Source organism: Caballeronia udeis (assembly GCF_001544555.2).
Lineage (GTDB): Bacteria > Pseudomonadota > Gammaproteobacteria > Burkholderiales > Burkholderiaceae > Caballeronia > Caballeronia udeis.
Genome location: NZ_FCOK02000051.1, coordinates 1 through 57671, shown reverse-complemented (window position 1 = coordinate 57671; position 57671 = coordinate 1). Strand labels below are relative to the sequence as shown.

At 60.6% G+C, this 57671-nt stretch carries 51 protein-coding genes (1 of these 51 running past the window's edge); 31 read left to right on the top strand and 20 right to left on the bottom strand.

All coding sequences use genetic code 11. The features are described from left to right. The 10 genes from rapZ to kdsD form a co-directional block, all read right to left on the bottom strand. Window positions 1-326, bottom strand: the 5' end (the start) of a protein-coding gene (rapZ, locus tag AWB69_RS29445; RefSeq protein WP_062090352.1) for an RNase adapter RapZ. 571 nt of this gene lie to the left of the window's left edge; only the first 326 of its 897 coding nucleotides appear in the window; its start codon is at window positions 324-326; its stop codon lies beyond the left edge, outside the window. A 97-nt stretch (window positions 327-423) separates the two neighbouring features. Continuing rightward, window positions 424-1392, bottom strand: a complete 969-nt coding sequence (hprK, locus tag AWB69_RS29440) for an HPr(Ser) kinase/phosphatase (RefSeq protein WP_047895605.1) — start codon at window positions 1390-1392, stop codon at window positions 424-426. 184 nt (window positions 1393-1576) lie between these two features. Continuing rightward, window positions 1577-2068: a PTS sugar transporter subunit IIA gene (locus AWB69_RS29435; RefSeq protein WP_075644011.1), complete on the bottom strand. Its 492-nt coding sequence runs from the start codon at window positions 2066-2068 to the stop codon at window positions 1577-1579. 339 nt (window positions 2069-2407) lie between these two features. After that, a complete protein-coding gene (gene hpf, locus AWB69_RS29430) occupies window positions 2408-2767 on the bottom strand; it encodes a ribosome hibernation-promoting factor, HPF/YfiA family (RefSeq protein WP_031357598.1) in 360 nt (119 codons plus the stop codon). A gap of 173 nt (window positions 2768-2940) precedes the next feature. Continuing rightward, window positions 2941-4464 (bottom strand): RNA polymerase factor sigma-54, encoded by a 1524-nt coding sequence (locus AWB69_RS29425; RefSeq protein WP_062090350.1) that lies wholly within the window; start codon window positions 4462-4464, stop codon window positions 2941-2943. Between the two features lie 165 nt (window positions 4465-4629). Continuing rightward, window positions 4630-5397 (bottom strand): LPS export ABC transporter ATP-binding protein, encoded by a 768-nt coding sequence (gene lptB, locus AWB69_RS29420; protein ID WP_062090368.1) that lies wholly within the window; start codon window positions 5395-5397, stop codon window positions 4630-4632. Window positions 5398-5408: 11 nt separating this feature from the next. Continuing rightward, window positions 5409-6107 (bottom strand): lipopolysaccharide transport periplasmic protein LptA, encoded by a 699-nt coding sequence (gene lptA / locus AWB69_RS29415; RefSeq protein ID WP_062090349.1) that lies wholly within the window; start codon window positions 6105-6107, stop codon window positions 5409-5411. A gap of 48 nt (window positions 6108-6155) precedes the next feature. Next, window positions 6156-6755 (bottom strand): LPS export ABC transporter periplasmic protein LptC, encoded by a 600-nt coding sequence (gene lptC / locus AWB69_RS29410; RefSeq protein ID WP_062090348.1) that lies wholly within the window; start codon window positions 6753-6755, stop codon window positions 6156-6158. A 5-nt stretch (window positions 6756-6760) separates the two neighbouring features. Beyond that, window positions 6761-7309 (bottom strand): KdsC family phosphatase, encoded by a 549-nt coding sequence (locus AWB69_RS29405; protein ID WP_062090347.1) that lies wholly within the window; start codon window positions 7307-7309, stop codon window positions 6761-6763. Next, window positions 7309-8292, bottom strand: coding sequence for an arabinose 5-phosphate isomerase KdsD (gene kdsD, locus AWB69_RS29400; RefSeq protein ID WP_062090346.1), 984 nt, complete (start codon window positions 8290-8292; stop codon window positions 7309-7311). The genes AWB69_RS29405 and kdsD overlap by 1 nt, the downstream gene beginning before the upstream one ends. Before the next feature lie 180 nt (window positions 8293-8472). Between kdsD and AWB69_RS29395 the strand changes: the two genes are divergently transcribed. From AWB69_RS29395 to purU, 5 genes are all read left to right on the top strand, one after another. Then, window positions 8473-10473 carry a monovalent cation:proton antiporter family protein gene (locus tag AWB69_RS29395; RefSeq protein WP_062090345.1) on the top strand — a complete coding sequence of 667 codons (2001 nt, stop codon included), beginning with the start codon at window positions 8473-8475 and terminating at the stop codon, window positions 10471-10473. A gap of 22 nt (window positions 10474-10495) precedes the next feature. Beyond that, complete coding sequence (locus AWB69_RS29390) at window positions 10496-11062, top strand: adenine phosphoribosyltransferase (RefSeq protein ID WP_062090344.1); 567 nt, start codon at window positions 10496-10498, stop codon at window positions 11060-11062. A gap of 20 nt (window positions 11063-11082) precedes the next feature. Further along, the gene (locus tag AWB69_RS29385; RefSeq protein WP_062090343.1) at window positions 11083-11697 is read left to right on the top strand and encodes a LysE family translocator; all 615 of its coding nucleotides are present in this window, start codon (window positions 11083-11085) and stop codon (window positions 11695-11697) included. Between the two features lie 77 nt (window positions 11698-11774). Then, window positions 11775-12620 (top strand): NUDIX hydrolase, encoded by an 846-nt coding sequence (locus AWB69_RS29380; RefSeq protein WP_062090342.1) that lies wholly within the window; start codon window positions 11775-11777, stop codon window positions 12618-12620. Between the two features lie 57 nt (window positions 12621-12677). Continuing rightward, window positions 12678-13547, top strand: a complete 870-nt coding sequence (gene purU, locus AWB69_RS29375; protein WP_062090341.1) for a formyltetrahydrofolate deformylase — start codon at window positions 12678-12680, stop codon at window positions 13545-13547. A gap of 107 nt (window positions 13548-13654) precedes the next feature. Here the strand turns inward: purU and AWB69_RS29370 are convergent, their stop codons facing one another. Further along, complete coding sequence (locus AWB69_RS29370) at window positions 13655-14728, bottom strand: AI-2E family transporter (protein WP_062090340.1); 1074 nt, start codon at window positions 14726-14728, stop codon at window positions 13655-13657. Between the two features lie 91 nt (window positions 14729-14819). After that, window positions 14820-17693, bottom strand: a complete 2874-nt coding sequence (gene uvrA / locus AWB69_RS29365; protein WP_062090339.1) for an excinuclease ABC subunit UvrA — start codon at window positions 17691-17693, stop codon at window positions 14820-14822. A 318-nt stretch (window positions 17694-18011) separates the two neighbouring features. Between uvrA and AWB69_RS29360 the strand changes: the two genes are divergently transcribed. From AWB69_RS29360 to AWB69_RS29330, 7 genes are all read left to right on the top strand, one after another. Continuing rightward, window positions 18012-19214 (top strand): MFS transporter, encoded by a 1203-nt coding sequence (locus tag AWB69_RS29360; protein WP_075644010.1) that lies wholly within the window; start codon window positions 18012-18014, stop codon window positions 19212-19214. Window positions 19215-19388: 174 nt separating this feature from the next. Further along, on the top strand, window positions 19389-19913 hold the full coding sequence (locus tag AWB69_RS29355; protein WP_062090338.1) for a single-stranded DNA-binding protein: 525 nt from the start codon (window positions 19389-19391) through the stop codon (window positions 19911-19913). 787 nt (window positions 19914-20700) lie between these two features. Continuing rightward, window positions 20701-21348, top strand: coding sequence for a response regulator transcription factor (locus AWB69_RS29350; RefSeq protein ID WP_075644009.1), 648 nt, complete (start codon window positions 20701-20703; stop codon window positions 21346-21348). A gap of 154 nt (window positions 21349-21502) precedes the next feature. Then, on the top strand, window positions 21503-22180 hold the full coding sequence (locus AWB69_RS29345; protein ID WP_062090337.1) for a response regulator transcription factor: 678 nt from the start codon (window positions 21503-21505) through the stop codon (window positions 22178-22180). 95 nt (window positions 22181-22275) lie between these two features. Then, window positions 22276-22920: a response regulator transcription factor gene (locus tag AWB69_RS29340; protein WP_062090336.1), complete on the top strand. Its 645-nt coding sequence runs from the start codon at window positions 22276-22278 to the stop codon at window positions 22918-22920. A gap of 189 nt (window positions 22921-23109) precedes the next feature. Beyond that, on the top strand, window positions 23110-23868 hold the full coding sequence (locus tag AWB69_RS29335; protein WP_063977940.1) for an aquaporin: 759 nt from the start codon (window positions 23110-23112) through the stop codon (window positions 23866-23868). 14 nt (window positions 23869-23882) lie between these two features. After that, a complete protein-coding gene (locus tag AWB69_RS29330; protein WP_082913642.1) occupies window positions 23883-27650 on the top strand; it encodes an ATP-binding protein in 3768 nt (1255 codons plus the stop codon). Window positions 27651-27826: 176 nt separating this feature from the next. On the opposite strand, the gene AWB69_RS29325 is transcribed toward AWB69_RS29330, so the two are convergent. After that, on the bottom strand, window positions 27827-28747 hold the full coding sequence (locus tag AWB69_RS29325) for a LysR family transcriptional regulator (protein WP_062090335.1): 921 nt from the start codon (window positions 28745-28747) through the stop codon (window positions 27827-27829). Between the two features lie 475 nt (window positions 28748-29222). On the opposite strand from AWB69_RS29325, the gene AWB69_RS29320 reads away from it, so the two are divergent. From AWB69_RS29320 to AWB69_RS29310, 3 genes are all read left to right on the top strand, one after another. Beyond that, the gene (locus tag AWB69_RS29320) at window positions 29223-30356 is read left to right on the top strand and encodes a porin (protein WP_062090334.1); all 1134 of its coding nucleotides are present in this window, start codon (window positions 29223-29225) and stop codon (window positions 30354-30356) included. 276 nt (window positions 30357-30632) lie between these two features. After that, window positions 30633-31040, top strand: a complete 408-nt coding sequence (locus tag AWB69_RS29315; protein WP_407923062.1) for a CHRD domain-containing protein — start codon at window positions 30633-30635, stop codon at window positions 31038-31040. Between the two features lie 85 nt (window positions 31041-31125). Then, window positions 31126-32061: an alpha/beta hydrolase gene (locus tag AWB69_RS29310; protein ID WP_062090332.1), complete on the top strand. Its 936-nt coding sequence runs from the start codon at window positions 31126-31128 to the stop codon at window positions 32059-32061. 12 nt (window positions 32062-32073) lie between these two features. Here the strand turns inward: AWB69_RS29310 and AWB69_RS29305 are convergent, their stop codons facing one another. Beyond that, window positions 32074-32916, bottom strand: a complete 843-nt coding sequence (locus AWB69_RS29305; protein WP_062090331.1) for an EcsC family protein — start codon at window positions 32914-32916, stop codon at window positions 32074-32076. A 105-nt stretch (window positions 32917-33021) separates the two neighbouring features. On the opposite strand from AWB69_RS29305, the gene AWB69_RS29300 reads away from it, so the two are divergent. Together AWB69_RS29300 and AWB69_RS29295 are read left to right on the top strand one after the other, a co-directional pair. Further along, the gene (locus tag AWB69_RS29300) at window positions 33022-34620 is read left to right on the top strand and encodes an MDR family MFS transporter (protein WP_062090365.1); all 1599 of its coding nucleotides are present in this window, start codon (window positions 33022-33024) and stop codon (window positions 34618-34620) included. Between the two features lie 110 nt (window positions 34621-34730). Then, a complete protein-coding gene (locus AWB69_RS29295) occupies window positions 34731-35216 on the top strand; it encodes a MarR family winged helix-turn-helix transcriptional regulator (RefSeq protein ID WP_062090364.1) in 486 nt (161 codons plus the stop codon). On the opposite strand, the gene AWB69_RS29290 is transcribed toward AWB69_RS29295, so the two are convergent. Further along, entirely contained in the window at window positions 35213-36487 is a 1275-nt protein-coding gene (locus AWB69_RS29290) for an amino acid deaminase (RefSeq protein ID WP_062090330.1), read from the bottom strand. The two genes, AWB69_RS29295 and AWB69_RS29290, sit on opposite strands and share 4 nt — an antisense overlap. A gap of 148 nt (window positions 36488-36635) precedes the next feature. On the opposite strand from AWB69_RS29290, the gene AWB69_RS29285 reads away from it, so the two are divergent. The 3 genes from AWB69_RS29285 to AWB69_RS29275 are packed head-to-tail and all read left to right on the top strand — an operon-like array spanning window position 36636 to window position 39492. Then, window positions 36636-37544 carry a MurR/RpiR family transcriptional regulator gene (locus tag AWB69_RS29285; protein WP_062090329.1) on the top strand — a complete coding sequence of 303 codons (909 nt, stop codon included), beginning with the start codon at window positions 36636-36638 and terminating at the stop codon, window positions 37542-37544. A gap of 49 nt (window positions 37545-37593) precedes the next feature. Continuing rightward, window positions 37594-39075, top strand: coding sequence for an N-acyl-D-amino-acid deacylase family protein (locus AWB69_RS29280; protein WP_062090328.1), 1482 nt, complete (start codon window positions 37594-37596; stop codon window positions 39073-39075). A 30-nt stretch (window positions 39076-39105) separates the two neighbouring features. Then, complete coding sequence (locus tag AWB69_RS29275; RefSeq protein WP_062090327.1) at window positions 39106-39492, top strand: RidA family protein; 387 nt, start codon at window positions 39106-39108, stop codon at window positions 39490-39492. Window positions 39493-39548: 56 nt separating this feature from the next. Here the strand turns inward: AWB69_RS29275 and queF are convergent, their stop codons facing one another. From queF to ilvA, 3 genes are read right to left on the bottom strand one after another with little or no spacing between them, the layout of a single operon-like run. Then, window positions 39549-40379, bottom strand: a complete 831-nt coding sequence (queF, locus tag AWB69_RS29270) for an NADPH-dependent 7-cyano-7-deazaguanine reductase QueF (RefSeq protein ID WP_062090326.1) — start codon at window positions 40377-40379, stop codon at window positions 39549-39551. After that, entirely contained in the window at window positions 40376-41281 is a 906-nt protein-coding gene (locus tag AWB69_RS29265; protein ID WP_062090325.1) for a 5'-nucleotidase, read from the bottom strand. The genes queF and AWB69_RS29265 overlap by 4 nt, the downstream gene beginning before the upstream one ends. 15 nt (window positions 41282-41296) lie before the next feature. Then, window positions 41297-42820, bottom strand: coding sequence for a threonine ammonia-lyase, biosynthetic (gene ilvA, locus AWB69_RS29260; protein WP_062090324.1), 1524 nt, complete (start codon window positions 42818-42820; stop codon window positions 41297-41299). A 651-nt stretch (window positions 42821-43471) separates the two neighbouring features. On the opposite strand from ilvA, the gene AWB69_RS29250 reads away from it, so the two are divergent. The 11 genes from AWB69_RS29250 to aspS all read left to right on the top strand — a co-directional run bounded on the left by AWB69_RS29250 (window position 43472) and on the right by aspS (window position 56905). Beyond that, the gene (locus AWB69_RS29250) at window positions 43472-47563 is read left to right on the top strand and encodes a DUF3683 domain-containing protein (RefSeq protein ID WP_062090322.1); all 4092 of its coding nucleotides are present in this window, start codon (window positions 43472-43474) and stop codon (window positions 47561-47563) included. A gap of 36 nt (window positions 47564-47599) precedes the next feature. Beyond that, window positions 47600-48049: an HIT family protein gene (locus AWB69_RS29245; protein WP_062090321.1), complete on the top strand. Its 450-nt coding sequence runs from the start codon at window positions 47600-47602 to the stop codon at window positions 48047-48049. 55 nt (window positions 48050-48104) lie between these two features. Then, window positions 48105-48515, top strand: coding sequence for a gamma-butyrobetaine hydroxylase-like domain-containing protein (locus AWB69_RS29240; protein WP_062090320.1), 411 nt, complete (start codon window positions 48105-48107; stop codon window positions 48513-48515). Window positions 48516-48611: 96 nt separating this feature from the next. Continuing rightward, window positions 48612-49343 (top strand): bifunctional demethylmenaquinone methyltransferase/2-methoxy-6-polyprenyl-1,4-benzoquinol methylase UbiE, encoded by a 732-nt coding sequence (ubiE, locus tag AWB69_RS29235; protein WP_062090363.1) that lies wholly within the window; start codon window positions 48612-48614, stop codon window positions 49341-49343. A gap of 25 nt (window positions 49344-49368) precedes the next feature. Continuing rightward, on the top strand, window positions 49369-50382 hold the full coding sequence (locus tag AWB69_RS29230) for a Tim44 domain-containing protein (protein ID WP_062090319.1): 1014 nt from the start codon (window positions 49369-49371) through the stop codon (window positions 50380-50382). A gap of 169 nt (window positions 50383-50551) precedes the next feature. After that, entirely contained in the window at window positions 50552-51253 is a 702-nt protein-coding gene (locus AWB69_RS29225) for a ubiquinone biosynthesis accessory factor UbiJ (protein WP_082913641.1), read from the top strand. An 11-nt stretch (window positions 51254-51264) separates the two neighbouring features. Then, on the top strand, window positions 51265-52842 hold the full coding sequence (gene ubiB / locus AWB69_RS29220; protein ID WP_062090318.1) for a ubiquinone biosynthesis regulatory protein kinase UbiB: 1578 nt from the start codon (window positions 51265-51267) through the stop codon (window positions 52840-52842). A gap of 7 nt (window positions 52843-52849) precedes the next feature. Beyond that, the gene (locus tag AWB69_RS29215; RefSeq protein ID WP_062090317.1) at window positions 52850-53509 is read left to right on the top strand and encodes a methyltransferase; all 660 of its coding nucleotides are present in this window, start codon (window positions 52850-52852) and stop codon (window positions 53507-53509) included. A 237-nt stretch (window positions 53510-53746) separates the two neighbouring features. Further along, window positions 53747-54169: an FmdB family zinc ribbon protein gene (locus AWB69_RS29210; RefSeq protein WP_062090316.1), complete on the top strand. Its 423-nt coding sequence runs from the start codon at window positions 53747-53749 to the stop codon at window positions 54167-54169. Between the two features lie 199 nt (window positions 54170-54368). Further along, window positions 54369-55025 (top strand): DUF502 domain-containing protein, encoded by a 657-nt coding sequence (locus AWB69_RS29200; RefSeq protein WP_062090314.1) that lies wholly within the window; start codon window positions 54369-54371, stop codon window positions 55023-55025. Window positions 55026-55102: 77 nt separating this feature from the next. Then, window positions 55103-56905 carry an aspartate--tRNA ligase gene (aspS, locus tag AWB69_RS29195; protein WP_062090313.1) on the top strand — a complete coding sequence of 601 codons (1803 nt, stop codon included), beginning with the start codon at window positions 55103-55105 and terminating at the stop codon, window positions 56903-56905. A 115-nt stretch (window positions 56906-57020) separates the two neighbouring features. On the opposite strand, the gene AWB69_RS29190 is transcribed toward aspS, so the two are convergent. Further along, window positions 57021-57332, bottom strand: a complete 312-nt coding sequence (locus tag AWB69_RS29190) for a helix-turn-helix domain-containing protein (protein ID WP_062090312.1) — start codon at window positions 57330-57332, stop codon at window positions 57021-57023. Then, on the bottom strand, window positions 57329-57601 hold the full coding sequence (locus tag AWB69_RS29185) for a hypothetical protein (RefSeq protein WP_197500355.1): 273 nt from the start codon (window positions 57599-57601) through the stop codon (window positions 57329-57331). The genes AWB69_RS29190 and AWB69_RS29185 overlap by 4 nt, the downstream gene beginning before the upstream one ends. Between the last annotated feature and the right edge of the window lie 70 nt (window positions 57602-57671).

Genomic DNA, 57671 nt, shown 5'->3' with positions numbered 1-57671 from the left:
GGCGAACCCGACAAAGGATGGCGGCGGCGCGTCTCGGAAAAGCGCTGGATCAGCGACTGCGTGCTGGCGTTCAGAAACAGCACGCGCAGGTCGAACGCTTGCGACAAGTCCTTGATGATCGCGGGCACTTCGTCGAGCGAACGGCTCGAGCGTGCGTCGATGGCAACAGCCAGACGCGGCTGCCCCTGTGTGTCGAGATACTTGGCGAGCTCGGGCAAAAAGCGCGGCGGGAGGTTGTCGACGCAGTAGTAGCCGGCGTCTTCGAGCGCGTTCAGTGCAACCGATTTGCCGGAGCCGGAAATACCCGTAATCAGAATAATGCGCATGAATAAGGACTCGTTCGCTCTGGGTAAAAGCACGCAAAAAATTCGGGTCCGGGCGGCGGCTGGGTGCTGGAGCCGCCGGTCTAGCCACATGAACCGGTCAGATCAGCTTGCCGGGGAACTGGCTTTCGGGGTCCTGCATCGCGAGGCGCTGACGATCCATGAAATCACGCAAGGTATCGATACCCCGCAATTGCAGGATCGTGTTGCGCACCGCCGCTTCCACCAGCACGGCCAGATTCCGGCCGGCCGCCACCTGGATGGTGACCTTGCTGATCGGCAAACCGAGCACGTCGACCGCCTGGCTTTCGAGCGGCAGGCGCTGGAATTCACCGTCTGGACGACGCACAAGCTGAACGATCAGCTTAAGCTTCATTTTCCGCCGAACAGCGGTTTCACCAAAGATGGTTTTGATATCCAGCAGGCCGAGGCCGCGGACTTCCAGCAGGTTCTGCAGCAGGGGCGGGCATCTGCCTTCGACAAAATCCGGACCGAGGCGCACGAAGTCTACGGCGTCGTCAGCGACAAGACCGTGACCGCGGCTGATCAACTCCAGCCCGAGTTCGCTTTTGCCAAGACCGGAGTCACCGGTCAGCAGCACGCCCATACCTAGAATGTCGAGGAACACGCCGTGCAGCGTGGCTCGCGGCGCAAGAATGCGCGACATGTACAGCCGCAGGCTGTCGATCACCGCTGCCGCGGACATGCGCGTGGTGAAGAGCGGCGTGGACGAGCGGGTGCAGCGCAGAACCAGTTCAGGCGGGGCGCCGACTTCGCCCGCCACCACCAGGAAAGGCGGTTCCAGCGCGATCAGTTCGGCCATGTTGCGGGACCGGTCTTCGTCGGACTGGCGCTGGTAGTAGTTGATCTCGGCGTCGCCGAGTACCTGGATACGGTTGGGGTGAATCAGGTTCAGGTGCCCGACGAGATCGGCGCTTGATGTTGCATTGGCGACGGTTTCAGTCGAAAAGCCGCGCTCCCAGCCTTCGTGACCCGTAAGCCAGCTCAGTTTCAGCGCGGCTGCGTTGTCGTCGAAAATGCTCTGGGCGTTGATGCTGGACGTATCCATGAGGCCGGAACTCCGTGAGAGGCCGCGAGCATGAGGCAATTGAAGAGCCGGGGTGGGTCTCTTCAATGCTCCGCTCAATAGGACTGATTGTGCGCTAGAAGGGCCGCTGGCGCGAGAGGGCCGTTCGGCCTGGTCCTCACACCCAGTCTGGCTTCAGGTCCAGCACGAGGCCCGGCTCAAGAGCTCAGGGCTGCCATTGCGTGAGCACCTGGTACAGCGTCTCACGGTTTTCTTCAGTATTCAGGCGTTCGCGTGCGTCCCGGTCGGACAGCAGTTGCGCTATCTCCGACAGGATTTCGAGGTGCTGTTGTGTGGCCTGTTCGGGAACGAGCAGAAAGATCAGCAGCGACACGGGCTGCCCGTCCGGCGACTCGAAAGCGATCGGCTCAGCCAGGCGCACAAAGGCGGCGAGCGGATGCTTCAGGCCCTTGATGCGTCCGTGGGGAATGGCGACGCCTTCACCGAGACCGGTCGAGCCGAGTCGCTCGCGCGCGAAAAGATTGTCGGTGACGATACTGCGGCCAATGCCGTTCTGGTTCTCGAAGATCAGGCCCGCTTGCTCGAATACACGTTTCTTGCTGGTGACGGACAGTCCGAGGACGACATTTTCGAGGGGAAGAAATTTGGCTAAACGATTCATGTTGGCAGGCAGATGCGTGGCCTGAATTCTCCTCATCGTGGCGGCTGCAGAACCTGCACGAAACGCTCACGGCGATTTTGGTAAGGAATGCGCGGGAGACCTGGGTCTCGCTTCACTCCGATTAACAACCCCGGTACCCGGTACTAACCTACTGACCGGACCATTATAGAACAGCGCAATCAGCGATGGTGCGGCGCGCCATACGCTCGACACGTTTGTTGTGCATAACGCAACGCTCGGCTGTTGCCCCAACTCCCCCGGTCGCGGCCAAAACCGCCCCGAACTGCCGGTGACAAAAAAAGCCGCCTGCTTTCAGGCGGCTCGTTCCGACTCATTCCTCTAACAGTTCACGGTGCCCGCACTACCTCATGGAACTCACGGCGCCGGAACTTCGCTCTCCTGCGGTTCGTGTCCGTACTTCATTGTGGCGTGTGCATGGCCCTGGATCTTGTCCTTGTGGCGGAGCACTTGCCGGTCCAGCTTGTCGACCATCAGGTCGATGGCCGCGTACATATCAACGTCACAACTCTCGATGAAAATGTCCTTGCCCTTCAGATGCAGGTTGATTTCGACCTTTTGGCGCTTGTCCTTTTCCCTATGATTGTCGACCGAGAGGACCACACTGCCGTCGATCACCTGATCGAAGTGCCGTAGCACTCTATCCAGTTTGGTGATCACATATTCTCGCAACGCAGGCGTCAATTCGAGATGGTGTCCACTGATCTGCAGATTCATAGTTGCTCTCCAAGCTGATGGCCGCCTGGACGCTATCACGCTGCTCAAACCGGTCGCTGCTTGCCCATACGTGGCCATTCTGTTCAACGGCAGTACGGATCGGGATCGCATCGGCCGGCTCGCTCGCGCTTTCGCGACGCGGCCGGTAAAGGCCCGCCGCGACATGCAGCGGGCTACAGAGACTTTCGCAAGTTCACTGCCGGGATCTTCAGGGCTTCGCGATATTTGGCCACCGTGCGGCGCGCCACCACGAATCCCTGTTCTGCCAGCAACTCTGCGATGCGGCTGTCTGAAAGAGGAGATTTCGAGTCTTCAGCTCCTATCAGTTGCTTGATGAGTGCCCGGATCGCCGTTGACGATGCCGCGCCACCCGTGTCGGTTGAAACGTGTGATCCGAAGAAGTACTTAAATTCCAGCGTCCCGAATGGGGTCAGCATGTACTTACCGGTTGTCACACGTGAGACAGTGGATTCGTGTAAACCCAGCGTATCAGCAATCTCCCTCAAAACCAAGGGCCGCATTGCAATTTCGCCGTGCGCAAAAAAGTTCTTCTGACGCTCCACAATGGCTTGTGCAACGCGGAGAATCGTCTCGAATCTTTGTTGAATATTCTTGATCAGCCAGCGCGCTTCCTGAAGCTGCTGACGCAACGAACCACTCCCCGGATCGCCGCGATTGTTGCGCAAAATATTCGCGTAGAGGTGATTGATGCGAAGCCGCGGCACGATTTCCGGATTCAATTCTGCGGTCCAGCCGCTCGCCATCTTGCGCACCAGGATGTCGGGAACAACGTAATCCGCTTCGCTCTTGCCAAACGCAGCGCCGGGAAACGGTTCCAGTGAACGGATCAGCAAATGGGCGTCGCGCAATGCGTCGTCCGAGGCTTTGAGCTGCTTTCGCAAACGCGTGAAATCGCGCGCCGCAAGCAGTTCCAGATGGTGCATCACAATATCGAGCGCCAGCGTGCGGACGGGCGATGGCTCAAGCCGCAATAACTGGAGCTTGAGACATTCCGATGCGGAACGTCCGCCCACTCCCGGCGGATCGAAACTCTGCAGCAATGCCAGCGCCGCGCTCAGTTCGTCGACATCGACTTCCAGTTCATCCGGCAGATCCCCCTTCACTTCCTCGAGCGACGACGTGAGGTAGCCGTCTTCATCGAGCGATTCGATCAGGAACGTGATCAGCGCACGATCGCGCTGATTTGCCTTCGTCATGCGCAGTTGCGACGTCAGGTGATCGCGCAGCGTGGTAGTGGACTCGTGGATTTGCAGCGGCGGCAGGTCGTCGTCGTCGGAACCGCTATTCGAGCGGCCGTAATCTTCCAGATTCCACGAACTCGAATCCGGCCCGTTATCCGACGAGCTCATGCCGTTGTATTCGTCTACGCCCTGGGGCTCGCCGTTTTCCGAGCGGTCGGTCGTCGTCGTGCTGCTGCTCGACGACGTGCCGTTGCTCATCATGGGGTCGGGCGCGTTCACCGACGCCCCCGACGTGATCAGCGAGCCGTCCGCCGCCACGCGCAGCGGGCTGGTGGTCCAGTCGTCCTCGTTCTCGAGCAACGGGTTTTGCGCAACAGCCATTGCGACTTCCTGCTGCAGTTCAAGCGTCGACAACTGCAGCAGCCGGATGGACTGCTGCAGTTGTGGGGTCAGCGCAAGATGCTGCGACAGGCGAAGTTGGAGGCTGGCTTTCATGGCAAGGTTTTAATCATTGTAGAGAGTTTGCCACGGGCGCGACACCTCGCGGGGATCGACCAAAAACAAGCGTGCCGCCTCGCGGGCGGCACGTAAGATTTGCTGGCGGCGTGGGACGCCGCCCACAACGGTTTTGCAAGGGCGCAGGACGCTGCGTCCCCGCGTTCACATGCGGAAATGTTCGCCGAGATAAACGCGCCGCACGCTCTCATTTTCGATGATATCGCTTGGCGCGCCTGCTGCGAGCACGCTGCCGTCGCTGATGATGTAAGCATGGTCGCAGATGCCGAGCGTCTCGCGCACGTTGTGGTCCGTGATCAGCACCCCAATGTTGCGCTGCTTCAGGAACTTCACGATCTTCTGAATTTCGAGCACGGCGATCGGGTCGACGCCGGCGAACGGTTCGTCCAGCAGGATAAACGCAGGATTGGTCGCTAGCGCACGGGCAATTTCCACTCGCCGCCGTTCGCCGCCCGAGAGCGACAACGCCGGGTTTTCACGTAGATGCGCGATCTGAAGTTCGTCAAGCAACGCTTCCGCGCGGTCCGTAATGGCCTGTTTGGAGAGCGGCTTGTCGCTCTCGTCCATTTGCAGTTCAAGCACTGCGCGAATGTTCTGCTCCACGCTCAGCTTGCGGAACACCGACGCTTCCTGCGGCAGATACGAGAGCCCAAGGCGCGCGCGCTTGTGAATGGGCAGCAGGCTGATGGACGTGCCGTCGAGCAGAATTTCACCCGCGTCCAGCGGCACCAGCCCGACGATCATATAGAACGACGTGGTCTTGCCCGCGCCGTTCGGCCCGAGCAGCCCGACCACTTCGCCGCTTTTCACGTCGAGCGAGACGTCCTTCACGACCGTGCGCGAGCCGTAGCGTTTCTTCAGGTTGCGGACGGTGAGCGAACTACTCGTACCGGCCGGCTTACGATGAGGCATGGCGGGCGAATTCACGGCTGCTGCGTTCCTTGCATCTTGGTGGACGGCGTCAGGGTGGCTGGTGCGCCGGTCAGCGGCGCGGCGCCGCCGTTGCGCGGGGCGAGCATGGCCCGCACGCGGCCGGTCGGGTTGCCCGGACCGGCGACGTCAGGTCCGGCTTTCGCTGTATAGAAGTCTTTCTGGCCGTCGTAGGTAATCACGCTGCCGTGCACTTCGTCCTGGATCGTGGTGAGGCCCACGAGGCGGCGCACAACGGCACGCGTGGTCAGCGTGGTGAGATCCTGCTTGCCGTCGTAGTCGATCCGCACCGCATTGCCTTCGATATATTCGTCGAGGCCGTCGCGTTTCTGGCGGAAATACGAGAGGTTGCCGCCATCGGACGTGCCGGTCGCGTACTGATACCCCTGCGGATCCTGCGTTACCTCGACACGGTCGGCCTTGATGATGATCGTGCCTTTGGTCGCTACCACGTGGCCCGTGAAGATGTTGACCTGCTTCAGGTCGTCATAGGTCATGTTGTCCGCTTCAATATTCAGCGGCTTGTCGTTGTCGGCTCGTTCGGCGTGTGCGGCTGGCGCAAACGCTGCCAGGGGCAACGCCACGCATGCTGCCGCAATCCCGAATTGCACGACACGTGCGGCGCGGCGCGAAAACGCAGCGCGTGCTGCGCACAGACGGCCGGATTCGGGTCGGAGAAACGGTTTGTTCATGCAGTCACACTTGAATGGATTAAGCGCAATTCGTCGGAACTGCCGGGGTTATTTGGATGAGGTGCCGAGGGTGTCGGAGGCGGCTATCTGGCCGCGCACCTGCCCAAAAAGCTTCATTACCCGGGTCGCGTTGTTGTAATTCATGCCGTTGCCCGTCATCACGGACGGACCGCGCTGAAGTTTAACCGGCTTTTCTGTTTCGATGACATCGTCGTTCACAAGGATGCGAAAGTGCTCCGAATCGGCGGTCATCTGCGGGTCGCCGTAGCCGGCCACGCGCAAAATGTGGGCATTCTCGTACAGGTCGACAATCGAGACGTCGCCGTTCACGGTACCGCGCTCGGACGTGGCCGTCACGGTCGGCCGCAGCGGCTGGAACATGCGCATGGCGGGTTTCGTGAGGTCGCTGACTTCATCGTCCTCGTAATGCACCATCGAAATCGCGGTCAGGCGATATTGCGTCGTGCCCGTGGTGTCGAGTTCCGAGACCGAGAAGTTGGTCGCGAAGTAGTCGGGTGTGTGTTCCTTCGGGCGCTCCGGTTCCTGGGGCTTGGGCAGTGTAGCCTGCAGCATCCAGTAGGTGACGCCCGCGAGCATGGCCACCGCGACCACGGGCAGCGCTGAGGTCAATTTGGTAGGTCGTTGCATGGGATTCAGGCTCCGATAGCCGCGGCAAGCAGGCCGTCGTAGCGATTCTGGGCGCGCAGGATGACGTCGCACACCTCGCGCACCGCGCCTTCACCGCCGCGTTTGGCGGTAGCGAAATGCACGCGGTTCAGCACTTCCTCATGCGCGTTGGCGGGCGCCGCCGCGAAACCGCACAGCCGCATCACGGCGAGATCGGGCCAGTCGTCGCCCATGTAACCGCATTCGGTTGCCGCGATACCCGTGGTTTGCAGCAACTGGGCCAGCGCGACGGTTTTGTCGGCGACGCCCTGGTGCAGGTGCGTAATGCCCAACTCACGTGCCCGTGCCGCGACAATGCCGGAGTTGCGCCCGGTGATGATCGCCGTCTGCACGCCCGCCGCTTGCAGCATCTTCACGCCGTGGCCGTCGAGTGAATTGAAGGACTTCATGGCGTCGCCGTCGGCGGTGAAAAACAGGCTGCCGTCGGTGAACACGCCGTCGATGTCGAAAATCATCAGCTTGACGCGGCTCGCGCGGTCGTTTGCGCCGTCCGGCGTGACAGGCTTGTTCGACATCAGATTACCTTCTTGGAAAAGAGGTCGTGCATGTTCAGGGCGCCGATCAGGATCGCGTTTTCATCGACGACCAGCATCTGGTTGATGCGATAACGCTCCATCAGTTCCACTGCTTCCACCGCGAGATGGTCCGGACCGATCGTACGCGGATTACGCGTCATGACGTCGATCAGCGGCAGCGCGCGGAAATCGCCGTCGCGCTGAAGGATCCGGCGCAGGTCGCCGTCGGTGAAGATGCCTTCCACATGACGCTTTTCGTTGACCACGGCCGTCATGCCCATGCGCTTGGCGGTGATCTGGAAGAGGGCGTCGGAGACGGTGGCGTCAAGCGGCACTTCCGGTATTTCCGGCCCTACGCGCATCACGTCGCGCACGTAAGTGAGCAGGCGCCGCCCGAGCGCGCCGCCCGGATGCGAGCGCGCGAAGTCGTCGGGGCCGAAACCGCGGGCATCGAGCACGGCGACCGCGAGCGCGTCGCTCAATGCGAGCACGGCAGTTGTACTGGCTGTTGGCGAGAGATTCATCGGGCAGGCTTCTTTGTCGACGTGCGCATTCAGGTGCACGTCGGCCAGTTTCGCGAGGCTTGATTCAGGCCGTCCGGTGATGGCGATCAATTTTGCCCCGAGCCGCTTGATGATGGGCAGAATGGCAATGAGTTCCGAGGTTTCGCCCGAGTTCGACAGGGCAATGAACACATCGTCCGCGGTCACCATGCCGAGGTCGCCGTGGCTCGCTTCGGCCGGGTGAACGAAGAAGCCGGGCGTGCCGGTGCTCGCGAGCGTAGCCGCGAATTTGCGGGCGATATGCCCGGATTTGCCAATACCCGATACCACCACGCGGCCCTTGCATCCGAGCAGGAATTCGACGGCGCCGGTGAAGTTGTCGTCGAGTTGCGCGGACAGGCCGCGCACAGCGTCGGCTTCAATTTCGAGCACGGTGCGAGCCAGCGCGAGTGCCCGGTCGCCATTGATTTTCGCTATCATGCGCGAAGTATAACAAAGGCATCTTTGCGCCGCGCCGGACACGGGGCGGCTTTCAGCCGCTCATCCGCCCCCGAAAGGCCGTGTGTTTTGTTGCGTGCATCGCCTGCACGCGTTAAAAAACACAAGATCCGGATGCGCTCGTCGAGCCGCCATCCGCCGACAAACGAGGACGCTAGACGGATGACTTCCCCGCTTGAAATGACGTTGCTGTTGCTGCTGTGTTCAGTGGCAGGGGTCGTCGTATTCCGCTTTTTCAACCTGCCGCCCATGTTGGGCTACCTGGCGGTAGGGATCATCGTCGGACCGCACGCTGCGGGCATCGCGCCGGATAGCGACCGCGCGCAGCATCTGGCCGAATTCGGCGTTGTGTTCCTGATGTTTTCGATCGGGCTGGAGTTTTCGTTATCGAAATTGCGCTCGATGCGACGGATTGTGTTCGGCCTCGGCGCCAGCCAGGTGGCCGGGACGATTGCGATCGCGCTGCTGTTCGGGTGGATCGCGAACTTCTGGACAGACATGTCGTGGGAAGCGAGCATCGCGCTGGGCGGCGCGTTGTCGATGTCTTCTACCGCCATCGTTTCAAAAATGCTGGCTGAGCGGCTCGAACTGGAGTCCGAGCATGGCCGGAATATCTTCGGCGTGCTGCTGTTCCAGGACCTGGCGGTGGTGCCGCTGCTGATCATCATCGCCGCGTTCGGCAACGGCAATTCGAAGGAGCTGGCGTTCTGGCTTGTGCTCGCAGCGGTCAAGATCGTGGTGGCGTTGACGGTGCTGCTGTTCATCGGCCAGAAGTTCATGACGCGCTGGTTCAACATTGTCGCGCGCCGGCGCTCGCAAGAACTGTTCATGCTGAACCTGCTGCTGGTCACCCTCGGCGCGGCGTTCATCACCGATAAATTCGGCCTTTCGCTCGCGCTCGGCGCATTTATCGCGGGCATGCTGATCGCGGAAACGCCTTACCGGCATCAGGTGGAAGAGGACATCAAGCCGTTCCGCGATGTACTGCTCGGCCTGTTTTTCGTGACCACGGGCATGCTGCTCAATCCGCATGTGCTCTGGGAACATCCGTTTCTCGTGGCGTCGTTTTTCTTCCTGCCGATCCTGCTGAAAGCCGTGATGATCACCGGCCTCGCGCGGCTGTTCGGTTCGCCGCCGGGCGTGGCGATGCGCACCGGCCTCAACCTTGCCCAGGCAGGTGAATTCGGTTTCGTGCTGCTGAACCTGATTCTCGACAAGCACCTGGTCGAGCCGGTGCTGTTGCAAGCCATCCTTTCGTCCATGCTGCTTTCCATGCTGGCCGCGCCGTTCATCATCCAGAACGCCGACCGGATCGTGCTGCGGCTGTCATCCACGGAATGGTTGCGGCAGTCGTTGCAGATGACCCGTATTGCGACGCAAAGCATCAAGCAGAGCGGCCACGTGATCATTTGCGGCTACGGCCGTGCAGGGCAGAACCTGGCGCGGATGCTCGAGCATGAAGGGTTGTCGTACGTCGCGCTCGACCTGGACCCGGATCGGGTTTCAGCGGCGGCGGCGGCGGGCGAAAGCGTGGTGTACGGCGATGCCGGGCGGCGCGAGGCGCTGGTTGCGGCCGGCATACATCGCGCGGCCACCATTGCGATCACCTTCGCGAACACGCCTTCCGCGTTGCGCGTGCTGCACAGCATCCACGAACTCGAACCCACGTTGCCCACTATCGTGCGTACTGTCGACGACGCCGATCTGGAAAAGCTGATTGCATCCGGCGCGACGGAAGTGATTCCGGAGATCGTGGAGGGCAGTTTGATGCTGGCGTCGCATACGCTGGTGCTGATGGGCGTGCCGATGCGGCGTGTGGTCCGGCGCGTGGAGGAAATGCGCGACGAGCGTTACAGCATGCTTCGGGGGTATTTTCATGGCGCGGATGAGGACGACGACGAGCGGCGCGAGCAGGTCCGGCTACAATCAGTTCCCGTCGATGAAAACGCCGACGCAGTCGGCCGTACGCTCGACGAGCTTGGGCTGGTGGGCGACGGCGTGGAAGTGACCGCAATCCGCCGGCATGGAATTCGTGGCGTGGAGCCCGATCCCGACACCAAGCTGCGTGCGAGCGACATCGTGGTGCTGCGCGGTTTGCCCGAAGCGTTGCAGCAGGCGGAAGAGCGGCTGTCGCGCAATCGCCGTGCGGGCGCGGTAGCCTGACGTTTTCCAGGAGACATCAATCATGTCTGAGTTCCCAGTGCACTCGGTGCCCAATCCTGCCAGTTTTATCCGGGAGCGGATTCGCACTGTGCCGGACTGGCCGCAGCCCGGTGTGCAGTTCCGCGATATCACGCCGGTTTTGCAGGATCGGCGTGCGCTGCGTACGCTGATTGATCTGCTGGTGCAGCGCTATATAGATGCGCGGATCGATACGATTGCCGGGCTTGATGCGCGTGGTTTTATCATCGGGCCGATCCTGGCTTACGAATTGAGCCTGGGTTTCGTGCCTATCCGCAAGAAGGGCAAGTTGCCGTTCAGGACGTTCTCGCAGTCCTATGAACTTGAATACGGCAGCGCAACCGTCGAAATTCACGAGGACGCCTGCAAGCCGGGCGAGCGGGTGGTGCTCGTTGACGACCTGATTGCGACCGGCGGTACGATGATGGCCGGCAAGATGTTGCTCGAACGGCTCGGCGCGGTGGTAGTCGAGGGGGCGGCGATTATCGATTTGCCGGAGCTCGGCGGCTCGAAACTTCTGCGCGAAGCGGGTTTGCCGCTTTATACGGTTTGCGAGTTCAGCGGCCACTAAATTCTCCGAATCATCTGCCCATGCCTAATTTTCTTTTGTTTCTCGCGGCTTCCATTGCTATCACCGCGGCGCCCGGTCCGGACAATCTCCAGGTGCTTGCACGGGGTATTTCTCAGGGGCGTGCGGCCGGGCTGGTGGCGGCGCTCGGATTTGCCGCTGGCATTTCGTTTCACACGACGCTCGCCGCGCTTGGAGTGGCGGCGTTGCTCAAGTCTTCCCCAATGGCCTTTGAAGCGGTCAAGCTGGCCGGCGCGGCTTATCTGGTCTGGATTGGCATCAAGGCGATTCGTAGCAAGGGTTTGTCGACTGCGCATGAGCGGCCCAGCCAGCCGTTGGCCGTGGTGTTCCGGCAAAGCGTGATCGGCAATTTGCTGAATCCGAAAGTGACGCTGTTTTTTATCGTGTTCCTGCCGCAGTTCGTCAATCCGAATGGCGCGCAGAGCGTCATGTTGCAGATGTTTGAACTCGGCGGCGTGTTCATGTTGCAGACGGTGCTGGTGTTTTCGGTTTTTGGCGTCGCCGCCGGAATGATCGGGGCTTATCTGAAGCGGAGTCCGAAGGTGGGGGTGTGGCTTGACCGGCTGGCCGGGGCGACGTTCATCGGGCTGGGAATTCGTGTGGCGCTGAAGGATTAAAGGCGCTTTCGTTCATACCTGCTGCGAACGAAACCCCCTGTACAATTTCCGGCTTTCCGTCGTCGCCGGAGCCCCTCATGAGCTTGCCTGCCATCGTCGCCGCGCGTCGTTTCGATGCTTCGGCGCACCTGCCGTTTTATATCGACCGTGAACGGGTCGGCTGGATTCGCCGCATCGACGTGCCCGCGCTGCACTCATGGCCGGACGTGTTTCATATCGATCAAACGTCGATCCGCCTCGCCAATACCTTCTCCGATCTCAACGCACGCAGCGCCGCGCTTGGCGCAGTCATCGGCATGCTGGCCGCTGACGGCCGCATTCCCGGCTGGCGCAACGAAACCTACGCAATCCGCAATGCCTTCGACGCCGAGCCGCTTGCGTTCATCGAGCGAGCCGCATCGCGATTCTTCGGCACAATGACGTACGCCGTCCATCTGAACGGCATTGTTGAAGAGCCGGGCCGCGCGCCCGAACTCTGGATCGCCAGGCGCAGCGAAACAAAAGCGACCGATCCCGGCATGCTCGATAACGTGGTGGCCGGCGGTATCGGCTGGGGAATGGGGATCGAGGAAACGCTCGTGAAGGAGTGCTGGGAAGAAGCGGGCATGCAGCCGCAGCTTGCCGCCAAGGCCGTGCGCGGGCGCGAATTCTACGTGCTGCAATCTTTACCCGAAGGCACTCAGGCAGAGCTGATTTACGTTTTCGACATGGCCTTGCCCGCCGATTTCGCGCCGCGCAATCAGGATGGCGAAGTGGGCGAACACCGGCTTGCGCGCATTGATGAAGTCGCGCGATGGATTGAAGAAGGCGCAATGACGGTCGATGCCAGTCTGGCCACCCTGGATTGCCTGCTGCGCCGCAACTGGATAGACGAAGAAGCGTGCGAGGGCATGCCGGCGATTTACTTACCACCCGCGGTTTGAACACGCTGTGAACACGCGTTGGACGTGCTTTGAAACATCTCAGAGGAGTATCGGTTCATGTCGACCGAACATAGTTTTATCTTGAAGTTGTCGTGTCCGGATCGTCCCGGCATTGTGCATGCCGTGTCTGGATTCCTGTTCGATCTCGGCAGCAATATTCTCGATTCCGCGCAATTCGGCGATAGTCACACCGGCGAATTTTTCATGCGCGTGCACTTCCAGCAGGTCGGTGGCGACCCCGGTCTCGCCGCGCTGCGCACATCGTTCAGTACGCTCGCCGATGAATTCGGCATGAAGTGGGAGCTGCACGATGCGTCGGTGAAACCGCGCGTGATGATCATGGTGTCGAAGATCGGGCATTGCCTGAACGACCTGCTGTTCCGATATCGCACCGGCCAGCTCGGGATCGAGATTCCGGCGATTGTTTCGAATCATCGGGATTTTTATCAGCTCGCCGCCAGTTATGACGTGCCGTTTCATCATCTGCCGTTGATCGCGTCCACGCTCGAAGGGAAGGCTTCGCAGGAAGCGCGGGTGCTGGAAATCGTCGATCAGCACAAGGTCGATCTCGTCGTGCTCGCGCGTTATATGCAGATTTTGTCGCCGGAGATGTGCGCAGCGCTCAATGGCCGGGCCATCAACATTCACCACTCGTTCCTGCCGAGCTTCAAGGGCGCCAAGCCTTATTACCAGGCGTTCGATCGCGGCGTTAAGTTGATTGGCGCTACTGCGCATTACGTGACGACGGACCTTGATGAAGGGCCGATCATCGAGCAGGAAGTGGAGCGCGTGGACCACAGCATGGCGCCGGATCAGTTGACGGCAATTGGACGTGACGTGGAATGCGTGACGCTCGCGCGCGCGGTGCGGTGGCACGTGGAGCACCGGGTCGTGCTGAACGGGAGCAAGACGGTGGTATTCAAGTAGGGGGCGTTCGCGCTTGTTGAAGGGCACTGCGTTGCGGGTGGTTCCGGGCTAGTCCCGGCACCGCCGCCAAACAATCCCCTCCACTGGCGCGAGCAAAAATCCGACTGTCAAACCAGCCGCAAATACACCAGCTCGCGCTTGAGATAAGCATAAAAAATCGGCGCGGCAATTACGCCGGGCAGTCCGAAAGCGGCTTCCATCGCGAGCATGGCCAGCAGCAATTCCCAGGCGCGGGCCTCGATCTGGCCACCAATGATCCGCGCATTCAAGAAGTATTCGAGTTTGTGAATGATGATCAGGAAGGCCAGCGAAGCCACCGCTGTCCCGAACGACACCGACAACGAAATCCCCACAATGATCGCGTTCGAAATCAGGTTCCCGATCACCGGCAACAGCCCGACGATAAACGTCACCATCACCAGCGTCTTCGACAGCGGCAATTGCTCATGAAACACCGGCAGCGCGACGAGCAAATACAACGCCGTGAACGTGGCGTTGATCGCGGAAATCTTGACCTGTGCGAAAACGATCCGGCGAAACGCCTCTGAGAAACGCGTCACGCGCATCACGAGGGCAGTAGAAAGCGGCAGCCGATGCGTTGTCCGCGGCACCCCCACCGCGATAATCGCGCCCACGATCATGCCGATCAGCACATGTCCGAAACCGCGCGCCGCGTCTTTCCCGCCCTGCTGCAACATGGCGGCGTGCTTTTGCATCAGCTCGGTTGCCTTGTCCTTCATCTGCTCTGCATCGACAGGAAGGTAGTCCGCGATCCACTCGGGCACCTGCAAGCGGGCGTGCGAGGTGAGCATCATCAACTGATCGAGAAGTTTCTGGACGCTCGGAACATCACGCTGAAAATGATCGATGAGAAAGATCGTCGTGCCCGCCAGCCCCCCCACGATCACCGCCGCCACAATCACGACCGCGACCCAGCGCGCCCGCCCGCTCGTCATGGTTTTTTCAATCAGGGGCGCGATGGCGTGCACGAGCTGGTACACGAGCATTCCCGCCAGGAGCGCGCCGAGCAACTGCAAATGCAGCACGAGGAACAGGCCGGCAAACGCGGCGATATAGCTGCCAATCTCCACAGCCGACAACTTCGGCATGCTCATGTCACTCGTCAGCCGCACGGGCCGGACAGCGGGCCTCTCTTCGGCCGCTTCGTTGCGCTTTGCCATGAATCCTTCAGTCTCCTGCCGCTAACGGGTTGTGGATGGCCGCAGCCTGGACGGCGCGCGGCGCATGGACGCGGTGCGGGCGAATCATCTGTCATGCGGCCGATCTCGGCCTCTGCAGTAAAGGCGCAAGATACCGGCCGGTAAAACTGGCCTTCGATTGTGCGACGTGCTCCGGTGTCCCCTGCGCGATGATCTGGCCGCCGCCGGCGCCGCCTTCCGGACCGAGGTCGATGACCCAGTCCGCGGTTTTTATTACATCCAGATTATGCTCGATGATTACGACAGTATTACCTTGATCTCGCAGCCGGTGAATCACTTCGAGCAGCAGCGCGATGTCGTGGAAGTGCAGGCCGGTGGTCGGTTCGTCGAGAATGTACAGAGTCCGACCCGTATCGCGCTTGCTCAGTTCCAGCGAAAGCTTGACGCGCTGCGCCTCGCCGCCCGACAGCGTGGTCGCCGACTGGCCGAGCCGGATATACCCGAGACCCACGTCGAGCAAGGTTTTCAGCTTGCGCGCCACAATAGGCACGGGTTTGAAGAATTCGTACGCCACCTCCACCGTGAGGTCGAGCACTTCGTGGATGTTCTTGCCCTTGTACTGGACGTCGAGCGTCTCGCGGTTGTAGCGCTTGCCGTGACAGACGTCGCACGGCACGTAGACGTCAGGCAAAAAGTGCATTTCTACCTTGAGCACGCCGTCGCCCTGGCACGCTTCGCAGCGCCCGCCCTTGACGTTGAACGAGAAGCGGCCGGGATCGTAGCCCCGTTCCTTCGACGCCGGCACGCCCGCGAACAACTCGCGGATCGGCGTAAAGAGGCCGGTGTAGGTCGCCGGATTCGAGCGCGGCGTGCGGCCGATCGGCGATTGATCGACGTTGATCACCTTGTCGAAGTGTTCCAGCCCTTCAATTGCCTCGTAAGGCGCGGGTTCGGCGGACGAACCGTACAGATGCTGGGAGACGGCGTGGTATAGCGTGTCGTTGATGAGCGTGGACTTGCCCGAGCCGGATACGCCCGTCACGCAAGTCAGCAATCCGACCGGCAGATCGAGCGAGACGTGCTTCAGGTTGTTGCCGTAGGCCTCGATGATTCGCAGCCGCCGTTCGTCCGGCGGCGTGCGGTCGGTCGAGTAGCTGATGCTCCGTTTGCCCGACAAATACTGTCCGGTCATTGAATTCGGGTCGTTCTCGACGTGCTTCGCCGTACCTTGCGAAACAATCTCGCCGCCGTGCACGCCTGCGCCCGGCCCCATGTCGACCACGTAGTCGGCCATGCGGATCATGTCTTCGTCGTGTTCGACCACGATCACCGAATTGCCGATGTCGCGTAAGTGCTTGAGCGTGGCAATGAGCCGGTCGTTGTCGCGCTGATGCAAGCCGATAGACGGTTCGTCGAGCACGTACATCACGCCCGTCAGGCCCGAACCAATCTGCGATGCCAGCCGGATACGCTGCGCCTCGCCGCCGGAGAGCGTCTCGGCGCTGCGTTCCAGCGACAGATAATCCAGCCCGACGTTGTTCAGGAACGTGAGCCGCGCGACGATTTCCTTGATGACCCGATCGGCGATCTCGCCCTTCGCGCCGTCCAGGCGCAGCGTATGAAAGTAACCGAGCGTCTCGCGCAGCGGCCAGCCGCTCACTTCGTAAATGGCTCGCGCGTTCTCGCCCGTGCCGAGCTTGACGTTGCGCGCTTCGGTTCGCAGCCGCGTGCCTTCGCATACCGGGCACGCCTGGTTGTTCTGGTACTTCGCCAGTTCCTCGCGGACCGCCGCCGAATCCGTTTCCTTGTAGCGGCGTTCCAGACTCGGAATGATCCCTTCGAACACGTGCTCGCGGACCGTCGTGCGGCCGCGCTCGTTAATGTACGAGAACGGAATGACCTCTTTGCCGGATCCGAACAGCAGGATCTTGCGGACCTTTTCGGGCAGATCCTCGAAGGCGCCGTCGATATCGAATTCGTAGAACGACGCCAGGCTTTGCAGCATCTGGAAATAAAACTGGTTGCGCCGGTCCCATCCTTTCACCGCGCCCGCCGCGAGCGACAGCGACGGATGCGCGACTACCCGCTTCGGGTCGAAGAACGTGATCTGGCCCAGGCCGTCGCATTCGGGGCACGCGCCCATGGGATTGTTGAACGAGAACAGGCGCGGCTCGAGTTCCTGCAGCGAGTAGGAGCAGATCGGGCAGGCGAATTTCGAGCTGTACAGATGCTCTTTCTCGGAATCCATTTCGAGCGCGATCGCGCGGCCATCGGCGAGACGCAGCGCTGTTTCGAACGATTCCGCCAGCCGCTGCTTCATGTCCGGCCGCACTTTCAACCGGTCGATAACGACATCGATAGTGTGTTTGTCGTTCTTCTTCAGCTTGGGCAGCGACTCGATTTCGTAGATTTTCGCGACACCTTCGTTCGCCGTGCCCCCGCCCGAACGCACGCGAAACCGGATGAAACCCTGCGCCTGCATGGCTTCGAACAATTCGAGATGCTCGCCCTTGCGATCCGCCACCACGGGCGCGAGGATCATCAGCTTTGTTTCCTCGGGCATGGCGAGCGCGGCGTCGACCATTTGCGACACGCTTTGCGCTTCGAGCGGAATGTGGTGGTCCGGGCAGTGCGGCGTACCGACGCGGGCAAACAGCAGGCGCAGGTAGTCGTGAATCTCGGTGACGGTGCCGACAGTGGAGCGCGGATTGTGCGAAGTCGCTTTCTGCTCGATGGAAATTGCCGGCGACAATCCTTCGATCAGGTCGACGTCCGGTTTCTCCATCAACTGCAGGAATTGACGCGCGTAGGCGGACAGACTTTCGACGTAGCGGCGCTGGCCTTCGGCGTAGAGCGTGTCGAACGCGAGCGACGATTTCCCCGAACCCGACAAGCCCGTAATCACGATCAGCTTGTGACGCGGCAAGTCGAGACTGATGTTCTTAAGGTTGTGGGTGCGAGCCCCACGAATACGAATTTCTTCCATGAACCGGGCGGAAAGTAAGGGGGCTAAACCTGCTACTATAACGACTTTTCGAGGGCGCGTTGCCCGCGCTCATCGGCGTCAATCAAGCGTGCAGCGGGGTTGCGAAGGGTGCTGGCGGATTATTCATGCCGCGTCCGGGCGACATTCGAAGGACTTTTGCGAGCCGTCCGGACGCAGGGCAGATCCGGACGCAAGGCGGGTCCAGGCGCTTCAGCCACCCGTCTCATATAGTGCCGTTCCGGGCAACCACAAGGCGGCCGTGCTTGAGTTCCGCGTCCGCGCGCACGGCCAGACGCGTTTCCACATTACTTCGTCCCGATGTCCAATCCGTCTGCTACGTCCACACGTTTGAGCGCGCCAGAGTTGCGTGCGACCGTGTCGCTTGCCGCAATCTTCGCGTTGCGCATGCTCGGTCTCTTCATGATCATGCCGGTGTTTTCCATCTACGCGAAAACCATTCCCGGCGGCGACAACGTGCTGCTCGTCGGCATAGCGCTCGGCGCTTATGGCGTGACGCAATCCCTGCTGTACATCTTTTATGGCTGGGTGTCCGACAAGCTCGGACGCAAGCCGGTCATCGCGTTCGGCCTGGTCGTGTTCGCCATTGGCAGCTTCGTGGCGGCGGTCGGCCATTCCATGACGTGGATTATCGTCGGACGTGTGATCCAGGGCATGGGGGCGGTATCGTCGGCGGTGATCGCGTTTATCGCCGACCTGACTACGGAAGAAAACCGCACGAAAGCCATGGCCATGGTGGGCGCGAGCATCGGCGTCTCGTTCGCGGTGGCCATTGTCGGCGCGCCAATTGTGTTCGAGTGGGTGGGCATGAGCGGACTGTTCACGCTGATCGGCTTTTTATCGATACTCGCCGTCGGCGTGGTGATCTGGGTCGTCCCGGACGCACCCATGCCGCCTGTGCACGTGAAAGCGCCGTTTGCCGAAGTGCTGCACAACGTGGAATTGCTGCGCCTGAACTTCGGCGTGCTCGTTTTGCACGCTACGCAAACCGCGCTGTTTCTCGTCGTGCCGCGCATCCTGGAAGCGGGCGGCTTGCCGGTCGCAGCCCATTGGAAAGTCTATTTACCTGTGATGGGCCTTGCGTTTGTCATGATGGTGCCGGCCATTATTGCCGCCGAGAAACGCGGGAAAATGAAGGCCGTGATGGTCAGCGCCATAGGTCTTATCCTGATTGGCCAGTTGTTACTCGGCGCCGCTCCGCATACCCTGTGGTCAGTGGCCGCGGTTTTGTTCGTGTACTTCCTCGGTTTCAACGTGCTGGAAGCGTCACAGCCGTCGCTTGTCTCCAAACTCGCGCCTGGCACGAGAAAGGGTGCGGCGGCAGGCGTCTACAACACAACGCAGTCAATCGGCCTTGCCATTGGCGGGGTGATCGGCGGCTGGCTGTTGAAAGTAGACGGGCAAAGCGCTGTATTTTTCGCGTGCTCAGGGTTGGTTTTTGCATGGCTGATCGTGGCGGCGAACATGAAGCCGCCGCCGCAGAAGGTCCGGCGCACGGTTTAAGCGGTTTTAGTTTCCAGGTGAGTGCATTTCGCCGTGCTGGCGAAATCTTGCCGCAGCGTGGTGCATGAGGTTTGCGGATTTTGCAGCTCTTGCTGGACAGGTTGACTACCACCGCGTGTCGCGTTGCGAGCGCACCGCATCAGATCACATTGAATTGAATCAACAGGAGAAATCATGGCATCCGTCAATAAAGTCATTCTCGTCGGAAATCTGGGAGCCGATCCGGAAACCCGCTATCTGCCGAGCGGCGACGCCGTGGCCAACATCCGTCTTGCCACCACCGATCGCTTCAAGGACAAAACGTCCGGCGAGATGAAGGAGCTGACGGAATGGCATCGCGTGTCGTTTTTCGGCCGGCTGGCCGAAATCGTTAACGAGTACCTGAAGAAGGGCTCGTCGGTGTATATCGAGGGCCGGATCCGTACGCGCAAGTACACCGACCAGGCTGGCGTGGAAAAGTATGCGACGGAGATCGTTGCTGAGCAGATGCAGATGCTGGGCGGACGCAGCGGTGCGGGCGGTGGTGGTGGCGATGAAGGCTACAGCCGTGCCCCGGCCGAGCGCAGCAGCGGTGGCGGAGCGAGCCGCGGCGCTGCTGCGGGCGGACGTCCTGCGGGCGGCAACGCCGGCGGCGCAAGCCGTCCGAGCGCGCCGGCGGGTGGCGGCTTCGACGAAATGGACGACGACATTCCGTTCTGATTGGCGCCCACGCAGTTTTTGTTTAACGCAAAAAGCCCGCCTCGTGCGGGCTTTTTGCATGTGCGCACCTCGCGGAGGCGATTAGCTCGCCGCTGCCGCCTCTGCTCAATTTGCAGGGGATGGCGTGGTTCGACTACCGGGACCGGGCCGATAGGCGTTGCAATTGCGCCACTTAACGTCGTTCCAGCGCGCACCCGCCGAAAAACATAAAACCAAGAAAAAACGCCCGATGTGACGGGCAGGCGTGTCTTCGATCATTTCCGGATTTGGCCGGTATTTTCGAAGGGAAACGGCTGGTGGCCTCTTCGTCCCTCAGCTAAAGGCGACCAGACCTCTTGTTTTGTCATTCCATGACGAATTTCCAGAAATCTCAACGTCTGTCCTCCCCGTTAAGTCGGTACATATTGCCGTCCCCTGGTGGGGCTGGAGATTGCCGATTTCGAAACGAATTGAATAAACGTTTCTGAATCAAGCGGAATAGGACAATTCGTATTGAATCGTCCGGCAGTTGAAAACTACTCTGACCCACGTTGAATTGCGCGATACAGCCTGCAGGCCATAAGCCGTGCATTGCAGGCACGCAAGCCACGCAAAAGAGCGCTCCGGCCCGAGCTGCAATAAGACGAGTCTTGGAAGTAACACGCAGCGCGGCAGGAACATTGAGAGTGATCCTATATGGAGCGGTCTATCGCCGTGTTCTTATGTGCAACGGCGTATTACTCAATTGATCGTTGCCAGTTGGCGCGGATTCAACCTGAAGTGCAAACAAAAAAACTGAGAGGCAGCATTGAAACTGCGAATCGTTCTGGCAGACGATCATCCGTTCGTTTTGCTCGGCATTCGAGCGACGTTCAGCATGGATGAGAACCTGGAAGTCGTAGCCGAGGCTGCGAGCGCCGCGGAGCTGCTGAGGCTGCTGGCGTACACGCCGTGCGACGTGCTCGTGACCGACTTTGCGATGCCCGAGCAAGGCTTGCAGGCGGAAGACGGCTTGCGGCTGATCAAACGTTTGCGCCGGGACTGGCCGGCCATCAGCATTGTCGTGCTCACGAGCATGAGCAATGTCGCAATCCTCCGTTCAATTCTGGCCGCCGGCGCAATGAGCTTGCTCAACAAGGTCGAGTCCATGGACGAACTTGCGGCCGCGGTGAAGTTTGCGGGCGTTGGACGTCGTTACCTGAGCACCTCGATTGTGTCGGCGCTGGCCGTGGCCGGTGCTGAAACCGACGCGCTCGGAGATGGCCCGCGGCTTTCACCCCGGGAGATCGAAGTCGTGCGCATGTTCGCGAGCGGATTGTCGATCACCGAGATCGCGCGCTTCATGAAGCGCGACGTCCGCACGATCAGCCGTCAGAAACGTGACGCCATGAGCAAGCTCGGGGTGCAGAACGATCCGGGATTATTCGCATTCGCGCGCGCGCATGGACTGACGTGATGACACACATTGCGAAATGCTTTCGGACGCATCTTATGTCGATGACGGCCCGGATCAACGATCCTTCAGCGGGCTGGGCAAGCACTGGCAAATTGAAACCCGCCGCGAGCGGACGCATCACCTGGGCGAATTTCAGGTTAGAAGAGGTTAGTAAATGATTGCGTTCACTCAACGAATCAGATTGGCGGTAGCGGACGATCATCCATTAGTTGTTCTTGCCATCGAGCGCCTGATCGCCAATGTGCAAAACATAGAAATTGTGTGTCGCGCGCAGGATTCAACCGGGCTGGTCGAAGCGCTCGAAGAGCAGCCGTGCGATGTCGTCATCATGGATTTTTATATGCCGGGCGGCGGGTATGGCGATGGCATCGACCTGATCAAATACATCGTGGAACATCATCCGCAGGCGGCCATCGTCGTTTTATCGATGACAACCGACGCCGACCTGATCGCGCGTGCGCTCGACGCCGGCGCCAACGCGGTGGTCAGCAAGCAGGACCGGCTCGAACTGATCTATGTGGCGATCGTCACGGTGCTGGCAAACGAGGATTATCTCGGACCGTCAGTGCGTGCACTGCTCGCAGACGCGACCTCCGCCAATCGCGTGGATGAGATTCGACAGAAACTCACGCGCCGCGAACTCGACGTCATCGCCCGCTATGCGCGAGGCGGCAACGTCACTGAAATCGCGCGCGAACTGGGCCGCAGCGTCAAGACCATCAGCGCACAAAAATGCGCTGCCATGCGCAAGCTCAAGCTATCGACGGATGCCGAGCTTTACCGGTTTGCCTTCGACAGCGGCCTGGTCCAGGCACAACGGCTAGGGGCTTAGTCAACGGCATCAAAGGCCGTCGGGATACAAGTGCGAGTTTGTATCCATCAGGCTCAGGAGACACGTGAGCCATCACGTAACAGGCGGATAAAAAAATGGATTCGAAAATCCGGATTATCGTGGCGGACGACCATACGGTCGTACGGGAGGGGATCCGCATCTGGCTTGAGCGGGACCCACGAGTAAACGTGGTGGCTACTGCCGTCGATACCGAGTCGCTCGCAGATCGAACTGACCGCTTTCCATGCGACGTCGTGATATCAGACATAGGCATGCGTGGCATCGACGGGGAGAACAACGCCATAGCGTTTCTCCGGCGCTTTCTAAGGCAGGTTGAACGGCCGCGCGTGATCATTGTGACGATGATCGCGCAGCCGCAGATGCTGACGGGATTGCTGGAACTGGGTGTGGACGGCCTGATTGACAAGCGCGATTGCATGGAGGCGCTGAGCCAGGCAGTTATCGAAGTGATGAACGGCGTACGTTTCGTCTCAAAGCACGCGGGCACCCTGTTAGGGAACGAACTCGCTCATGCCAACGGTCGCGCCGGTGTATTGAGCGCCCGCGAATGGGAAGTGTTCCAGTTGTACGCGAGCGGCTTGTCGCTCATGAGTATCGCGCAACGTCTGGAACGTAGCGTGAAAACCATCGGTATGCAAAGGCGCAACGCGATGCGCAAGCTCGGGCTGAGAAGTGAACTTGAACTGCTCGACTATTTGAGACAGATCGGTCTCGCATAAAGTCTGTGCCCACTTCCAAGAAAAAGAACTCATCGTTTCTCAGAAATGTTTAGGAATGCTCTGATTAATTAGGTGCGCCTTTCGCTCCAGACTTGAACGCTTTACTTCGCCAGCGTCGTGACCCCGCCGAGCTTTTTCGTGCGACCGGGCGTACGTCGGCCGAGGGCAAATTCCAGACGGGGTGACGGCATGTTCAAGAAACTGATAGGCGAGTGCGTGGGCAGCTTTTCGCTCGTCTTCCTTGGCTGCGGCGCCACCGTGCTCGCGGGTAGTCGTTTTTCGCCCGCCTTGGGGATCGTCTTCCAGGCAGTGGCGTTCGGTCTTGCAGCGGCCACGCTCGTCTACCTTCTACGTTCGGTTTCCTGCACGCATTTCAATCCCGCGATCACCGTTGGTTTCGCTATCGCCAACCGTTTTCCCGTGCGGGACCTGGTACCCGCCATTACCGCTCAGGTTGGAGGCGCGAGCGCTGGCGCGTGGGTCTTGTATATCGTTGCTAGTGGGTCTTCAAGCGGCTCCCCCGCGCTCATCGCGTTCGGCGCCAATGGTTACGGAGCTTATTCGCCGGCTGGATATGAGTGGCACACAGCGTTGTTCGTAGAGGCGTTCATGACGTTCGTGTTCGTCCTCGTGAATCTCAAGGTCGCTTCCAGCAGGTACGCGCGCACCAGCGGCCCGGTGCTGATCGGACTGTCGCTGACGCTGTGCTCCTTGCTCGCCGTTCCGGTGACGAGCGCGTCAATGAATCCGGCTCGTTCGACCGCTACCGCGCTTGTCGTAGGCGGCTGGGCGCTCGATCAGCTCTGGCTGTTCTGGGCCGCGCCGCTTGCGGGCGGCGTGCTGGCGGGTCTCTTCCACCCCATCCTGCAACGTCGCGTCTCCAATCGGAGCGAGCATTCAATGCATGCGGGCGGTATCGACGGCGCTTTCGACAAACAGTCGTTGTAACGAGCGCGCCCGTCATGCCCTCCTCTTCTCCCATTCTCCGTCTTGTTCGTTGGTTGACGCTGTTCATCCTCATCTGGGCGGCGTCGAGCGTTTCAGCCGATCCGTTGCGCATTGAACGCGTGAAACAATCGTTTCAGGACTATTCGACATCGAGTCATGACGAATACCCGATTTCGCAGTCGGAGCCCCCGTCCCCAGGCGATGGTCATGAGCCGGCGCTGGTTTTGAGCGCGGACGAGCGTGCGTATTTGCGCTCGCTGCCGTCTTTAACCCTGGGTTTCGATGCCTACTGGCCACCGTTCACGTACCTGAATGCCTTCGGCGTGCCGAGTGGGATCGCGATGGCGTACACAACGTATCTGTCGAAGGCGCTCCATATCGATTTCAAACGCCGCGTGTACGAGGATCGTTCGGATGTGTCGGACTCTTTCGCTCACGGCCAGGTCGACATAATTGCCACCACCGACCGTGAGACGGCGCGTCGTGCCGGTGGCGTCACGACCGGGCCGATGGCGAATTATCAGCTGGTGCTCGTCGGGTGGCCGGGCGCAATGACGGGTATCGCGGACCCGACTACCCGGCGCTTTACCACGACGTCCCGTCTGGCGGCCAGTGGGAGGCTCGGTGATCTGTATCCAGACGCGCCGGTTCTTGAGGCGCCGACCCTGAACGCCGCGCTTGACCTGGTTTCCAAAGGCGAGGCGGATGTGCTGATCGAAGATCTCGTCGCCGTGGATATTGCGCTCGCCGCGCGTCATGAAGACGACCTGAAGGTCATCGGGCCGGCCGACGATTTCGAGCACATGAGTCTTGCGTTGCGTCCGGAGTTCAGCCGGCTCGCGCCGCTGATCGACCGCGCGTTGCGCGCCATGCCGGCCGCCGACAAAGAGCGCGTCCTGGCCGCACGCCAGGCCGAGTTCGACGGGCCGCCGCCGGGTGTCTGGAGCGTCACCGCCATGCGGCTGTTGCCCGCGTTGATCGCCATTGGCGTGGTGCTGGCTATCACACTGCGCGCGTTCGTCCTGCTCCAGCGCGAGATGGCGAAGCGAGTGGAAATCGAGCAGCGCCTTGCTACGCAATTGAGCTTCCAGCAGACCATGATGGAAGTCATTCCGTACCCGCTGATCGTGAAGGATCGGGAGAACCGCTATCTTGCGGTGAATCGTGCGTTCGAAAAGATGCTCGGCATGCGGCGCGAGGACATCATTGGACGCACGACGATCGAGGTGCAAGCCTGGGGTCCCGATAACAGCAAGCGCCTGCATGATCTCGTGGGCACGAGCATCGCAAACGGGCAGCGAAAGCAGATCGAAATTGCGTTTCACGATCGTGACGGTGTATTGCGTCACGGGCTGTTTTGGACCGGGGCTTTTGCGGCTGCGAACGGCGGGATGGCCGGGGTTGTCGGCACGATGATCGACATCACGGACATTCGCGCCGCCGAAATGCGGGCGCGTGAAAACGAACGCCGCCTGCACGATGTCACACGCTCGCTGCCGGCCGTTGTGTTCCAACTAAGGCGAGCGAAGGACGGCACCTATAGCTTCCCCTATGTAGGCGGCGACACGCGCCATTTGTTCGGCGCCGATCTCGCGACGCTCAGCGACGACCAGGTCGCAGGTTTATCGCTGATACATGCTGACGACAAACGTAGCGTGCGCGACGCGATCGAACGCTCGGCGATCACGCTCAAGCCGGTTCATACGGAGTTCCGCTCGATCGCTGACGAAGGCCGCCGCTGGATTCGTGCCGATCTCGTTGCACATCGCGAGGCGGACGGCGCCGTGGTCTGGAACGGTTACTGGGTCGACGCCAGCGTGGAGCGCGCGCGGGCCGACGAACTCGCCGCGGCGCGCGATGCGGCGGAAGCGGCCTCCCGCGCCAAGGATGATTTTCTCGCGATGATGAGCCACGAAATCCGCACGCCAATGAACGGCGTGCTCGGGCTCGTGGAGGTTTTCGAAAACACGCCGCTCAATCCTGACCAGTCGCAGATGCTCGGCATGATCCAGGATTCGGCAAGCGCTCTGCTGCAGATCCTTGACGATCTGCTCGACTACTCGAAGATCGAGGCAGGGCGCCTCACCATTGAATCGATGCCGATCGACCTGCGCGAACTCGTCGATAACGCCGTTGGTTTGCTCGCCGGACGCGCGCATGAAAAAGGCTTGCGGGTGCGGGTGGATGTTTCGCCTGATGTTGCCGCGAGCGTGCGTGGGGACAGCGTGCGGCTGCGGCAAGTGCTGTTCAATCTGCTTAGCAATGCCATCAAGTTCACGATGAAAGGCGAGGTCGCGCTAGCGGTGAATCTGGTTCGTAGCGCGCGGGGCGTGCAGACCGTGGAGCTGAGCGTGGAGGACACGGGAATCGGGATCGCGGCGGACGCGCAGGCGAGCCTGTTCGAGCCGTTCGTGCAGGCGGAATCGTCCACTACGCGCCGCTTCGGCGGCACCGGTCTCGGGTTGACGATCTGTCACAAGCTGGTCGAGCTGATGGGTGGGACGCTGGAGCTGCAAAGTCAGGTGGGCGTTGGCACGCGAATGAGCGTGCGGCTCGATATGCCGGTCGAAACAGCGAATTACCAGATCGACGGCTTGCGGGGAAAGAGCGGGATTATCGCGATCGACGATCAGCGGGTGGCGCGGGCGCTTGTTGACTACGGCCAGGCGCTCGGCCTCAAGCTGACCATCCGCTCGCGCGACGACGCTGCGCTGCGTGATCCGCACACCTTCAATGGCATCGATCTCGTGTTTCTTGGCGACACCCACCCGGAAGTGCTGCCGCTCAAGACACGCGTGATTCACGTCACGGAGAAACCGAAGCCGACGGGGTATCGCATTCTTGACGACGACATTCGCGTCAGTGTCAATCCGATCTCCTGGCGCGGCCTGGGCGCGGCGTGCGTGGCCGCGTTGACGGGGTTGCCGCAGATTGTCTCGCGAGCGACTCGCGGTATCGATACGAACATCGAGCCGCCCGATCGCGAACGGGCGCTGCGCACCGGGCGGCTTGTGCTCGTCGCCGAGGATCATCCGGTGAACCAGGAACTGATCCGCCATCAACTGGCGCTGCTCGGTTTTGCCTGCGACGTCGTGCAGGACGGCGTGGAAGCGCTCGCGGCACTGAAGCAGACGCAGTACGGTTTTCTCATTACCGATTGCCACATGCCGAACATGACCGGTTATGAGCTGGCGCGGCGCGTGCGTGCGAGCGAACTGGGGTTGTCGAAGAGATTGCCTATATTGGGCATTACCGCCAGCACCGCGCCGGAGGAGCTGTCCATGTGCCGCGACGCCGGCATGGACGACTGCTTCGTCAAGCCTACGCGGCTAGCTACGCTGCGAGATCATTTGAATCGATGGCGTGTAATGGAGAGCGTGACGGCCACGCCGGAGCCTGATGTTGTCGAGAAGCTGGACGTGGTCACCGCGGACGTGCAAACCGACGAAGTGGACCTAGGCTATATGACGCAACTGTGGGGCAGCGAGACCACGGTCAAGGCGTTGCTCGACGCGTTCGTGTCGTCGTTCCGTGACGATCTGGATACGCTCAGGTCGTTGCTGGACAGCGGCACCGTGGCGCAATTGCGCGAGTGGCACCATCGGGTGATCGGGGCCGCCAGCGTATTGCAGTATCGGCCGTTGCAGGTCGCGCTCGATGCATTCCGGCGCGACCTCCTCAATAAGCCGGATGCGGTATGGCGCGACGACGGTGCCGCGTTGATCGCGCGTTGCGAGGTGCTGCTCGAGCGCATTGAAGCGCAATGTTCAGCAATGACATGATGGTTTTGGGCGCTGGGAACGGATCCTGTGCTGCAATGCCAGTTCCCGTTCCGGCCGGATAAACGCACGAGAATTCAACACAGACGCTTCAGCCGGGCCTTGCAAACAGAACAGGCCGATGCCAACACACGTTGGATCGGCTCGTTTGTTCGTCGCGTGTTCTGTTTTGATGCCCGTTAAAACAACGCACTCACCGCCGAATCCTTCCTGAAATGCGCAAGCGCAAAATCAACAAACGAACGCGTTTTCGCGGAGACGTGGCGGCGTCCGGGATACACCAGCGACACCTCCTTGTCGGCGTTACTGACCGCGTAGTCCGTCAGCAGGCGCACGAGCGCACCGCGTTCAATGTCGCCGGCGACATGGCTTTCCGGCAGTGCCGTGACACCCATGCCGGATAACGCGGCTTGTTGCAACATCTGCGAGTTATTGACCGTGTAATCCGGATCGATGACGATATCTTCGTTCTCACCGGTCGCGCCCGTGAACGACCACGTGGACCCGTGTATGTCTGCGGACGGTGACAGGAACGCGTGAGCGGCAAGATCCGCGGGCCGTAGCGGTACGCCGCGTTTCGCGAGGTAATCCGGGGCGGCCACAATCACCGGCGTCACCTTGAACAAGGGCCGGTTGATCAATGTGCCGCTGTTCACCATGCGCGGTACGACAATCCCGACATCGAAACCTTCATCCACCAGATCCACCGGCCGATGCAGTAGCGTGAGACGCAACTTCACACTGGGAAACGCCTCGCGGTACTCGCACAACAGCGGGGTGAGTCCGAACAGTGAAAACGACGCAGATGCCACGAGCTTCAGCGTGCCGGAGGGATCGAACGACGTTTGCGACACAGTCGATTCAATCGCCTCGACCTGTTCTATGACCGCTCGGCAGCCTTCGGCGTAAGACGCGCCGGCTTCGGTGAGCGACACGCTGCGCGTCGTGCGGTTGAGCAGACGCGTATTGAGGTGCACCTCGAGCAGCGCGACGTAACGCGTGATGACAGCGTTCGATAAATCGAGTGCGGCCGCCGCCCGTCCGAACGACCCGGTTTCGGCGACCTTCACGAAAACGCGCATGGCTTGCAGATGATTCATTGACTGACCGATACCAAGAGATAGGTCCCGCACATGTAAAACTTCGGGGGCAGGAAGGACGCAAGTGGCCGCGCTCCGCTTCTCCTGCCCACTCGCACGCGCGATGCTATAGCGACGGAGTTTGCGAAGACATAGGAATAGGACGAAAACCGGCTAAGGCTCTTTTCTGTCGCGCGGTTGCTACTGTCGCAACTCTGCAACGAGCGCAACTAATTAGGTATCCGGATATTAAATCAAGATAACGTCAAAGCCTGACGAGTCATGCGTTTACATGTGTTGAGACTGCATTTTTCGAGTTATTCGAAAAGGTTTTTGTGCTCACCTGGATGGTTTGCCGAAAAGCCCACGCCCTAAACTTTGCTCAGCCGATTCACGGTGTCCGGTGAATTCCGGAGACGAGCCGCCTTGGTGTCACGCAGAAAGGCGTCGCGTTATGCAACCAGTCGAGTCGTCAGACTCATTAAAGGGATCACACATGAAAAAGACTCTGATCGTCGCGGCCGTAGCCGCTTCTTTTGCGACCGCCGCAAATGCGCAGAGCAGCGTTACGCTGTACGGCATTGTCGATGCCGGTTTCACGTACGTGAACAATGAAGTCGCCTCGAACACCGCCAAGGGCAGTGCTGCAGCATTCCGCATGACGAGCGGCAACCTCAGCGGCAGCCGTTGGGGCCTGAGGGGCGCGGAAGACCTCGGTGGCGGCATGAAGGCAATCTTCACGTTGGAAAACGGTTTCAGCGTGGTCAATGGCCAGGCGGGTCAAAATGGCCGTCAGTTCGGTCGTCAGGCATTCGCCGGGATCTCGACGGCTCAATTCGGCACGGTCACGTTAGGTCGCCAGTATGACTCAGTGGTCGACTATCTCGCCCCGATGACGGCTAACGGCAGCTGGGGCGGTACGTACTTCTCGCATCCGTTCGACAACGACAACACGGACAATTCGTTCCGCGTCAACAACTCGGTCAAGTACCAAAGCGCGAACTACTCGGGCTTCACGTTCGGCGGCCTGTATGGCTTCTCGAACCAGGCAGGTGGATTCGGTAACAACCGTGCTTACAGCGCCGGCGCACAATACGCTAACGGTCCGTTCAAGATCGCGGCAGCTTACCTGCAACTGCAAAATCCGAACACCAACATCACATCCGGTGCTGTGACGGACACTGGCGTCCTGGCGACCAATACAATGGCGGCAGTGCAGACGCAACGTACATACGGCGTTGGCGCGAACTATGCGATCGGTCCGGTGACGGTTGGCGGTGCATGGACGCAAAGCCGCTTCCAGTTCGTGATGGGCGATTCCACGGCGCGTTTCAACAACTATGAGCTGAATGGCCGTTATGCATTGACGCCGGCATTGTCACTTGGCGCCGCCTATACCTACACGGACGTGAAGGGTTACACCGCGGGGCGGAATAGCAACGACCACATGAAGTACCATCAGTTCGGCCTGCAGACGGACTACGCTTTGTCCAAGCGCACGGACATCTATGCTGAAGGCGTGGTGCAACTCGCCAAGCAAGGTGCTGAAGCGCAAGTCTATGGCACGAATAACGTCTCAGCCCATGGCAACCAGGTAGTGGTATCAACCGGTCTGCGTCACCGCTTCTAAATTGCTGAAAGTCTGACGTAGTAACGAAAGTAGTAGTGAAAAGGCGCCGCGAGGCGCCTTTTCGCATTTCCGGTCGCGCATCGACTCGGGGTTCATGCGCGCAGGCTTGAGACGAAAAATGCACTACCATGGCGCGTCGATGAGCCTGCGCTTATTACTCTCGTCCTTCGCGGCGGAAAGCAGATGACTCGTCCATCCGTCGGTGACCGGGAGAGTGCAAACATGTTCACGAGATTCAGTCTGCGTAACAGCGTGTTGAGTTTGAGTGTGGTGTTGATGTCGTCCGTAACATCATTGGCGTCGAGCGTGGCGTTCGCCGATACCGTCGCGTTGCAAGCGAATCTGCAGCCATCGAGTGAAGTGCCGCCTCGTGTGAGCAAGGGACATGGGCTGCTGAAAGCCACCTTCGACACCACGACCAAGATGCTGCAGTGGACCGTGACGTACGCCGATTTGTCGGGCCCGGCGACCATGGCCCACTTCCACGGCCCCGCGCCCGTGGGCCAGAACGCGAAGGTGCAGGTTGCTATCGACAAGGATGCGCTGCCCAGTCCTATCACCGGACGGGCTACGCTTTCCGAGCAACAGTCCACGGACCTGTTGGCCGGCCAGTACTATTTCAATATCCACACGGAGAAGAACCCGACCGGAGAGATCCGCGGACAAGTCATGCCGGCAAACTGAGGCCGCTCGGCTGACCGGGCAGTTTTGTGACACGCGGCTTGCCAAGGGATCTTATGATCGACGGGTCCCCCAATGAGGAGCTGCGATGAGTTGGCAAAGTGCGCTCGCGTGCTGGGTTTTACGGCGCTGGACGCGTCCTGAGACGGCGAAACCGGGAATAGACGCCGCAGATGTCGCACGCGCACGCGCGATGGCGTCCAAACGCGTGTGGTCGCCGAAGGTACCCGCTGGCTGGCATCTCGTTGAGCAGTACGGCTCGCACGATGCGCCCCTGCGCGGAGAGTGGCTGACGCCGGAGCAACCTTCCGGCATCACCATCCTCTATCTGCATGGAGGCGGGTACTACTTCTGCTCGCCCGCGACTCACCGCGGGATCGTTTTCCCGCTCGCCCGGCGCTCAGGCGCGCGAACCTTTTCCCTCGACTACCGGCTCGCACCCGAGCATCCGTTTCCGGCGGCGCTGTACGACGCGCTGGCGGCGTACAGAACACTTCTCGCTGATGGCGTGTTACCCGAGCGCCTGGTGATAGCAGGAGATTCGGCCGGTGGCGGACTCGTGCTGGCCACGCTGCTCGCTTTGCGCGACGCCGGTGATCCGCTCCCCGCCGGCGCTGTCACGCTTTCGCCGTGGACGGATCTGGCGGTGACCGGCGCGTCGATCACGACCAACGAGGGCCACGATCCCATGTTCCACGGCAGCGCGTTTGCACCGGCCGGGAAGTTATACGCGGGAGAAACCGACGTACGTCATCCGTACGTATCGCCGTTATATGGGCGGTTCGAAGGATTGCCGCCGCTGTTTATCCAGATAGGCGATACCGAAGTGCTCCTCGACGATTCCACACGCGTGGCAGAGAAAGCCCGGGCGGCGGGCGTGCGCGTCGAGCTCAACATCTGGCCGAAGATGCCGCACGTTTTTCAGATGTTCGCGCCGTTCGTGCCGGAGGCGAACCGCGCGCTGGAGCAGGCCGCGGGGTTCGTGCGCCGGGTGACGGCGCTGCGGGCCGCGGAAACCTCCTAGACGACCACAGCATCACTTCCCGCTCGTTATATCGATGGTCTGGAAAGCGCGCTCGACGGCCAGTTGGCCATATTGGCGCTCCAGCCGGCGCACCGTGAAATGTCCGTGCGCCGTTTGCTGGAAGTGATCGATGAATACCGTGTTGATCATGGCGCCAAGCACCGCACCGATTGCGGGAATCGACTTGGCGGCGACTTGTTCGCTCACCTGCACCGAGAACCGCGACGCCACGGTCTGCAAAAACTTGAGCAATGCGGTCGAACCGTGTCCGCTCAAGCCCTTCGCGGCAAGTTCGCTTGTTGCCTTCGATACCGACTGCGCCAGCGTTCCACGCACGATGAAATAGCCAATATCCGCGCTGTCGTCGCTCGAACTCGGGCCGCCCATGCCGAGCACCATCAGGCATTGCAACTGGGTGTCGATCAGATGCACGTCTTCACCTTCGCTGCGCGCAATGTCGCAGATCGAGCGAAACATCAGCGTGGTGGTGACCGGCAATTCGATCGGCAACGCGAACAACCCAAATGCGCCGCCTGCCGCGCCCGTCGTCGCTACGGCCAGTTTGTGCATCAGGTTGTGCGGTTTTTCCGGCGGCAGCACCACGCCGTCAATCGTGCTTTTACTCAGCGTACGCAGCGCGAGCCGCAGGCATTTCTTTAGCGCGGCCTGAGTCGCTTCGTCGATTTTTTCCTGCGCAACGTTCGGCATTTTCGACATCATCTTTTCGATGGGCGAGCCCACCAGGCTCGCAAGTTTCATCGTGAGCGACGGGCTTTCCAGTGCTTCCTTGGCGCGGCGCAGGGAGGCGAGATCTTCCTGCGAGAGGGGCGAAGCGGCGATTGGCGTCGGTTCCATGGCGAATTTCTAAAAGGTTGAGAAGGCGTCTGGCCTTGGATTAGAGCCTTTCACCGTGCTATGATTCATATTCTGTTGACAAGTCAATCATTGCGGTATCAAAAAATGGCCGTTCATACTGCCGCCCACCACTCAGCGGGACAAGTGCTCCCGTTTCGCGAATCGCTAATGGCGATGTTGGGCATCTGCTTCGTGACCATGCTGGTCGCGCTCGATCAAACCGTGGTCGGCACGGCGCTGCCTACCATCGTCGCCGAACTCAGAGGGTTCGATCTTTACGCCTGGGTCGCCACGTCCTACTTGCTTACATCGGTCATCACCGTGCCTATTTTCGGCCGGCTCGGCGACTATTACGGGCGCAAACCGTTCGTGATCGCGTCCATTGTCGTGTTCACGGTCGCATCCGCGCTTTGCGGCCTCGCCAACAACATGCTGTTCCTCGTGCTCGCGCGCGGCCTTCAGGGCATTGGCGGCGGCATGCTGGTGGGCACCGCGTTTGCCTGCATCCCCGATCTCTTTCCGGACTCAGTCGTGCGCCTTCGCTGGCAGGTCATGATGAGTTCGGCGTTCGGTATTGCGAACGCGGTTGGCCCATCACTTGGCGGGATTCTGACCCAATACTACGGCTGGCGCTCCGTGTTCTACGTGAATCTGCCCGTCGGCCTGCTGTCGGTGTTTTTCGTCTGGCGTTTCCTGCCGCATCTTCGGCATGTCAAGCATGAAGGCAAGATGCGTCTGGACTGGCAAGGCGCGGGCCTGATCGCGATTGCACTGGGTTCGCTGCAATTGTTTGTCGAAATGTTGCCGAAGCACGGGCTGTCGGCGGAGTCGTTGATGCTGCTGGTCGCGAGCGTTGCGTCCAGCTACGCGCTCTGGAAGTGGGAACGGCGTTGCGATTACGCCATTCTTCCCGTCGATATGTTCCGCAACAAGAGCCTGTCCGCGCTGTTTACGCTGGCGATTCTCGGCGGTTTCACCATGTTCTCGCTGCTGTTCTACGCGCCTTTGCTGTTTCAAGGCGGTTTTGGGATGTCGCCGAAAGACGCTGGCCTGATGATTACGCCGTTGGTCGTGTTCATTACGATCGGCAGTATCGTGAACGGCCGGATCGTGACGCGCGTGAAGAATCCCAATGCCATGCTGTTCATTGGTTTTGCGCTGCTCGCGGTGGCGTGTCTCGGCGTGGTGATCGCCACCCGCTCCATGCCGCGTCCGCTGCTGATGATGTTCATGGTGCTGGGCGGAATGGGGCTGGGTTTTGTCATGCCGAACCTGACCGTGTTCGCGCAACTGACGGCCGGGCGCGAGCATCTGGGGATTGCGACGGCGCTGCTGCAGTCGCTGCGCATGATTGGCGGGATGATAGGCACGGCCCTGACCGGCACGCTGATCACTCATCTGTACGCAAGCGGCGTGCAGCTTTCACTCGATAAAGACAATGCCGGCCACTGGTTCAGCGACCTGAGCGATCCGCAGATCCTGATCAATCATGACGCGCAGGCCACGCTGCTGTCGCAACTCGCGACTGCCGGCCATAACGGCGCAATGCTGCTTGAATCGGCACGCGAGTCGTTGGTTGCGGCAATTCACATTGGTCTGGCGGTGGCGGCGCTTGTCGCTGTGCTGTCAGTGTGGCAAGCGCGTCGCGTACCGCCGGTGCGTTTGAAAGGCGCGAAAATCGAACCGGCGATAGTGGCTGAATGAGCTCGATATCAGAAAGCAAGCACGTGCAGAGCGCCACGGGCACGGACGACGCGCAAACGCGCACCACTGAAGCAACCAGCATCAAAGTAGTCAGCCGGGAACCAATCAGCATGGACGAAACGGAACGTATCGCCTTCATACAGCAGTTCGGGCGCACTTATCGTGCGTTCATGCAGGCGTTCGAATCGCAGGTCGGCCATCCAATGCCGCGCTGGCGCATCCTGCTCGCGCTGCACGATCACGCGGGCGAGTTGTCGCAGAAGCGGTTGGTTGAGCGGCTGCGCGTGGACCCGGGCGCGCTTACGCGGCAGTTGAAGACGCTGGAGGCGCTGGGCTGGATTGCGCGCAGTGTCGACCAGCGTGATAACCGGGTATCGAACGTGATTCTCACGGATGCGGGTCGCGCCGTGACCGAAGCCGGCATGCCGCGCCGCAACGAGTTCCTTCACGAGACTCTATCGACGCTTCCGGATGATGCCGTCACGGCGCTTTCCGACGCGTTGCGCGCGCTGGAGCAACGGATTCAGGAAGTTGCCGCTGGAACAACGGCCGAGGTGAGCGGCACGGACAGTGCCGCTCTTCCTGACGAAGCCTAGAACGACGTTTCGATCACTTCCTTCACGCGATATTTTGTATCGACGACCAGAATCTGGCGCCATTTGTCGAACGTGAGGCAGGGGTGCGAGATGTCGAACGCGATCATGTCGCCGACCTTGATGTCGTCGCCCGGCTTGATCCGCAAGTACGCGTGCTGGTCCATCATGCCGAAGATTTCCCAGCCTTCATCGGTCTTGATGTCACGCGGCCATTGCGTACCAGGACGGAAGTGGCGAGCGGGTTCGGGCATGCCGGCGTCGAAGGCGGCATCGCGTTTTCCGAGGCCGATGATCACGCGATCCGGCTCCGGAATCGACTGCACATAGGCCCACAATTGCAGCGCCGGTTTCAACCCTTCGCCCATTTTCTTCGCGATCGGGTTGCGGGCGAAAATCTCGTTCTGCGCTTTCTTGTACACGCCCACGTCGTGCGTCAGATAACAGCCCGGGCGCAGGATCACTTCGATTGCATCGCTATTCGCTTTCGCGAATTCGTCGGCAACAACGTCGTACCACGCCGATCCCGCGCCCGAGAGGATCGCCGGCTTGCGTGCGATCTTGCCCTCGGCGACCAGCGCTCGCGTCACGTCCACCGCGTTCTGTAGAAACGCCCGTACCTTCGATTCGTCCTGCAGCACGCCCTCATACAGCTCGACGCCGGTGAGCTTCACGGCATTGGGCCAGCGAGCGATGGCTGCCAGCACCGCGTCGCGCTGCGCGTCGTCGCGAATACCGGTGCGGCCGCCCGCCACGCCCAGCTCTAGCAGCACGTTCACCTGCTTGTTCACGTCGCTGAAAAACGCGCCGAGCTGATCGACGTTGTCTGCCGAATCCACGAGGCAATGGAACTCGAAACCCGGGTCGGTCAGCAACTCCGCGATCATGCCCATATTGCGTTTGCCGACCAGCTGATTCGCCATCAGCACGCGATACACACCGCCCCGATAAGCCGCCCGCACCTGATGCGCGGTGGCCAGCGTAATGCCCCACGCGCCGGTCTCAAGCTGGCGGCGAAACAATTGCGGCGCCATGGTCGTCTTGCCGTGCGGCGCGAGCTTGACGCCGTATTCGGCCACGAAGGCCTGCATCCACTTCAGGTTGTGCTCGATCCGGTCCGCGTACAGCACGGCGGCAGGCAGGCTTACGTCCTCGTCCAGCAGGTTCCAGTCAAGGCGCGCGGCATCCGCCAGGTGGACGCTTACGCCCGGCACCATGCCCAGACCCTTGCCAAAAGGGTCGATTGTCGCGCTTTGATAGTTTGTAACTTTCATGTGCTGCTACTCCATCGTTCGTTTGTATAGAGTCAGGGGCTTGTACGGCTGTGTTCGATTCAATATCGAGATTGACGCGATAATGGTACAGAAAGTACGATGCGCAAGACATTGTTATTTAGTACCACGCTTGGGTCAAAGGATCTCAATGAACGTTTCGTCCGAACCGCCTGCTTTCGATATCGTCGCCCGGATCGCCGAGCGTGCACCCGAATTGCGCTCGGCGGAACGGAAGGTCGCGGCGCTTATTCTCGACGATTTGACCGGTGCTTCGCGCGCCAGCATCGGTGCGCTCGCAAAAAAAGCCGAGGTCAGCATTGCGACCGTGACGCGTTTTGCGAAGGCGGTGGGATGCCAGGACGTGCGCGAGCTCAAATTGCGGCTGGCCCAGGCGGCGGCGGTCGGCCAGCGCTTCCTGCGCGGTTCGTACGACGAAACCGGTGCGGACGATCCCGCCGATTCGCTCGCCGCCCGTATTTTCGACGATATCCAGACCACGCTCACCCACAATCGCGGCGCGTTGCGCGCAGCGCCAATTGCGGCGGCCGCCGCCGCGCTTGCCGATGCACAGATGATCTACGTGTTCGGCATGGGCGGTGGCTCGACCGCTCTAGCCGATGAAACGCGTTTCCGCCTCGTGCGGCTGGGGCGGCCGGTCGCTTCGTATCAGGACGGTTTGCTGCAGCGGATGGTCGCCGCGACGCTCTCGCGCGAGCACGTGGTGGTGGCGTTATCGGTGACGGGGCAGACGCCGGAGATGGTCGAAAGCTGCCGAATCGCCCGGGAGTATGGCGCGCGCGTGATTGCGCTGACTGCGCCCGCGTCGCCGCTCGCGCAACTGGCCGACTGGCTGATTCCGATCATCGCGAACGAAACCGATTTTATTTACAAGCCGTCGACGTCCCGCTACGCCATGTTGATGGCGCTCGACCTGCTTGTGACCGAACTTGCTGTGAAGCAGGGCGAGACGAGCCGCGAGCTTTTGCGGCGCATGAAACACGCGCTGGATGCTTATCGCGGCGGCGGTGTGGACGAGCGTCAGCCGTTGGGCGATTGATTGGGCTTCCGGGCAAACGCGCGAATTTTCAGGATCGAGGAGATAGAGCATGGCATCGGATGGAGAACACGTCGATACGCTGATCAAAGGCGCACGGCTGATCGACGGAACGGGCGCGCCGGCGGTTCAGCGCGATGTGGCCGTGAAGGATGGCCGGATTGTCGCGATCGGCGAGCTGGGCAACTGGACGGCGGACAACGTTGTGGAGGCAGAGGGCCGGGTGCTGGCGCCGGGTTTTATCGATGTCCATACGCACGACGACACGCACGTCATTCGTTCGCCGCAGATGTTGCCGAAGATATCGCAGGGCGTGACGACGGTGATTGTCGGCAATTGCGGCATCAGCGCGTCGCCGGTGACGCTGAAGGGCGAGCCGCCCGACCCGATGAACCTGCTCGGCGCGTTCGATGACTTTCAGTATCCGACCTTTGCCGCCTATGTCGATGCGGTGAATCATGCCCGGCCGGCCGTGAATGTGGGGGCGTTGATCGGGCACACGGCGTTGCGGAACAACCATATGGACCGGCTGGATCGCGGGGCGTCATCGGAGGAAATCGACGGCATGCGCGCGCAGTTGGAAGAAGCGCTGGCGCATGGTGCGCTCGGGTTGAGCAGCGGTCTCGCTTACGGTTCGGCATTCAGTGCGCCGCCGGAAGAAGTGATGGCGTTGGCGGAGCCTTTGGCCCACGCAGGCGCGTTGTACACCACGCACATGCGCACCGAATTCGACGCGATTCTCGATGCAATGGACGAGGCGTATCAGGTCGGCAAGCATGCGCGTGTTCCCGTTGTGATCTCGCATTTGAAATGCGCGGGGCCATCGAACTGGGGGCGCAGCACGGAGGTCTTGAAGTCGCTCGAAAAGGTGCGGGACGGGCAGCCGGTTGGGTGCGATTGTTATCCGTACAACCGGAGTTCATCGACGCTTGATTTGAAGCAGGTGACCGGCGATATCGAGATCACGATCACGTGGTCGGAGTCGCATCCGGAGATGGCGGGGAAGTTGATTTCCGCGATTGCAGCGGAGTGGGGCGTGACGCAGCAGGAGGCGGGCAAGCGCCTGCGGCCGGCGGGCGCGGTTTATCACAACATGTCGGAAGACGACGTGCGGCGGATCTTGTCGCATCCGGCGACGATGGTCGGTTCCGACGGCTTGCCGAATGATCCGCTGCCGCATCCGCGATTGTGGGGCGCGTTTCCGCGGGTCTTGGGGCATTACGCGCGCGATACGTCGCTGGTGCCGCTCGAGGAAGCGGTGCGCAAGATGACGGGGTTATCGGCGCGACGGTTTGGGTTGTCGGAGCGCGGTCAGGTGCAGGTGGGTTATCACGCGGACCTGGTGCTCTTCGATGCCGACAAGGTCATCGATACCGCCACGTTCGCCGAGCCTCGGCAGACGGCGGATGGTATTGATGCGGTTTGGGTGAATGGCGTGCTGTCGTATCTCGACGGCGCCGTGACGGGGTTAAGGGCCGGGCATTTTGTGGCGCGTGGCGAGGGTTCCAGACTCGACGCGCTCGGGCATTTTTGATTTTGGTTTTTTTGCTTGGAGAGTTTTGAAATGAAGCGATATGGCGTGGAAGGTGGAAAGGGGCAAGGCGGTGCAGTGATGCCGTTTTCCCGGGCGGTGGAAGCGGATGGCTGGCTTTATGTCTCTGGCCAGACGCCGATGGAAAATGGCGAAGTGATCGAGGGCGGGATCGTGGCTCAATCGCATAAGGCGATTCAGAACGTTTTCGCGATTTTAAAAGAAGCCGGATATGGCGCGGAGCATGTCGTTCGATGCGGCGTCTGGCTCGACGATCCGCGCGACTTTGCTTCGTTTAACAAGGTGTTCAAGGAATACTTCGGCGAGCATCCACCGGCACGCGCTTGCGTGGTTTCATCGATGGTGATTGATTGCAAGGTTGAAGTGGATTGCGTGGCTTATAAGAAGGCCGGCGCTTAAGCGCGTTGGCGTTGTTCGCACGGGTGGTATTGTCGGACCACCCGCGTGAAGAGCTTTTACTGCCGCGCCAATCGCGCGTTATCCGGCAATGGCAGATTGAAGTTCGTCCGAAACGGGTTGATATCCAATCCGCCGCGTCGCGTATATCGCGCGTAAACGGCCAGCCGTTGTGGCTTACATTCCCGCATGACATCCATGAAAATCCGCTCGACACATTGCTCGTGGAACCCCGTATGTTCGCGATAAGAAATGATATATCGCAGCAAACCGGCGTGATCGATCGGCGTACCGACATAGCGAATTTGCACGCTGCCCCAATCCGGTTGCCCGGTCACCGGGCAATTGGACTTCAACAGATTCGAAAATAGCGTTTCATCGACTGGCGATTCATCAAAAGAGGCGCGCAATAACGATGGATCCGGCGAATAAACATCAGCGTCCAGATCCAGCCGATCCAGCGACAACCCTTCGAACTCCTCCATCTTGAGCTTCACCGCAAACTCATAAGGCGCGACAAGCTGCACAGAAACATTCGCACCGCAAACAGCGGAAACATCCTTGCGAATCGCAGCCCGAACGTCGTCGACAGAATCAAACGCCGTCTGCGAGAAAGACCCGAGATACAGCTTGAATGACTTCGACTCGACGATATTCGGCGACTCCGCCGGCACGATGAACGTTGCCACCGCGATCTGCGGTTTGCCTTTTTTGTTCAGCCATGAAAGCTCGTAGGCATTCCAGATATCGGTGCCGAAAAACGGCAACTGCGCCGGCACGCCGATAGCCTCGCGGCCAGCAGCCCGCGCGATGGGAAAGAGCAGCGCCGGATCGTAACGTTCGCTGTACTGGACCGGCTTGCCAAGGGGAGAGTGTTCGGGCGTATTCATGATGCGTTCGATATGCCACTCGGAACATGCCCCGTCGCAGTCACGACGCGGGCCGATTCGCAATGGCCAATTTGGTCGTCGAAGAAGAAGTCGGGCTCGAACTTGCCCAGGAACGGGCCTTTGTCCAATCCACCGAGGAACATCGCTTCGTCGATTTCGATGTTCCAGGCCATCAACGTCCGGATTGCGCGCTCGTGCGCAGGCGCTGATCGCGCCGTGACCAGCGCGGTGCGAATGCGCATCCGCGTTGTCTCATGGCTGAGTTTTTGTAGCTTGTGAAGCGCTTCCAGCAGCGGTTTCAACGGGCCGTTCATCAACGGCAATTCCTTCTTGCCCACTTCATGTTCCACAAACGCCGGCAAACCCTGCGCCTGGAACACTTGCTCGGCTTCGTCGGAGAAAAGCACGGCATCGCCGTCGAAAGCGATTCGAATTTCGTCAGGATACCGGCTTGCGGCAAGCGGCGCTCGCGGCACGACTGTCGCCGCGGGAAACCCGGCCGCGAGGGCGCCGCGGACATCGGCGGAATTCGCGGACAGGAACAACGACGCCCGGAACGGCTCCAGATACCCAAACGGCGATCTACCGCGCGTGAACACGCCACGCTCAATCGACAAGCCGTGTTCCTTGCACGAACTAAATGTGCGCAGGCCGCTGATGGGATCGCTGCGCGACAGGATCACCACCTCCACGCGCCGCTCGCCGTCCACGTTCAACGCGAGCAGTTTCTCGATCAGCGAGAACGCGATACCGGGTTTAGCCGGAACATGAAGCCGGGAGCGCTGCAGCTCCTCGTATTCACGCGAATCGCCGGCTTCATAGACTTCGTTCTCTTCTTCGAAGTCAAACAGCGCCCGCGATGAAATCGCGACCACCAGCTTGTCGTCCAGCGTGAAGGCCATGCGCTCGTCCGCTCGTCAGGCCAGGAACAGCTTGTAGACGGGATTCGCGCCTTCGTCCCACCACTGATAACCCAATGTGGCGAGGAACTGCTCGAACTCGACGTTCTCCGACGCCGGCACCTGGATGCCGACCAGGATCGAACTCGTATCCGCGCCCTGGTTCCGGTAATGGAACAGGCTGATATTCCAGTTCGGCGCCATCGACGAAAGGAATTTCATCAGCGCGCCCGGGCGCTCCGGAAACTCGAAACGCAGCAGGCGTTCGTCCTGCGCCAGCGGCGAACGGCCGCCGACCATGTAGCGGATATGTTGCTTCGAAAGCTCGTCGTGACTGAGATCGACCGTGGCAAACCCGTGTTCTATAAACGCATTCGCCATCTGCACCGCTTCGCCGCGCGTCTTGATCTGCACGCCAACGAAGATATGCGCGGCTTTGGCATCCGCGATCCGGTAGTTGAACTCGGTCACGCTACGCGTGCCGACCAGCTCGCAAAACCGTTTGAAACTGCCGCGTTCTTCCGGAATGGTCACCGCGAACACGGCTTCCCGCGCTTCGCCCACTTCGGCCCGTTCGGCGACAAAACGCATCCGGTCGAAGTTCATATTCGCGCCGGACGTCACGGCGACCAGCGTCTTCGCTTCCAGCCCCTCGCGCTCGGCATACAGCTTCGCACCCGCAACCGCCAGCGCTCCCGACGGTTCCAGCACGCTGCGCGTGTCCTGGAAAACGTCCTTGATCGCGGCGCAGAGCGCGTCGGTGTCGACGGTGAGGACCTCGTCGAGCAGCTCGCGGCACAGCCGGAAGGTTTCCTCGCCGACCAGTTTCACCGCCGTGCCATCGGCAAACAGCCCGACTTCGGCCAGCGTGACGCGCTCGCCTGCCGCAATGGATTGCTTCATCGCGCATGAATCGACGGCTTGCACGCCAATGACCCGGATTTCCGGGCGCACGGCCTTCACGTAAGCCGCGACGCCCGCAGCGAGGCCGCCGCCGCCGATCGGGACGAAGATTGCGTGGATCGGGCCTTGATGCTGGCGCAGGATTTCCATCGCGACGGTGCCTTGGCCCGCGATCACGTCGGGGTCATCGAACGGATGGACGAAAGTCAGGCCGCGCTCCTCCTGGAGCTTCACGGCGTGGCCGTACGCGTCGCTATAGGATTCGCCGTGCTGGACGATTTCCACCGTCGGGCCGCCGAATGCGCGCATGGCGTCGATCTTGACCTGCGGTGTGGTGACCGGCACCACGATCACCGCCTTGCAGCCAAGCCGGGTGGCGGAATAAGCGACGCCCTGGGCATGATTGCCCGCCGATGCCGTAATCACGCCGCGTGCGAGGACGTCAGCGGAAAGCTGCACCATCTTGTTGTACGCGCCGCGAATCTTGAACGAGAACACCGGCTGGTTGTCTTCGCGCTTCAGGTAGACCGAGTTGTGCAGCCGCGCGGACAAATTGCGCGCGGGTTCGAGCTCGCTTTCGCGGGCGACATCGTAGACGCGCGCGGTCAGGACTTTCTTGAGGTAATCGGGGTGTGTCATTCCGGAGCCGTTCGCGCGGCTGTGCGCGCCATTTTTGAGAGCGAAAGGGTCAATAATAGCGCAGGGGCTCGCTGGCACGGGTTTCGGGCTTGACGGCGTTGACTCCGCCCGCAAGAGCCTGGGAGCCGCAACCCGACGTCAATCCCAAGCGCTTTGCCGGAAACCGTTGACAACAAGGCATCAACCCCGAGCGCTGCGCTCCGGCCCGGCGCCCGCGAAAAACCCCGTCGCCGGTGAAAAAACAGCCAAAAATCCGTCGAAAATTGGCATGCACAAAGCCCTTCAACCCGCTACCGGCTGCGAACGGCAAACATCCCGATGGGTTAGAATTCGCTTTTCGATACAGGATCGGAAGATGCAACGGCAGTCCCGGACCGGCTTTTTGACGCATGTTCCCCGCGGCGCTCCACGCGAATGCTGCGCGCCCTGCTGCGCTATCCACGCGGCTTCGGAACGGCATGCGCGTCATCAGCGATCGTGGCGCTGATTCCGGACCCTCCGAAGGTTTTGCATCGCTTGCCAACCCCTGCCGGCGAGCACCTTCACAAAAAAGTATCACTCGAAAATCTGCGCCTCCCCGCGCAATGCCGGCTATCGCGCTGCTCGTGACTTTATCGTCAGCACAAGCGCCGGCTCACCGAACTGTCGAATATGAACGCACCCCAAGCCTTCGATCCGAACGGCGCCGCGCATGCCGTGGCCCTGGATACCGAGCCGCGCCTGCGCGAAATTCCCTATAACTACACGTCTTTCTCCGATCGCGAAATCGTGATCCGCCTGCTGGGCGAGGAAGCCTGGGCCGCACTCGCCATCCTGCGCAGCGAACGCCGTACCGGCCGCTCGGCACGCATGCTCTACGAAGTGCTCGGTGACATCTGGGTCGTGCGTCGCAACCCGTATCTGCAGGACGACCTGCTCGACAACCCGAAACGCCGCGCATTGCTGATCGAAGCGTTGAATCACCGTCTGGGCGATATCGAAAAGCGTCGTAAGGCGGATCTGTCGCAGCATCAGGATGACGCCGGCCGGGAGCGCGCCGCACGCGTGGAACTGCTGATCAGCGCCGCCTGCCGCGCGGTGGAAGATTTCAAGAAAGAGTTCGAGCAAACCTACGATCTGCGCAAGAAGGCGTCGAAGGTCTTCAGCAAGGTCACCGAGAAAGACAACATCAAGTTCGACGGCCTGTCGCGGGTGTCCCACGTGACGGACGCAACGGACTGGCGCGTCGAATACCCGTTTGTCGTGCTGACGCCGGATACCGAGGCGGAAATCGCCGGCTTGATCAAGGCGTGCTTCGAGCTCGGTCTGACCGTGATTCCGCGCGGAGGCGGCACGGGCTACACCGGCGGCGCGATTCCCCTCACGCCGTTCGCGGCCGTCATCAACACCGAAAAGCTCGAACAGCTCGGACCCGTCGAAATGACGGACCTGCCGGGCGTCGACCATAAAGTCGCGACCATTTTCTCGGGCGCGGGTGTGGTCACACGCCGGGTGACCGAAGCCGCCGAACAGGCTGGTTTCGTCTTTGCGGTTGACCCGACGTCGCTGGATGCATCGTGTGTCGGCGGTAACGTCGCGATGAACGCCGGCGGTAAAAAGGCCGTACTGTGGGGCACGGCGCTCGACAATCTGGCCTGGTGGCGAATGGTCGATCCGCAGGGCAACTGGCTCGAAGTCACGCGCCTGGATCACAACTGCGGCAAGATCCACGACATTCCTTTGGCGCGTTTCCGGCTCGACTGGTTCGACGGAACGCGCGCGCCGGGCGAGAAATTGCTTCGCACGGAATCACTGGATATTTCCGGTAGCAAGTTTCGCAAGGAAGGCCTCGGCAAGGACGTGACGGATAAATTCCTGTCGGGTCTGCCGGGCGTGCAAAAGGAAGGTTGCGACGGGCTGATTACATCGGCGCGCTGGATCCTGCACAAGATGCCCGCTCATACGCGCACCGTCTGCCTCGAATTCTTCGGTCAGGCGCGCGACGCGATTCCGAGCATCGTGGAAATCAAGGATTACTTGTTCGAGACGTCGAAGCAGGGCGGCGCGATTCTCGCCGGTCTCGAGCATCTCGACGAACGTTATCTGCGCGCGGTCGGCTATGCGACCAAGAGCAAGCGCAACGCGTTTCCGAAGATGGTGCTGATCGGCGATATCGTCGGTAACGATCCGGATGCGGTCGCGCAAGCCACCTCCGAAGTCGTCCGCATGGCGAACGGCAAGAGCGGCGAAGGGTTTGTCGCGGTGAACGCCGAGGCGCGCAAGCGCTTCTGGCTCGACCGCTCGCGCACGGCCGCTATCGCGAAGCATACGAACGCGTTCAAGATCAACGAAGACGTGGTGATTCCGCTGAACCGCATGGGCGAGTACACGGACGGGATCGAGCGGATCAACATCGAGTTGTCGATCAAGAACAAGCTGCAACTCGTCGATGCCCTCGAAACGTTCTTCAAGACGGGCAAGCTGCCGCTTGGAAAGAGCGACGACGCCAATGAAATTCCGAGCGCCGAATTGCTCGAAGACCGTGTGCAGCAAGCGCTAGATCTGTTGCAGCGAGTGCGTGCACGCTGGAGCTTCATCGGCGAAAAGCTGGATCTGCCGTTGCGCGAAGCGCAGCACTATATGGTCCAGCTCGGCTACGAAGGGTTGGCCGAAAAACTCGCGGATCGCGTGGATTCGCAGCCGGGCGTCCGCGTGTTCGATGTCGCGCAGGACCGCACGATCCGCATCTCCTGGAAGCAGGAAATCCGCGCCGAATTGCGTCATATCTTCAGCGGCGGCGAATTCAAACCCATCCTCGAAGAAGCGCAGAACATCCATAAGACGGTGCTGCGTGGCCGCGTATTCGTCGCGCTGCACATGCACGCTGGCGACGGCAACGTCCACACCAATATCCCGGTCAACTCCGACAACTACGAGATGCTGCAGGACGCGCACGTCGCGGTCGCACGCATCATGAAGCTCGCACGCGATCTGGACGGCGTGATTTCGGGCGAACACGGTATTGGCATCACGAAGCTCGAGTTCCTGACCGAAGACGAAATTGCGGAGTTCCGCGAGTACAAACAGCGCGTTGATCCGCAAGGCCGTTTCAACGCGGGCAAGTTGCTCGCGGGCGCTGATCTGCGCAATGCCTACACGCCGAGCTTCGGCCTGATGGGTTATGAATCGCTGATCATGCAGCAGTCGGACATTGGTGCGATCGCGGATTCCATCAAGGACTGCCTGCGTTGCGGCAAATGCAAGCCGGTCTGCGCGACCCACGTGCCGCGCGCCAATCTGCTCTACAGCCCGCGCAACAAGATCCTCGCGACGTCGCTGCTGGTCGAAGCGTTCTTGTATGAAGAGCAGACGCGGCGCGGGGTATCGATAAAACATTGGGACGAGTTCAACGACGTCGCCGATCACTGCACCGTCTGTCACAAGTGCGTGACGCCGTGCCCGGTGAAGATCGATTTCGGCGATGTCACCATGAACATGCGCAACCTGCTGCGCAAGATGGGCAAGAAGAAATTCAACGCGGGCAACGCGGCCGGCATGTTCTTCCTCAACGCCACGAACCCGCAGACCATCAACCTCGCCCGCACGGCGATGATGGGCATTGGCTACAAGGCGCAGCGCCTCGGCAATGACGTGCTGAAGAAGTTCACGAAGAAGCAGACGGCGAAACCGCCTGCAACGGTCGGCAAGCCCGCGGTCACGCAGCAGGTGATCCACTTCATGAACAAGAAGATGCCGGGCAACTTGCCGAAGAAGACGGCCCGCGCGTTGCTCGACATCGAGGACAACAAGATTGTCCCGATCATCCGCAATCCGAAGACAACCACTTCGGATACGGAAGCGGTCTTCTACTTCCCGGGCTGCGGCTCGGAGCGCTTGTTCTCGCAGGTCGGCCTCGCCACGCAGGCCATGCTGTGGGAAGCCGGCGTGCAGACGGTATTGCCGCCGGGTTACCTGTGCTGCGGTTATCCGCAACGCGGCGCCGGTCAATTCGATAAAGCCGAGAAGATCGTCACGGATAACCGCGTGTTATTCCACCGTGTGGCCAATACGCTGAACTATCTGGACATCAAGACGGTGGTGGTGTCGTGCGGGACTTGCTACGACCAGCTGGCCGGGTATGAATTCGAGAAGATTTTCCCGGGCTGCCGGATTATCGATATCCACGAATTCCTGCTGGAAAAGAACATCAAGCTGGAAGGCGTGACGGGGACGCGCTACATGTATCACGACCCCTGCCACTCGCCGATCAAGACAATGGACCCGATCAAGCTCGTGAATGAACTCATGGGTTCGGCGAACGATGGCTACAAGATCGAGAAGAATGACCGTTGCTGTGGCGAATCGGGCACGCTCGCCGTGACGCGTCCGGACATTTCGACGCAAGTCCGTTTCCGCAAGGAAGAGGAAATCCGCAAGGGCGCGGCGAAGTTGCGCGACATTCCGCTCGTGGGCGAAGCGGGCGCGAACGGCATCAATCTGGCGAACGCATCGGCTGGAACGGCGGGTGCTGCACCGGGTTCGGTGCTAAAAGCAGGCGATGGCGCTCAATCCGGCGGAACCGACGTCAAGATCCTCACTAGCTGCCCGTCCTGCCTGCAGGGTTTGTCGCGTTATAACGAGGACGCAAACATCGAGGCGGACTATATCGTCGTGGAAATTGCCCGCAAGGTGCTCGGCGCGAGCTGGATGGAAGATTACGTGGCGCGCGCTAACGATGGCGGTATCGAGCGCGTGCTGGTGTAATAGCGGAACCGGGGCTTGTTTCGCTAGAGGAAAATGATGGACTGTGTCTTTTGCCGTGAAGACGGCGGCGAGGTCTTGTGGTCTGACGACTCAGTGCGCGTCGTCCTCGCCGATGAGCCCGAGTGGCCGGGCTTCTGCCGCGTGATCTGGCATGCGCACGTGGCGGAAATGTCCGATCTCGACAACGCCGCCCGCCTCAAGGTGATGACGGCGGTGAACGGCGTGGAGCGCGCGATCCGTCGCGTGCTCGCGCCGGCGAAGGTCAATCTGGCAAGCCTCGGCAACCAGGTTCCGCACGTTCACTGGCACGTCATTCCACGCCATTCCAACGATTCCCGTTTTCCGCTGCCTGTCTGGGCTCCGCGCCAGCGCACGGTGTCTCAGGCGCTGCTGTCCAACCGCCGCGCCCAGGCTACGTTGCTGCGCGAAGCGGTGCGCGCCGAAATGGTGCTGGCGTTCGGCCAGCCACCCGGCGAACCCGGCTGACCCAGGCGCGAAGGCGTACGGGCCTGACCGACTACCGACTCAATAAAGGCTCACCATGAGCGGATTGACTAAACAAACGCCGATTCCGACGGGCATTGTCGTGCATTCGAAAACGCGCGCTCTCGAGCTGCAATATCCGAACGATCAGACGTATCGGATACCCTTCGAGCTGTTGCGCGTATATTCGCCGTCGGCGGAGGTGCAGGGCCACGGTCCCGGACAGGAAACGCTGCAAACGGGCAAGCGCGACGTGCTGATCCTCGCGATCGAGCCGGTCGGCCACTACGCGTTGCAACTCAATTTCTCCGATGGCCACAATACCGGTCTTTATTCCTGGGACATCCTGCATGACCTCGCGGTCCGCCAGGATGAACTCTGGGCTGACTATCTCGCCAAACTGGAAGCGGCGGGCATCGACCGCGATACGCCAATGACGCCAAAAGCGTCCGGCGGCCACCGTCACTGAGCGGTTTTTATCTGTCGCGGCAATTTGTCGCGGCAACCGGCTGCAAGCCCGCTTTCGGGCGCGGCCAACAACACGAACAAGATGAGGACGAACGCGATGAGCAAGACCCACTTCGGTTTTGAAACGGTCGACGAACAAGAAAAAGCGAAGAAGGTGGCGGGCGTTTTCGATTCGGTCGCGAGCAATTACGACTTGATGAACGACCTGATGTCGGGCGGGCTGCATCGCGCGTGGAAGTTCTTCGCGATCGGCCAGGCAAAGGTTCGTCCAGGCTACAAAGTGCTCGATCTGGCAGGCGGGACGGGCGATCTGGCGAAAGCGTTCGCGAAACAGGCAGGCGAAAAAGGCGAAGTCTGGCACACGGATATCAATGAATCGATGCTGCGCGTCGGGCGTGATCGGCTGATCGATCGAGGTGTGATCACACCGACCCTGATCTGCGACGCGGAGAAGATCCCGTTCCCCGATAATTATTTCGATATTATTACAGTTGCCTTTGGACTTCGTAATATGACGCACAAAGATGGTGCGTTGGCCGAAATGTACCGGGTGTTGAAGCCGGGTGGCAGGGTGCTGGTCCTGGAGTTCTCGAAGGTATGGGGGCCTTTGAAGAAGGCGTACGATCTCTACAGTTTCAAGTTTTTACCGTGGCTTGGCGACAAATTTGCGAAAGATGCAGATAGCTATCGGTACCTGGCGGAGTCGATCCGGATGCATCCAGATCAAGAAACTTTAAAAGAAATGATGGAACGCGCAGGATTGGATCGAGTCGAATATTACAATTTGTCAGGTGGCGTGGTAGCGTTACACGTCGGGACCAAATTTTAGTGTTCCACTCTTATAAGGATTCGAAATGTCCGATTCGCGCTTACCCCAGACTCGGGGTTTCCTGAAGTCGTTATTCAGGAAAGCCGGGGTCGTTGCGCTGGCTGGCGTAATCATGGCCGGTGCTTTGATCGCTGAAGATGCAGAGGCGCGCCGCATGGGTGGCGGACGCAGCATAGGTCGTCAATCAACCACCGCAGCACAACAAAACCAGGCTACGCCGCCGTCGCAGTCCATGCAGCCGAGCCAGGCGGCCAACGCTCAGCGTGCAGCACCGCCGGCAGCGGCGCCCGCTGCTGCGGCCGCGCAGCCTGCGCGTAACCGCTGGATGGGGCCGCTCGCCGGTCTCGCCGCAGGTCTTGGCATAGCGGCGCTGTTGTCGTCACTTGGTCTTGGCGGCGCATTCGCCGGCGCAATGGCAAACATGATCATGATCGCGTTGATCGTGATGGCCGCTGTGATGGTGTTCCGCTTCATCATGAACCGCAGGAAAAACGCCAATACACCGGCTTATGCGGCCGCAGGTTCGCCGTTCGGCGGGTCGGCACGTAGCGAGTTCAACTCGCATGAGCCCAGCTATGTGCCGCAATCGGCGCCGGGTGGTTATGGCCCGTCCGCTACTGCGCTGAGCAGCCCGAACACGGTCGACGCCGCACCGCAGATCGAGGTGCCCGCAGGCTTCGACACCGAAGCGTTCGTGCGTAACGCGAAGGTTTATTTCGTGCGCTTGCAGGACGCATGGGACCGTGGCAATTCCAACGACATCCGCGAATTCACCACGCCGGAAATGTTCGCGGAAGTGAAGCTGGATATCGATGGGCGCGGCACGCAGCCGAACCGCACCGACGTCGTGCAACTCAACGCCGACATCCTGGGTGTCGAGGAGCGCGGCACGGAAAGCCTTGCCAGCGTGCGTTTCCACGGGCTGATTCGTGAAACGGAAGGCGCAGCGGCCGAGCCGTTCATCGAGATCTGGAACCTCTCGAAGCAGAAGTACGGCAACGAAGGCTGGTTGCTGGCCGGGATTCAGCAGGTCAGTTAATGGGTCTGGCGAAGGGCTCAAAAAGCCGGTCGCCCGGGTGTTGGAGGGTAGGCCCCATGGCTAACGTAATGCTGGCGGTGCCGGGTGCCAAACGATAACGCCAGTTGCAAAGGTAGAATAGAAACCCGCGCGAGTGACCGCTTGCGCGGGTTTTTTCATCTCAGAGCCGATGACGCACGCAGACGAATTCGCCCACCCCGCCGCACCTTCTGCCACCCAGGCCGCAGCCAGAACCGCATCGAAAGCGTTCGCGGCTGCTGTGAACCACGTGCTCGCGCGTGAATCGTGGGCACGCGAGCGTCTCACGCCTTACGCAGGCAAGACCGCGCGGCTGGCGCTTTCGCCGTTCTCGCTGTTGCTGATGGTCCAGCCGGACGGGCAGATAACCGCCGTCGATGAAACCGAAGCGCGCACTTTCGACGTTACCCTCTCCGTTCCCGCGGACGCCGTCCCGGCGTTCCTGCAAGGGGGCCAGGCGGCTGTGATGAAACACGTCCGCATAGAAGGCGACGCGGAGTTCGCGACCACGATCGCAAAGCTGGCTGAACATTTGCGTTGGGAGCCCGAAGAAGATCTGGCGCGCGTGATTGGCGACGGTCCCGCTCACCGGATCGGCTCGACCGTACGCAAGGTGGGCGAACAGGCGCGCCGCTCTGGGCGGAACCTGCTTGAATCGGTGGCCGAATACCTGCTCGACGAACAACCTCAACTCGTGCGCCGCAGCGCCCTCGACACGTTCAATGCGGAACTGTCGATCGCCCGGGACGCGCTTGCGCGCGTCGAAAAGCGCATCGAGCGACTCGAACAAAAAGCCGAAGCCCGAGGCGCGTCAGCGTCCGGCGCCGCGCCAGCGCGCGGCACGAGCAAGTAATGGGCTGAACCATGCGTCTTCTGCGTTTCCTCAAGATTTTCTTCACCGTAGTGCGATTCGGGCTCGACGAACTGGTAATGAGCGGCATCCAGGACCGGCGTGTCCGGTTGCTCATGCGCGTTACCACGTTCGGCCGCAGGTTCGACGTCGAACGCGGCGTGCGGTTGCGCCTCGCGCTCGAAAGTCTCGGGCCAATCTTCGTGAAGTTCGGGCAGGTGCTGTCAACGCGCCGCGATTTGCTCCCTGTCGACATAGCGAACGAGCTCGCCAAGCTTCAGGACCAGGTGCCGCCATTTGACTCGGATGTCGCTATCGCCATTGTGGAAAAGTCGCTGGGTTCACCCATTGACGTTTTGTTCGACGACTTCGAGCGTGTGCCGGTGGCGAGCGCGTCAATCGCCCAGGTGCACTTCGCCAAGATCAAGACCGGTGCGCATGCAGGCAAGGCGGTAGCGGTGAAGGTGTTGCGGCCGAACATGCTGCCGGTGATCGATTCGGATCTCGCGTTGCTGCGCGACATTGCTTACTGGACCGAGCGGCTGTGGGCGGACGGCAAGCGGCTGAAGCCGCGCGAAGTAGTCGCCGAATTCGACAAATATCTCCACGACGAACTCGACCTGATGCGCGAGGCTGCGAACGGCAGCCAGTTGCGGCGCAATTTTGCGGGCCTCGATCTGCTGATGGTGCCCGAGATGTATTGGGACTATTCAGCGCCCACCGTGCTGGTGATGGAGCGCATGGTCGGCGTGCCGATCAGCCAGGTGGAAGTCCTGCGGGCGGCGGGGGTGGATATTCCGAAGCTGGCGCAGGAAGGTGTCGAGATATTCTTCACACAGGTATTCCGCGACGGCTTTTTCCACGCCGACATGCATCCCGGCAACATCCAGGTGAGTCTCGCGGAAGAGACGTTCGGGCGGTACATCGCGCTGGATTTCGGGATTGTCGGCGCGCTGTCCGACTTCGATAAAAACTATCTGGCGCAGAATTTCCTGGCGTTCTTCAAGCGCGACTATCACCGTGTGGCCACGCTGCATTTGGAGTCGGGCTGGGTGCCGCCGAGCACGCGTGTCGAAGAGCTGGAAAGCGCGATCCGCGCGGTGTGCGAACCGTACTTCGACCGGGCGTTGAAGGATATTTCGCTGGGCCAGGTGCTGATGCGGCTCTTTTCCACTTCACGCCGCTTCAACGTCGAGATTCAGCCCCAACTCGTGCTGCTGCAGAAAACGATGCTGAACGTGGAGGGGCTCGGCCGGTCGCTCGATCCTGAACTCGATCTGTGGAAGACCGCCAAGCCGTATCTCGAGCGCTGGATGAACGAGCAGGTCGGCTGGCGCGGCTGGTATGAAAGACTGAAACTGGAAGCGCCGCAGTGGAGCAAGACGCTGCCGCAGTTGCCGCGCCTGATCCATCAGGTGCTGGCTGACCGGCACGTTCAGCCGGGGGGCGGCAATGACGAGCTCATGCGCATGATCCTGATCGAGCAGAAGCGCACTAACCGTTTGCTGCAGGCCTTGCTGATCTTCGGGCTGGCGGTGGGCGCGGGCGCTGTGCTGGTCCAGTTCTGGCAGGTATTTGCATCCGGAGGTTGAGAGCACCATGGTCGACAATAGCAAGCCCGCCGCGCCCGCCACCCCTCCCGACTTCCAAACCCGGGACCCGAATTCACCCGAGTTCTGGAGTGAACGCTTCGACCAGCGCTTCATGCCTTGGGATTATGCCGGGGTACCGGAGGCGTTCCAGGCGTTTGCCCTTGAGCATCGCAGTACGTCGCCGAACGTGCTGATCCCCGGCTGCGGCAGCGCGTACGAAGCGTTGTGGCTTGCGCGCGAAAACTGGCCGGTCAAAGCCATCGATTTCTCTTCAAGCGCCGTTGCGGCGGCGCGTGAGCAATTGGGCGAGTACGCCGGCGTGGTGGAGCAGGCCGATTTCTTCGCTTACAGGCCACCGTTCGAGACAGACTGGATTTATGAGCGCGCGTTCCTGTGCGCTTTGCCGCGGGACCGCTGGCAGGACTACGCCGTGCGAATGGCCGAACTGCTGCGGCCCGGGGCGCTGCTGGCGGGTTTCTATTTCCTCGGTGAGACGCCCAAGGGGCCGCCATTCGGTATTGAGCGGGGCGCGCTCGATGCTTTGCTGACCCCGTATTTCGAGCTCGTGGAAGAGCACGAAGTGACCGGCTCCATCGACGTCTTTGCCGGACGCGAACGCTGGCTCACCTGGCGTCGGCGTGCGCCGGAAGCCGGGCCTGCTGCCTGAATCCATCGTATCCCGGTCGCGCCTGCAACGGCTGACCCGCGCCTGACACATAGCCCGTATCTGCATCAAGCGGCTTGTGCTCGCGCACCTCGTGTTTCGATAAAAGAAACCTGCGCAAACCTGCCGTACGCCCTTGAAACCTAAGCCTGCGAGCCCAAAATTAAGGGGCCGCCGATGGTTTGCGGCTATAATTCAAGGCTTTGCAAGCGCCGAAACGTTAATCGTAGGAAGAGTGACATGCCGATCTACGCGTACCGCTGCGAGTCCTGCGGCTTCGAAAAAGACGCGCTCCAGAAAATGAGCGATGCACCGCTCACCCAGTGCCCGCAGTGCGGGAAGGAAACTTTCGTCAAGCAGGTAACGGCCGCGGGCTTTCAGTTGAAAGGTTCGGGCTGGTACGTCACCGATTTCCGTGGCGGCAACAACGGCGCCGCTGCTGCTTCCAAGAAGGAAGAGGGCGGTAAGAAGGACGAAGGCGCCAAAGCGGAAACGAAAAGCGAAAGCGCATCGGATTCGGGTAATTCGAGTAACGGGTCGAGCAAGGATTCGGGTAATCAGTCGTCGAAGACTGATTCGTCCACCGCAAGCGCGCCGGCAGCAAGCAGCACGACATCGGCTGCGGCGTCATCGGGCAAACCGGCGTCGCCTGCATCGAATTGACGCTCGCCGCTTGCGCGAAGCGCGACGCCTGCAACGCAATCTTGCCCGGCCTGCGCTGACAAGCGCGCTCAGTTGCACGATCTGCTCGATCTGTCCGATCGCACGCAAGAAGATGACCGCCCGAAGCCATGAATGTGCGTTGGGCGGCGAACCAGCCAAACCGCGAAATCCCAAGCGGGGCGGCCTTCCGGCTGTGTAAATGACGACCAAAAAGACTACGTTGAAATCCGTGTTCGCGACCGGCCTGCTGGTGCTGGTTCCGCTCGCCATCACGCTGTGGGTGATCGGGCTCGTGATCGGGACCATGGACCAGACGCTCCTGCTGCTGCCGGAATCCTGGCAACCCGAGCGGATCTTCGGCTTCCATCTGCCGGGCCTCGGCGCTGTGCTGACGCTCGCCTTCATTTTCGTCGTGGGCTTGCTCACGCAGAACTTCGTCGGCCAGAAACTGGTCGAGTGGTGGAATGTGATCGTGCGCCACATTCCCGTGGTCGGACCGCTGTATACCAGCGTTAAACAAGTGTCGGACACGTTGCTCTCCAGCAGCGGCAACGCGTTTCGCAAGGCACTGCTGATCCGTTACCCGCATTCGGGGTCCTACACCATCGGTTTCCTGACGGGTATTCCCGGCGGCGACGTGGTCAATCACCTGACTGAAGAGCATGTGAGCGTCTACGTGCCGACCACGCCGAATCCCACCTCGGGTTTCTTCCTGATGGTGCCGAGAAGCGAAGTCATCGAGCTCGACATGTCTGTCGATGCTGCGTTGAAGTACATCGTGTCAATGGGAGTAGTCGCGCCGTCCATGCCGCAAGCGCAGGCCGCGCCGCGCCGTCCCGTCGATCCGCCGCTGTAATGCCGGCGCGCTGCGAACAAGACCTTGGACTTGTGCGCGCGCACCGTTGATCAATGAATAACGAAAGACACAACATCATGTCGATGAGATCCGAATACTGCGGTCTGGTGACCGAAGCCCTGCTGGGCCAAAGCGTTTCGCTGTGCGGCTGGGTACATCGCCGGCGCGACCATGGCGGCGTCATTTTTATCGATTTACGCGACCGCGAGGGCCTCGTGCAGGTCGTGTGCGATCCGGATCGCGCTGAAATGTTCAAGGTGGCCGAAGGCGTGCGCAACGAGTTTTGCGTGCAGGTGAAAGGCGTGGTGCGCGGCCGTCCGGAAGGCACGGCGAATGCCGGGCTGACGAGCGGAAAGATTGAAGTGCTGTGTCACGAGCTGAACGTGCTGAACGCGTCGGTGACGCCGCCGTTCCAGCTCGACGACGACAACCTCTCCGAAACCACGCGCCTCACGCATCGTGTGCTCGACCTGCGCCGTCCGCAGATGCAGCAGAACCTGCGTTTGCGTTACCGCGTGGCTATTGAAGTACGCAAGTACCTGGACGCGCAGGGTTTTATCGACATTGAAACGCCGATGCTCACCAAGAGCACGCCGGAGGGCGCGCGCGATTACCTGGTGCCGTCGCGTACGAACCCGGGTCAGTTCTTCGCGTTGCCGCAGTCGCCGCAATTGTTCAAGCAATTGCTGATGGTGGCGAACTTCGACCGTTACTACCAGATCGTGAAATGCTTCCGCGACGAAGACCTGCGCGCAGATCGTCAGCCGGAATTCACGCAGATCGACTGTGAAACGTCGTTTTTGACGGAACAGGAAATCCGCGATCTGTTCGAAGCGATGATCCGTCACGTCTTCAAGGAAACCATCAACGTCTCGCTCGACGAGAAGTTCCCGGTCATGCTGTATTCGGAAGCCATGCGCCGTTTCGGCTCGGACAAGCCGGACCTGCGCGTGAAGCTCGAATTCACGGACCTGACGGACGCTGTCCGGGACGTCGATTTCAAGGTCTTCAGCACGCCGGCCAATTCCAAGGATGGCCGCGTGGCGGCGATCCGCGTGCCGCGTGGCGGCGAGATGACGCGCAGCGAGATCGACGGTTATACGGAGTTCGTGCGTATCTACGGCGCGAAGGGCCTGGCCTGGATCAAGGTGAATGACATCGCGAAGGGTCGCGATGGCCTGCAGAGCCCGATCGTGAAGAACCTGCACGACGCCTCGATCACTGCGATCATCGAGCGGACCGGCGCGCAGAATGGCGACATCATTTTCTTCGCGGCGGATCGTTCGAAAGTCGTGAACGACAGCCTGGGCGCGTTGCGTCTGAAGATCGGTCATTCGGAGTTCGGTCGTGCGAACGGCTTGTTCGAAAAGGGCTGGAAGCCGCTGTGGGTGACCGACTTCCCCATGTTCGAATTCGACGAGGAAGACAACCGTTACGTGGCCGCGCATCATCCGTTCACAAGCCCGAAGGACGAGCATCTGGAATATCTGGAAACGGACCCGGGCCGCTGCCTCGCGAAGGCATACGACATGGTGCTGAACGGCTGGGAAATTGGCGGCGGATCGGTGCGGATTTATCAGGAAGAAGTGCAGAGCAAGGTGTTTCGCGCGCTCAAGATCAGTGCGGAAGAAGCGCGGATCAAGTTTGGCTTCCTGCTCGACGCGCTTCAGTACGGCGCGCCACCGCATGGTGGTATTGCGTTCGGGCTGGACCGTATCGTCACGATGATGGCGGGCGCCGATTCCATCCGCGACGTGATCGCGTTCCCGAAAACGCAGCGCGCGACGGATTTGTTGACACAAGCACCGAGCGAAGTGGACGAAAAGCAGTTGAAAGAACTGCATATTCGTTTGCGTGCGCCGGAGCCGAAGCCGCAGTAAGCTTTAGCAGCATCATGGGTTGAAACGAAAAAGGCGCCGCAGGCGCCTTTTTCGGTTTATGGGGTTCTGCGATTGCCCGAAGAGCTCTCCGTCTGCGTCGGAGCTGGCGAATGCGTTATAGCGCGGCCAGATAGTCGAATGTCTCGGGGTGCTGCTCGACCAATTTGATCAGCACTGCGGCCTGAGCATTCGGCTTTGCAGTTCCTTGCTCCCAGTTCTCAAGCGTGCGCGGGTTGACGCGCAACCGGTGAGCCAGCACCGCTCGTGAAACGTTCATTTTGGTACGCATTTCCCTGATCTCGTCCGCCGAAACTTCCACTGGCGACGGGATCTCCATATCGATTGTCCGCAGAGTCACTTTGCCTTTGCGCTGATCCTCCAATGCGGTGACGCCTTGCTTCAATTCCGCAAATAGATTGCGTTTCATTTGTTTTTCCTCGAAGTCATTTCGGCGCCCAAAGCGAACGCCAATTCCCGGCGCTCGTCATTTGATAGGTCGTCCATTTCGTCTTTGCCGTAAAGCGTAAACAACCAGACCTGCCACCCCGAAACCCAGTAGTAATAAATCACGCGGATTCCGCCACGCTTTCCTTTTCCTCGCTTGCTACTGCCGAATCGAACCTTACGGAGGCCGCCCGTGCCTTTAATGACATCGCCTGCGGTGGGATGAGCCAGTAACTCTGCCTGTAATTCCATTTCTAATTCAATAGTGAATCAATCATCCACGGCCACGCGACGATGGAATGAACCCGTTGGTGATCCAGTT

Coding starts and splice junctions, on each gene's coding strand:
- hpf (WP_031357598.1), bottom strand. CDS start 2,767: ATGAATCTGCAGATCAGTGGACACCATCTCGAATTGACGCCTGCGTTG.
- AWB69_RS29200 (WP_062090314.1), top strand. CDS start 54,369: ATGACGACCAAAAAGACTACGTTGAAATCCGTGTTCGCGACCGGCCTG.
- AWB69_RS29345 (WP_062090337.1), top strand. CDS start 21,503: ATGATTGCGTTCACTCAACGAATCAGATTGGCGGTAGCGGACGATCAT.
- AWB69_RS29280 (WP_062090328.1), top strand. CDS start 37,594: ATGGCATCGGATGGAGAACACGTCGATACGCTGATCAAAGGCGCACGG.
- AWB69_RS29250 (WP_062090322.1), top strand. CDS start 43,472: ATGAACGCACCCCAAGCCTTCGATCCGAACGGCGCCGCGCATGCCGTG.
- aspS (WP_062090313.1), top strand. CDS start 55,103: ATGTCGATGAGATCCGAATACTGCGGTCTGGTGACCGAAGCCCTGCTG.
- lptA (WP_062090349.1), bottom strand. CDS start 6,107: ATGAACAAACCGTTTCTCCGACCCGAATCCGGCCGTCTGTGCGCAGCA.
- AWB69_RS29295 (WP_062090364.1), top strand. CDS start 34,731: ATGGACGAAACGGAACGTATCGCCTTCATACAGCAGTTCGGGCGCACT.
- AWB69_RS29355 (WP_062090338.1), top strand. CDS start 19,389: ATGGCATCCGTCAATAAAGTCATTCTCGTCGGAAATCTGGGAGCCGAT.
- AWB69_RS29335 (WP_063977940.1), top strand. CDS start 23,110: ATGTTCAAGAAACTGATAGGCGAGTGCGTGGGCAGCTTTTCGCTCGTC.
- AWB69_RS29230 (WP_062090319.1), top strand. CDS start 49,369: ATGTCCGATTCGCGCTTACCCCAGACTCGGGGTTTCCTGAAGTCGTTA.
- AWB69_RS29240 (WP_062090320.1), top strand. CDS start 48,105: ATGAGCGGATTGACTAAACAAACGCCGATTCCGACGGGCATTGTCGTG.
- ilvA (WP_062090324.1), bottom strand. CDS start 42,820: ATGACACACCCCGATTACCTCAAGAAAGTCCTGACCGCGCGCGTCTAC.
- kdsD (WP_062090346.1), bottom strand. CDS start 8,292: ATGATAGCGAAAATCAATGGCGACCGGGCACTCGCGCTGGCTCGCACC.
- AWB69_RS29425 (WP_062090350.1), bottom strand. CDS start 4,464: ATGAAAGCCAGCCTCCAACTTCGCCTGTCGCAGCATCTTGCGCTGACC.
- AWB69_RS29285 (WP_062090329.1), top strand. CDS start 36,636: ATGAACGTTTCGTCCGAACCGCCTGCTTTCGATATCGTCGCCCGGATC.
- AWB69_RS29390 (WP_062090344.1), top strand. CDS start 10,496: ATGTCTGAGTTCCCAGTGCACTCGGTGCCCAATCCTGCCAGTTTTATC.
- AWB69_RS29215 (WP_062090317.1), top strand. CDS start 52,850: ATGGTCGACAATAGCAAGCCCGCCGCGCCCGCCACCCCTCCCGACTTC.
- hprK (WP_047895605.1), bottom strand. CDS start 1,392: ATGGATACGTCCAGCATCAACGCCCAGAGCATTTTCGACGACAACGCA.
- AWB69_RS29225 (WP_082913641.1), top strand. CDS start 50,552: ATGACGCACGCAGACGAATTCGCCCACCCCGCCGCACCTTCTGCCACC.
- AWB69_RS29320 (WP_062090334.1), top strand. CDS start 29,223: ATGAAAAAGACTCTGATCGTCGCGGCCGTAGCCGCTTCTTTTGCGACC.
- AWB69_RS29275 (WP_062090327.1), top strand. CDS start 39,106: ATGAAGCGATATGGCGTGGAAGGTGGAAAGGGGCAAGGCGGTGCAGTG.
- AWB69_RS29290 (WP_062090330.1), bottom strand. CDS start 36,487: ATGAAAGTTACAAACTATCAAAGCGCGACAATCGACCCTTTTGGCAAG.
- AWB69_RS29405 (WP_062090347.1), bottom strand. CDS start 7,309: ATGTCGAACAAGCCTGTCACGCCGGACGGCGCAAACGACCGCGCGAGC.
- AWB69_RS29310 (WP_062090332.1), top strand. CDS start 31,126: ATGAGTTGGCAAAGTGCGCTCGCGTGCTGGGTTTTACGGCGCTGGACG.
- AWB69_RS29265 (WP_062090325.1), bottom strand. CDS start 41,281: ATGGCCTTCACGCTGGACGACAAGCTGGTGGTCGCGATTTCATCGCGG.
- AWB69_RS29305 (WP_062090331.1), bottom strand. CDS start 32,916: ATGGAACCGACGCCAATCGCCGCTTCGCCCCTCTCGCAGGAAGATCTC.
- ubiE (WP_062090363.1), top strand. CDS start 48,612: ATGAGCAAGACCCACTTCGGTTTTGAAACGGTCGACGAACAAGAAAAA.
- AWB69_RS29210 (WP_062090316.1), top strand. CDS start 53,747: ATGCCGATCTACGCGTACCGCTGCGAGTCCTGCGGCTTCGAAAAAGAC.
- AWB69_RS29370 (WP_062090340.1), bottom strand. CDS start 14,728: ATGGCAAAGCGCAACGAAGCGGCCGAAGAGAGGCCCGCTGTCCGGCCC.
- AWB69_RS29330 (WP_082913642.1), top strand. CDS start 23,883: ATGCCCTCCTCTTCTCCCATTCTCCGTCTTGTTCGTTGGTTGACGCTG.
- purU (WP_062090341.1), top strand. CDS start 12,678: ATGTCGACCGAACATAGTTTTATCTTGAAGTTGTCGTGTCCGGATCGT.
- AWB69_RS29360 (WP_075644010.1), top strand. CDS start 18,012: ATGTCCAATCCGTCTGCTACGTCCACACGTTTGAGCGCGCCAGAGTTG.
- AWB69_RS29340 (WP_062090336.1), top strand. CDS start 22,276: ATGGATTCGAAAATCCGGATTATCGTGGCGGACGACCATACGGTCGTA.
- uvrA (WP_062090339.1), bottom strand. CDS start 17,693: ATGGAAGAAATTCGTATTCGTGGGGCTCGCACCCACAACCTTAAGAAC.
- AWB69_RS29190 (WP_062090312.1), bottom strand. CDS start 57,332: ATGAAACGCAATCTATTTGCGGAATTGAAGCAAGGCGTCACCGCATTG.
- ubiB (WP_062090318.1), top strand. CDS start 51,265: ATGCGTCTTCTGCGTTTCCTCAAGATTTTCTTCACCGTAGTGCGATTC.
- AWB69_RS29315 (WP_407923062.1), top strand. CDS start 30,633: ATGTCGTCCGTAACATCATTGGCGTCGAGCGTGGCGTTCGCCGATACC.
- AWB69_RS29435 (WP_075644011.1), bottom strand. CDS start 2,068: ATGAGGAGAATTCAGGCCACGCATCTGCCTGCCAACATGAATCGTTTA.
- AWB69_RS29325 (WP_062090335.1), bottom strand. CDS start 28,747: ATGAATCATCTGCAAGCCATGCGCGTTTTCGTGAAGGTCGCCGAAACC.
- AWB69_RS29185 (WP_197500355.1), bottom strand. CDS start 57,601: ATGGAATTACAGGCAGAGTTACTGGCTCATCCCACCGCAGGCGATGTC.
- AWB69_RS29385 (WP_062090343.1), top strand. CDS start 11,083: ATGCCTAATTTTCTTTTGTTTCTCGCGGCTTCCATTGCTATCACCGCG.
- AWB69_RS29395 (WP_062090345.1), top strand. CDS start 8,473: ATGACTTCCCCGCTTGAAATGACGTTGCTGTTGCTGCTGTGTTCAGTG.
- lptC (WP_062090348.1), bottom strand. CDS start 6,755: ATGCAACGACCTACCAAATTGACCTCAGCGCTGCCCGTGGTCGCGGTG.
- queF (WP_062090326.1), bottom strand. CDS start 40,379: ATGAATACGCCCGAACACTCTCCCCTTGGCAAGCCGGTCCAGTACAGC.
- AWB69_RS29245 (WP_062090321.1), top strand. CDS start 47,600: ATGGACTGTGTCTTTTGCCGTGAAGACGGCGGCGAGGTCTTGTGGTCT.
- AWB69_RS29380 (WP_062090342.1), top strand. CDS start 11,775: ATGAGCTTGCCTGCCATCGTCGCCGCGCGTCGTTTCGATGCTTCGGCG.
- AWB69_RS29300 (WP_062090365.1), top strand. CDS start 33,022: ATGGCCGTTCATACTGCCGCCCACCACTCAGCGGGACAAGTGCTCCCG.
- lptB (WP_062090368.1), bottom strand. CDS start 5,397: ATGCCTCATCGTAAGCCGGCCGGTACGAGTAGTTCGCTCACCGTCCGC.